This is a genomic window from Streptomyces sp. NPDC058665 (assembly GCF_042714995.1).
Lineage (GTDB): Bacteria > Actinomycetota > Actinomycetes > Streptomycetales > Streptomycetaceae > Streptomyces.
In genome coordinates this window covers 1-57311 of sequence record NZ_JBHXRX010000051.1, presented here as the reverse complement: position 1 = coordinate 57311, position 57311 = coordinate 1, and the positions used below count along the sequence as shown (strand labels likewise).

Here is a 57311-nt window from a genome sequence, read left to right as displayed (position 1 = left end):
GGTAGGCGCCGGGGGGCAGTTCACCGTCGCGGACCATGTCGCGGGCCGTGTTCCAGACGACGGTGCGGGTGAGCGGGTCGGGAATGGCGGAGAGCGAGTCGAGGGCGGTGGCCCAGGAGCGGTCGTCGAGGCGGACCTTGGCGTAGGCGAGGTCGCCGTCGTTGAGGACGACGAGGTCGGGGCGGCGCCCGGGGCGGAGCGTGGGGCCGTCCTGCTGCGGGATGTCGATCTCGAAGCGGTCGCGCGGGGCGAGCCTGCCGGGGTCGACCAGGTCGCGGTCGTAGGCGCTGACGGCGATACGGTGCGGCCGGCTGCCGTCCTGGGTGACGCCGAGCGTCCAGCCTGCCTCGGAGCCGTTGCCGGTGACGGTGGGGGTGAGGGTGTCGACGCCGGTCGTACGGAGCCACCGCTCGGCCCACCGGTGCACGTCGCGGTCGGTGGAGGCGGCGAGGGAGTCGATGAAGTCGGCGAGGGTGGCGTTGCCGAACTTGTGGCGGGCGAAGTGGGTGTTGATGCCTGCGAGGAAGTCCTTCTCGCCGAGCCAGGCGACGAGTTGGCGCAGCGCGGAGGCGCCCTTGGCGTAGGAGATGCCGTCGAAGTTGAGCATCGCGGACGCGGTGTCGGGCACGGCGTCGGGGTCGGGCGCGACGGGGTGGGTGGAGGGCCGCTGGTCGGCGTCGTAACCCCAGGACTTGCGGTCTATGCCGAAGGCGACCCAGGTGTCGGTGTAGCGGGTGGCCTCGGTGAGGGTCTGGTAGCCCATGTACTCGGCGAAGGACTCGTTGAGCCAGATGTCGTCCCACCAGGTGAGCGTGACGAGGTCGCCGAACCACATGTGGGCCATCTCGTGGGCGATGACCATGGCCCGGGTCTGCCGCTCGGTGTCGGTGACGGCGGAGCGGTAGACGAATTCGTCGCGGAAGGTGACGAGGCCGGGGTTCTCCATCGCGCCCATGTTGAACTCGGGGACGAAGGCCTGGTCGTAGGAGTCGAAGGGGTACGGCTCCTTGAACTTGGCGTGGTAGCGGTCGTAACAGGCGCGGGTGATGTCGAGGATTTCGTCGGCGTCGGTGTCGAGATGGGGCGCGAGGGAGCGCCGGCAGTGGATGCCGAAGGGCAGGCCCGCGTGTTCGGTGCGGACCGAGTGCCAGGGGCCGGCGGCGACGGCCACGAGGTAGGTGGAGATGGGCGGGGTGGGCGCGAGGCTCCAGAGGCCGTCGCCCTCGTCGGTGGCGATGCCGTTGCCGAGGACGGTCCAGCCTTCGGGGGCGGTGACGGTGAGGGCGAAGACGGCCTTGAGGTCGGGCTGGTCGAAGACGGCGAAGATCCGCTGGACGTCTTCGAGGAACATCTGGGTGTAGACGTAGGTCTCGCCGTCGGTGGGGTCGGTGAAGCGGTGCATGCCCTCGCCGGTACGGGAGTAGCGCATGGTGGCGTCGACACGCAGTTCGTGCCGGCCTTCGGCGAGACCGGGGAGCGCGAGCCGGTTCTCGGTGAGGGCGCCGGGGTCCAGGGGCTGTCCGTCGAGGGTGACGGAGCGCAGCAGTGCGGGCTTCAGCTCGACGAAGGTGTCTCCGGCCGCGAGGGCGGTGAACTCGATGGCGGCACGGGATTCGAAGGTCTCGTCGCCGGTGGTCAGGTCGAGGGCGACCGTGTACCGGTGGACGTCGATGAGCTGGGCACGGGTCTGCGCTTCGTCGCGCGTCAGTACGGACATGGGGACATGCTGCCCGATGGGCATGGGCACGCACAGCCGGTGGGGATTGCGCTGTGAGCGCACGGGCGGGGGCACGGGGTGGGGCACGGGAGCGCGGTGCCCGTACCGCGGGTCACCGGTCGGTCAGGTCCGGCCGTTCGTGCGCCCCTGGCCATCGGCCTTCTCCGCGTTGTCCGCGATCGTCTCGTGGTGGCGGATCACCTCGGCGATGATGAAGTTGAGGAGCTTCTCGGCGAACGCGGGATCGAGCTTGGCGCTCTCGGCGAGCTGCCGGAGCCGGGTGATCTGCCGCTGCTCACGGGCCGGGTCGGCGGGCGGCAGATCGTGTTCGGCCTTGAGATGGCCGACCTGCTGGGTGCATTTGAACCGTTCCGCAAGCATATGGACGACGGCCGCGTCGATGTTGTCGATACTTCCGCGGAGCCGGTCCAGCTCGGCCTGGACGGACTGGTCGATGCCGCCGTAGTTCCCGTTGTCGCTCGTGGTCATGGTGCGGAAGCTTAGGGGGTGTCTTCCCCCAGGTCCCGCGCGGTACGGGTCCACGACAGCCGGAGCACCACAGGCGGGACAGGTCGTGGAGCGACGCGCCGACGGCGTGTCCTGACCTGCCCCGCCCTCGGGACCGGGCGCTCTACGGGCCCGGATCCGCTCGGATCAGAGAGCCCGGAGGGGGATCAGAGAGTGGCCGCGGCCGACGCGATGGCGGAGGCGAAGGTGGAGACCTCGGTGTAGACACCGGGGTAGTTCGGCCGGGCGCAGCCGTTGCCCCAGCTCACGATGCCGACCTGGATGAAGGCACCGGCGTTGTCCTTGCGGAACATCGGGCCACCGGAGTCACCCTGGCAGGTGTCCGTGCCGCCGGCGGCGAATCCGGCGCAGATCTCTTCGCTCGTGATGATCTGGCCGCCGTACGACGAGTTGCAGCTGGCGTCGGAGACGAACGGGACGGTCGCCTTGAGGAGGTAGCGCTGCTGGGCGCCGCCCTCGGTGGCCGCTCCCCAGCCGGCGACGGTGAAGTTGCCGTTGTTGTACGCCGTGGTGGTGGCGATCTTCAGGGTCGGCAGGTTGATGGGCTGGGCGAGCTTGATCAGCGCCCAGTCCTTGCCCGCGCCGTTGTAGCCGGGGGCCTGGAGAACCTTGGTGGAGCGGACCTTGACGGCGCTGCTGCTCTGGAGGTCCACGACGCCCGCGGTGGCGGTGATGCTGGTGTTGTTGCCCGATCCGCTCACACAGTGGGCGGCGGTCAGCACGACGGTGGACGAGTACAGCGAGCCGCCACAGCCCATCGAGAGGCGGACCATGAAGGGGAACTCACCCTGGGCGGCGCGGGTACCGCCGACGACGGGCGGCGCGAGGGGGGCGGCGGCCTGCGTCCTGGGCGCGTCCGGCACGGGCGCGGCGGTGGCGGAGGTGGTCTGGAGACTGATGGCGGCGAGCATGACAGCGCCGGCAGCGATGCATCTCTTGAGGACACCCTGAATGCTCAACGGTCTGCCTTTCGTGGGGGCTTGAGGGAGTTGCTCCTGTCATGGCACACACGGGTCGACGCGCGTTGCGCGCTGTTGGCATGAGCCCGACAGGAACGCGATCCGGATTATCCGGAGGGCAGGAGCGGCCCCACAAGATACGAATCTCGGCCAACCGAACGGTCGGCCTCCGGTCGCCGTCCGGCCACCGAACACCGGAAGCCGCCCCGATCCCCGGTCGCCGCGCGCGCGTCCGCCGACATGGCGCCCACACGGCCGAAAGCACGGACGAAAGCCGCGCGACTCCGGAAACGGGAGAAACAAGAGAGAGGGGTGGGCTCCGGACCCATCGGTCCGGAACCCACCCCTCCTCGTTCGTGTCACATCACGCGCGCCACGCGCCTAGCAGACGGCGCGGCGCGCGCCGGACGAGCCGTCCGTCAAAGACCCGCCGCTGCCGACTGGATGTCGGCGGCGAAGGTGGACACCTCGGTGTAGACGCCCGGGAAGCCCGGCTGCGCGCAGCCCTGGCCCCAGCTCACGATGCCGACCTGGATCCAGCCGCCCGCGCCGTTGTCACGGAACATCGGGCCACCGGAGTCGCCCTGGCAGGTGTCGACCCCGCCCTCCTCGATGAAGCCGGCGCAGATCTCCTCGGACGGGACGAGGCTGCTGCCGTACGCGCCCTCGCAGTCCGCGTCGGAGACGAACGGCACGTTGGCCTTCAGCATGTAGCGCTGCTGGCCACCGCCCTCGGTGGCCGCACCCCAGCCGGCGACGGTGAACTCGCCGCTGTTGAAGGAGTCGTCAGTGGCTATGTCGAGCGTCGGCAGGTCGATCGGCTCGGCGAGCTTGATCAGCGCCCAGTCCTTGCCGGTGCCGTTGTAGCCCGGGGCCTGGAGGACCTCGGTGGAGTTGACCTCGACGGCGTCCGGGCTCTCCAGGTCCACGACACCCGCCGTGGCGGTGATGCCGGTGTCCGGGCCGGAGCCGTCCACGCAGTGGGCGGCGGTCAGGACGATGTCCTGCTCGTAGAGCGCGCCGCCGCAGCCCATGGAGAGGCGGACCATGAAGGGGAACTCACCCTGCTCGGCAGGGGTGCCGCCGACGACCGGCGGGGCCGGGGTGGGGGCGGCGGAGGCGGTGGTGGGCTGCAGGCTCACACCGGCGAGGACGACCGCGCCGACGACGGCACATCTTTTCAGGGCACGCAGGAAGCTCAACTGACTGCCTTTCGTGGGGGGAAACAGTGCGTTTGGTTGTCTTGCGTGGGGCTGTCGTGCGTGAAGCTGTGTACGGATGACACTCAGCACGTGGGGGTGCCGTACGCATGGCGAAGCCGACCGACGACCGGTGAAACAAAAGATCGCCCGCGTCCGCCCGCCACAGCGTGATCCGGATTATGGGGAGGAAATCAGCCGTGGCACAAGATGTAGATTTCGGCCAACGCAACAGTCGGGCCTCCGCGGAGCTCGCCCCCGTACAGTTGAGGGCGGTCGACCGTCCTACGAAGGGGTAGTGGCGTGACGGACAGAAGCGCGGCGAACGGCAGCCCGGTCGTGCACGGCTATCCGCATCTGGACACCGTGCGGGCCGCCATCACCGCGCTCTACCGGCATATGCCGGGCGACGGAATCCTGCGGTACGACACCAGCGTCGCGCCCGCCGATGTGGCCTTCGCCGATCACGACGACCTGCATCTGGGAGTGCAGCGGGTGGCTCGCGCGCTGGTCCAGCAGCTGCATCTGCCCGACGCCAGGATGATCGTCGGCTTCCACGAGATGGAGCACGCGGCGAGTGTCGAGCTGACGGCGGGACCGGAGTACTTCATCGAGCTCAACGACCGCTTCCGGACGCACCGCAGGGACATCGGCGCCGCCCTCGCGCACGAGATCACCCATGTCCTGCTGCACCGGCTCGGGCTGAGCTTCCCCGGCACCCGCGACAACGAGATCCTGACCGACACCGTGACGACGTACCTCGGCGCGGGCTGGCTGCTGCTCGACGCGTTCCGGGAGGACCGGGACTCCAGCCAGAAGCTCGGCTATCTGACGCCGGAGGAGTTCGGCTACGTGCTGGCCAAGCGGGCGATCGTGTTCAACGAGGACCCGGCCATCTGGTTCACCAGCCCCCAGGGCTACACCGCCTACACGAAGGGCAAGGCCCAGGCCCTGCGGGACGAGCAGCAGCCGCCGCTGACCACGGCGGGATGGTCGGGCCGGCACCGGTACGCCAAGGAGCGCCGTTACGCGCTCGACCACCCCGGCGAGTCCGGGGACGCCGGGCGCCCGTACGCCTTCGAGACGCTGCCGGACGGGCTGCGGGTGTCGTTCCCCTGCCCCACCTGCCATCAGCGCATCCGCGTGCCGGTCAGGGGGCGGGTGCGGGCGCGGTGCCAGCTCTGTCACACGGTGCTGGACTGCGACACCTAACTCCCTCTGGTTGGACGGGACTTCACTGCACTGGAATGCGGCCATCGATTTATCGATTTGGCGTGAATGGTCCCGTCGGGCGAAGGTCGAAGGATGAGAGACGAGCGGACAGCGGACACCGACGGCGCGCCGGGCGGCCCGCCCGGTGACGGGCCCGGCCCCGCGCCGGACGACGCGGCGGACGAGCTGTTCTCGGCCGTGTACGAGGGTCGGGACGACGACGTCGTACGTCTGCTGCGCTCCGGCGTCCCCGCCGAGGCGACCGACCGGGACGGCCAGAGCGCGCTCTACGCGGCGGCCGTCAGCGACGAACCGGGCGTGGTCCGGCTGCTGTTGGCGGCCGGCGCCGGCCCCGAGCGCGCGAGTGGCCCCGGCGACGGCGACCTGCCGCTGTGCGGGGCCGCGTGCGGCGGTCATACGGAGGTGGTGCTGGCCCTGCTGGCGGCGGGCGCGGCCCCCGACCGGCGCGAGGCGTACGGCTTCACGGCGCTGGCCTGGGCCGTCGGGCAGGGCCACGTAGCCACGGTGGAGGCACTGCTGGCGCACGGCGCGGACCCCGACCTCCCCGGCCCCGGAGGCGGCGCCCCGGACGGCGAACCGCCCCTGGTGACGGCCGCCCGGCGCGGCTCGCCGTCGACCGTACGGGCCCTGCTGCGGCACGGCGCGGGCGCGCGCGAGGAGGCGCTGGCAGAGGCGCGGCGGTGGACGGCGCCGGAGGCGGTGGAGCATGAACTGCACGCCGAGCTGCTGCCGATGGCAGGCGAGGGCGACGAGACGGTGGTGCGCCGGATCGAGGAGGACGGCGGGGTGACGGTCGTCGTCGAGACGCTGAAGGACGGCGTGCCGGTCGCGAGCCTGGAGCGGCAGACCGGGCACGGGGCGATCACCACGGTTCTGGAGGAATCCCTGGGTCTGCCCGCACCGTTCGAGGTGCTGGCGGGGCGGGCGCTGCGGTGCGGGGTGCCCGAACGGGACGACTGGCGCGAGCCGGTGGCCGCGCTGTGGCGGCGCGGCGACGAGGAGTCGTTCCAGGCGGCGCTCGCCTGGTGCGCGAGCGACGATCCGCTGCGTCGCGCCTTCGCCGCCGACGTGCTCGCTGGGCTCGGCATGGCGGAAGGGAACAAGCCGTTCGCGGACCGATCGCTGCCGCCGCTGCGGGAGTTGTGCGCGCGGGCTCGGACACCGGAGCTGATCGGCGCCTGTGTGACGGCGCTCGGGGCACAGGGCGACGCCACTGTCCTGCCCGAGATCCTGCGGCACACCGGGCATCCGGATCCGGGAGTACGGCGCCGGGTGACGGCCGCGCTGGCCGAACTCGTCGCGGGCGACCACGAGGAGGGGATCGCGGCGCTGACGGCCCTCAGCGCGGACATCGACAACTCGGTGCGGGAGCGGGCGACGACGGCGCTGTCGGTGTCGGACGCGGACACGCCCGGGATCCGCGAGGCGCTGGCGGCGCGGCTGACGGATCCGGTGGCCGTCACGGCGGCCGAGGCGGCGCGGGGGCTCGCGGTCCGGGCAGATCCGAGGGCGGTGGACGCGCTGGCGCGGATGCTCGCCGACGGGAAGGTGGCCGGTCACGCGCGCGAGACGGCGGCGGACGCGGTGAGCGGTCTGCCGGACGCGGCGGTCCGGCGGAGACTGGAGGGCCTGCTGCCGCGCGGCCGGTGAGCCGCCGGGGCCGGTGGGGGCCCGGCGGTTCAGAGCAGCCGCAGGGTGCCAGGCGCCCGCTCGTCGATGATCTCGGTGAGCCAGTCGAAGACGGTGCGGCCACGGCCGGCCTCGGCGTCCTCCAACTGCCCTTGGACGAAGGCCCTGTTGACCTCGGGAACCCGTGCCAGCCGGGCACGGAGCTGTCGGGCGGTCTCCTCGTGGCCGAGCGCCCGGCGGGAGAGTTCGTGCTCGCGCCACTCGATGACGAAGTCCCGGTCGTCCGGGGTCCCGAAGCCGCCGCTGAGGCAGTCGGCGAACGCGTCGAGATTACGCCCGAAGTAACCGTCGGGGCCGTTCACGGCTTCGCCGACCACCTGCCAGAAGCGCTCAAGACCGGTGACCTCCGCCCCGGGGATCACATACGTCACTGTCATGGGGCGGAGGCTACCTGTCTGCCGTGGTGCGGACGGTGCGGGATCAGCAGCCGTGGTCGACGAGGTCGAACGACTCGTAGTGGTCGGCGGTGTAGTAGTCCTGCTGCGCGTTACCGGTCACGATGCGGCGCGCACCGCGGTCGGGAGAGCCCGGCGTCTTGACGGTGTACTCGTGGTAGTAGCCGGTGGACTGCTGAGGCAGGATGCCCTCGCGGTTCTGGAAGACACCGCCGTCCTGCGGGTACGGGTAGGGCCCGCCCTGGTCGATCAGGTCGAGGGTGTCGTGCGCCTGGGACGGCAGGTCGGAGTAGCAGATGTCGCCGACCGCGAGCGGGGCGGCCGTGGCGGCACCGGCCGCCGTACCGCCGACGAGGAGGGTGGACAGGAGGGCGGCTGCGCCGCCGATGAGGGCGATTCGTGGGGGGATTCGCATGCCCTCATGATGACGCGCGTAGACGTGTGCACGTCAATCCCAAGTCGGTGGAGTTTTCGCCAAGTTCACCACCCGACACGGCCACGACACCCGACCGTTGTGACCGGTTCGTCACGAGCACCGACCGACCGGAAGCCCGGCCCGGCACCCATGACACAACATCAGCGCCCCACAACACCTGGCCGGCCCCCGCTCCGACGCCCCTCGGGCACGTTGCCCGAGTACGCCGCGTACGAGGGCGATCCCCCGCCCAGGCCCTGTCCGGGCGATCTTGGCGGATGGCCCGTGCCGCCCGCCGCGGCAGCGGCTGATGTCACTGCGGCGTTCCGGGCCCGCGAAGACCCGCCGGACAGGACCTGGGGTCCTGTCCGGGCGATCCTGTCGGGCTCGCGGTCCCTGGCACGCACGCTCTCCCCCGCAGCCCTTCGGGCACGGGGGCCCGTTGTCGTCGGTCGGCATGGCCCCCACATCCGGCCTGAGCCAAACGACACACCTGGCGCCGGCGGGCGCACGTCCCGCCCTGTGGGCGGACAGCACCGCGCACGCACCCTCGCCCCCCGCAGCCCTTCCGGCACGGAAGCCGCCCCCGCGTCGTCCTCGCTCACCCAAGTACGGCCCGTACGAGGGCGATCCCCCGCCCTCGTAAGGCCTACGCCGCCGTGCGACGGCCGCCGTCGGTGCCCGTCCCCGGGGGGCGGCCGCGGCGGCCGCCGCGGGTGCCCCGGGCTGATCCGCCTGTCGCGCCCAGTCGGGTCCCGCCGCCGCCCGAGCCCGCGCCGCCCGTCCGCCGGGCCGGGCGCGACGCGCGTGCCTTCTGGGGCTTCCGTACGGCGGGTTGCGGCACCTCGATGGTGACCGCGACCCCAGAGGGCTCACGCGCCCCGGTCAGCCGCGTCAGTTCCGCGTCGGTCGACTTGACGCTGGTGATCCTCGGGGCGATCCCCGCGTCCGACATCAGCCGCGTCATGTCCCGCTTCTGCTCGGGCAGGACAAGCGTCACGACGCTGCCCGACTCACCGGCGCGCGCGGTGCGTCCGCCGCGGTGCAGATAGTCCTTGTGATCGACGGGCGGGTCCACGTTGACGACCAGGTCCAGGTCGTCGACATGGATGCCGCGCGCCGCGACGTTCGTCGCGACGAGGACGGTCACCTCGCCGGTCTTGAACTGGTCGAGCGTGCGGTTGCGCTGCGGCTGGGACCGGCCGCCGTGCAGGCCGGAGGCCCGTACACCGCTCGCCAGCAGCCGCTTGACCAGCCGGTCCACCGACCGCTTGGTGTCCAGGAACAGCAGCACCCGGCCCTCGCGGGCCGCGATCCGCATGGTGACGGCCTTCTTGTCGGTCTCGTCCATGACGTACAGGAGGTGGTGCTCCATCGTCGTGACCGCGCCCTGCGAGGGGTCGACGGAGTGGACGACGGGGTCGGTCAGGTACTGCCGTACGAGCCGGTCGATGTTCTTGTCGAGCGTCGCGGAGAACAGCATCCGCTGCCCGTCCGGCCGCACCTGCTTCAGCAGCGCGGTGACCTGCGGCATGAAGCCCATGTCGGCCATCTGGTCGGCCTCGTCGAGGACGGTGACGGTGACCTGGTCCAGTCGGCAGTCGCCCCGTTCGATGAGGTCCTTGAGCCGTCCGGGCGTCGCCACGAGCACCTCGGCGCCGCGGCGCAGCTGTCCGGCCTGCTTGCTGATCGACAGGCCGCCGACGACGGTGGCCATACGCAGGTTGACCGCGGTGGCGTACGGCGTGAGGGCGTCGGTGACCTGCTGCGCCAGCTCGCGGGTCGGCACCAGCACCATCGCGTGCGGCGCGCGCGGCTCGGCGCGGCGGCCGGCGAGGCGGGCCAGCAGCGCGAGGCCGAAGGCGAGGGTCTTGCCGGATCCGGTACGGCCCCGGCCGAGGATGTCGCGGCCCGCGAGGGAGTTGGGGAGGGTGGCGCCCTGGATCGGGAAGGGAGCGGTCACACCCAGGGAGGTGAGCGTCTTGAGCAGTGCCGCGGGCATGTCGAGTTCGTCGAACGCCTCGACGGCGGGCAGCGCGGGGGTGATGGTTTCCGGGAGCGTGAACTCCTGCGGGCGCGCGACGCGCCGGACCGGCGTCTTCGCCGTGCCTTTCGCGGGGCTCTTGGCGCGGGAGTGGACCGGGCGCTTACCGGCCGGGCGGGGTGCGCGGGCCGGGCGTTCGGGGCGAGTCATTCGGTGAAGAACCTTCCTGGGGCGTTTCCGGCCCGGGTCTGGGGGTGTCTTGTCGATCAAGCCGGATCAGGGACGGCGAGCCCGGCGAGATCGGCAAGACATCCCCTGAGGGCTGTCCCGTAATCCCCGGTGGAGCAGCGCGCGCGGCGCCCGACGCGGCGAGATGCCGCAGCTGTCGTCGCACGCCCGCCGGGGATCACGGGACAACCCTCAGGGACAGCACAAGCCGGGACCCGCACCGTGCAGGTGCGGGCCCCGGCTGCGAGGTACGCGTCCGGCGATCAGGCCGGGACGATGTTCTCCGCCTGCGGGCCCTTCTGGCCCTGCGTGACGTCGAACGAGACCTTCTGGCCCTCCTGGAGCTCACGGAAGCCCGAGGTGGCGATGTTCGAGTAGTGGGCGAAGACGTCGGCGCCGCCGCCGTCCTGCTCGATGAAGCCGAAGCCCTTTTCCGAGTTGAACCACTTCACGGTTCCAGTAGCCATGTCATTCTCCTAAAACAGGTGCAGAGACGAATCCGCACTTCACGGATTCCTCGTCGCCGCATTGAGCCCCATCCGGAGAAGCCGGCGAAAACAATAAAATGCGCCTGAGGAACATTCCCGTCAGGCGCACATAAAGTTCATGGGTACCAAAACTGCAACGCGGTCAGCCTAGCACGCTCCCCGGGCTTACCCGGATCCGACACGCCCGGTGTCGAACGGACGGTGTCCGCGCGGGTCAGCCGCGCACGATGCCCCGCGCGCGGGCCGCCGCGAGCCACAGCGGGAATTCCGCGACGAGCCGGTCGTACAGCACCTCGTCCGGCACCTCGCGCGGGTCGAGCCCGGCGTGGAAGAAGCCCGCGTTGTCGACGGACCGCTTCTGCGGAACGGCCAACTCATCAAGTTTCTGAAGGAAGTTGAACTGCGAGCTGCGCTTGTTGCCGAAGCCGACGAACTGCCAGAACAACGGGAGTTCGGCCGCTTTGCAGAGATAGCGCTCCGCGGCGGGTTTGCTGCTCGGCCCGCCGTCGGTCTGAAAGACCACCAGGGCGGGCGCGGTGGACCCGCTGTCCAGATAGTGGTCGATCACCGCGTCCATGGCGAGGTGGTAGTTGGTCCTGCCCATGTGCCCGAGCCCGGCCACGATCCGGTCGATACGGCCGCGGTGGTCGGTGAGCGCGATGTCCGTCTCGCGGTCGATGTCCGTCGAGAAGAACACGACGGGCACGGCACCGTCGTCGTCCAGATTCGCCGAGAGGCCGAGCACCCGGTCGGCGAACGCCTGGACGCTGCCGTCCTGGTAGTACTCGCGCATCGATCCCGAGTAGTCCAGGACCAGATAGACGGCGGCGCGCTGACCGCTCATCCCGTGCTTCCGCAGTGATATCCCCGCCGCCCGGTAGTGCTCGACGAGCGCGGGCGCGGTCTCCTCGACCTTGCGGAGGCTGATCGCCGGGCCTGCCGCGAAGGGCGCTGTGGTCATGAGTGTTGCCGTTCACTCGACGGGCGCGGGGGGTGCGTAGAGGCTACACAGCACGGGGCGCACATGCCACGGCGCCCGCCGTCGTCCGGTCGGGGACTGGCGGGCGCCGTGTCTTGCGGAGGGTCCAGGGGACGTCCCCCGGGCCGTCATTCGTCCGTACGCCGTTGTACGGGACGTTTCTTGGCTCAGACCGTGAGTGAACGGTCCGTCGGGCGGATCGGGGCGTGCAGTTCGCTCGCTCCGGTCAGATAGCGGTCGACGCCACGGGCGGCCGAACGGCCTTCGGCGATGGCCCACACGATCAGGGACTGGCCGCGACCCGCGTCACCCGCAACGTACACGCCGTCGACGTTGGTCGCGTACTCGGCGTCCCGTGCGATGTTTCCGCGCGCGTCGAGTTCGAGCCCGAACTGGTCGACGAGACCGTTGGACCGGTCCGTACCTGTGAAACCCATGGCGAGGGTGACCAGTTGGGCGGGGATGACCCGCTCGGTGCCGGGCTTCGGCTCCGGGCGGCCGTCCTTGAACTCGACCTCGGTGAGGTGGAGCGACTGGACGTTGCCGTCCTCGTCGCCCTCGAAGTGGGTGGTGGAGACGGAGTAGATCCGCTCGCCGCCCTCCTCGTGCGCGGAGGTGACCTTGTAGAGCATCGGGAAGGTCGGCCAGGGCTGGTTCGGGGCGCGGTCCTCGCCCGGCCGGGGCATGATCTCCAGCTGGGTGACGGACGCGGCGCCCTGGCGGTGCGCCGTACCGACGCAGTCCGCGCCGGTGTCGCCGCCGCCGATGACCACGACGTGCTTGCCCTCGGCGGTGATCGGGGAGACCGTCAGGTCGCCCTCCCGCACCTTGTTGGCGAGCGGCAGGTACTCCATGGCGAAGTGGACGCCGTTCAGCTCGCGGCCGGGCACGGGCAGGTCGCGCGAGACGGTGGCGCCCGCCGCGATGACCACGGCGTCGTAGCGCCTGCGGAGCTTCGCCGCGTCTATGTCGCGGCCGATCTCCGTCTCGGTACGGAACTTGGTGCCCTCCGCGCGCATCTGCTCGATACGGCGGTTGATGTGGGACTTCTCCATCTTGAACTCGGGGATGCCGTAGCGCAGCAGGCCGCCGATGCGGTCGGCGCGCTCGTACACGGCGACCGTGTGGCCGGCCCGGGTGAGCTGCTGGGCCGCGGCCAGCCCGGCCGGGCCGGAGCCGATGACGGCGACGGTCTTGCCCGACAGGCGCTCCGGGGGGCGCGGGACGACGTCGCCGTTGTCCCATGCCTTGTCGATGATGGAGACCTCGACGTTCTTGATGGTGACGGCGGGCTGGTTGATGGCCAGCACGCACGCGGACTCGCACGGCGCGGGGCAGAGCCGGCCGGTGAACTCCGGGAAGTTGTTGGTCGCGTGCAGCCGTTCGCTCGCCGCGGTCCAGTCCTCGCGGTACGCGTAGTCGTTCCACTCGGGGATGAGATTGCCGAGCGGACAGCCGTTGTGGCAGAAGGGGATGCCGCAGTCCATGCAGCGTCCGGCCTGCTTGCTGATGATCGGCAGCAGTGAGCCCGGAACGTAGACCTCGTTCCAGTCGTTCTTGCGCTCGTCCACCGGGCGGGACTTGGCGACCTCGCGCCCGGTGGTCAGGAAGCCCTTGGGGTCAGCCATTGGTCGCCGCCTCCATCATCTTCTCGGTGGTCTCCTGCTCGGAGAGACCGGCGAGCTCAGCGGCGTCCTTGGCGGCGAGCACTGCCTTGTAGGTGGAAGGAATGATCTTGCTGAACCGGGTCACGGAGGTGTCCCAGTCGGTCAGCAGTTTCTCCGCGACGGTGGAGCCGGTCTCCTCGTGGTGGCGGCGCACCACGTCGTGCAGCCACTTCCTGTCGGTGTCGGAGAGGTCGGTCTCGACGGCGCCGAGGTTGCCGGCGTTGACGTTGTCGGCGTCGAGGTCGATGACGTACGCGATACCGCCGGACATACCGGCCGCGAAGTTGCGCCCCGTCTCGCCCAGGACGACGGCGTGGCCGCCGGTCATGTACTCGCAGCCGTGGTCGCCGACGCCCTCGGAGACCACCGTGGCACCGGAGTTGCGGACGCAGAAGCGCTCGCCGGTACGGCCCCGCAGGAACAGCTCGCCGCCGGTCGCACCGTACGCGATGGTGTTGCCCGCGATGGTCGAGTACTCGGCGAGGTGGTCGGCGCCCCGGTCGGGGCGGACGACGACCCGGCCGCCGGAGAGGCCCTTGCCGACGTAGTCGTTGGCGTCGCCCTCCAGGCGCAGCGTGATGCCGCTGGGCAGGAAGGCGCCGAAGGACTGGCCGGCCGAGCCGGTGAAGGTGATGTCGATGGTGTCGTCGGGCAGTCCCGCGCCGCCGAACCTCTTGGTCACCTCGTGGCCGAGCATCGTGCCGACGGTGCGGTTGATGTTGCGGATCGCGGTCTGCGCGCGGACCGGCTGGGCGGCCTCGGCGCTCTCGGCGCCGAGCGCGTCGGCGGCCAGCTTGATCAGCTGGTTGTCGAGCGCCTTGGCCAGGCCGTGGTCCTGCTCGATGATCCGGTGCCGTACGGCGCCGTCGGGCAGGGCCGGGACGTGGAACAGCGGCTTGAGGTCCAGGCCCTGTGCCTTCCAGTGGTCCACGGCCCGCTCGGTGTCGAGCAACTCGGCGTGTCCGACGGCCTCTTCGAGCGTACGGAAGCCCAGCTCGGCCAGGAGCTCGCGGACCTCCTCGGCGATGAACTCGAAGAAGTTGACGACGTACTCGGCCTGGCCGGAGAAGCGCTCGCGCAGCACCGGGTTCTGGGTGGCGATGCCCACCGGACACGTGTCGAGGTGGCAGACGCGCATCATGACGCAGCCGGAGACGACGAGCGGCGCGGTGGCGAAGCCGAACTCCTCGGCGCCGAGCAGCGCGGCGACGACGACGTCGCGGCCGGTCTTGAGCTGGCCGTCGGTCTGGACGACGATCCGGTCGCGCAGCCCGTTGAGCAGCAGGGTCTGCTGGGTCTCGGCGAGGCCCAGCTCCCAGGGACCGCCCGCGTGCTTGAGCGAGGTGAGCGGGGATGCGCCCGTACCGCCGTCGTGGCCGGAGATCAGGACCACGTCGGCGTGGGCCTTGGAGACACCGGCCGCGACCGTGCCGACGCCGACCTCGGAGACCAGCTTCACGTGGATGCGGGCGGCCGGGTTGGCGTTCTTGAGGTCGTGGATCAGCTGGGCGAGGTCTTCGATGGAGTAGATGTCGTGGTGCGGCGGCGGCGAGATGAGGCCGACGCCGGGCGTGGAGTGCCGGGTCTTGGCGACCCACGGGTAGACCTTGTGGCCGGGCAGCTGGCCGCCCTCGCCGGGCTTGGCGCCCTGGGCCATCTTGATCTGGATGTCGTCGGCGTTGACGAGGTACTCGCTGGTGACGCCGAAGCGGCCGGAGGCGACCTGCTTGATGGACGAGCGCCGCCGGGGGTCGTGGAGCCGGTCGGCGTCCTCGCCGCCCTCGCCGGTGTTGGACTTGCCGCCGAGCTGGTTCATCGCGATGGCGAGGGTCTCGTGCGCCTCCTTGGAGATGGAGCCGTACGACATGGCGCCGGTGGAGAAGCGCTTGACGATCTCGGAGGCGGGCTCGACCTCGTCCAGGGCGACGGGCTCGCGGCCGGAGTCGAAGCTGAAAAGTCCGCGCAGCGTCATGAGGCGTTCGGACTGCTCGTTCACCCGGTCCGTGTACTGCTTGAAGATGTCGTACCGGCGGTTGCGGGTGGCGTGCTGGAGGCGGAAGACCGTGTCCGGGTCGAAGAGGTGCGGCTCGCCCTCGCGGCGCCACTGGTACTCGCCGCCGATGTCCAGCGCGCGGTGCGACGCGGAGATGCCGGAGGGCGGGTAGGCCTTGGCGTGGCGGGCGGCGACCTCCTGGGCGATGATGTCGAGCCCGGCGCCGCCGATCTTGGTCGCCGTACCGCTGAAGTACTTCTCCACGAAGGCCTCGTCGAGACCGACGGCCTCGAAGACCTGCGCGCCCCGGTAGGAGGCGACGGTGGAGATGCCCATCTTGGACATGACCTTCAGGACGCCCTTGCCGAGGGCGTGGATGAGATTGCGGATGGCGTTCTCGGGCTCCAGGCCCTCGATGAAGGTGCCCGCGCGGACGAGGTCCTCGACGGACTCCATCGCGAGGTACGGGTTGACGGCCGCGGCGCCGTAGCCGATGAGCAGCGCGACGTGGTGCACCTCGCGTACGTCACCGGCCTCGACCAGCAGCCCCACCTGGGTGCGCTGCTTGGTGCGGATGAGGTGGTGGTGCACGGCGGCGGTGAGCAGCAGGGACGGGATGGGCGCGTGCTCGGCGTCGGAGTGCCGGTCGGAGAGCACGATGATCCGCGCGCCGCTCTCGATCGCGGCGTCGGTCTCGGCGCGGATCTCCTCGATCCGGGCGGCGAGGGCCTCGCCGCCGTCGTTGACCCGGTAGAGGCCGGAGAGCGTGGCGGCGGTCATGCCGGGCATGTCGCCGTCGGCGTTGACGTGTATGAGCTTGGCCAGCTCGTCGTTGTCGATAACCGGGAACGGCAGGGTGACGCTGCGACACGCGGCGGCGGTCGGCTCCAGGATGTTGCCCTGGGGACCGAGGGTGGAGCGCAGCGAGGTGACGAGCTCCTCGCGGATGGCGTCCAGCGGCGGGTTGGTGACCTGCGCGAACAGCTGGGTGAAGTAGTCGAACAGCAGCCGGGGGCGCGCGGACAGCGCGGCGATCGGGCTGTCGGTGCCCATGGAGCCGAGCGGTTCGCCGCCGGTGCGGGCCATCGGCGCGAGGATGATCCGCAGCTCTTCCTCGGTGTAGCCGAAGGTCTGCTGGCGGCGGGTGACGGAGGCGTGCGTGTGCACGATGTGCTCACGCTCGGGGAGGTCCTCCAGCTCGATCTCGCCGGCCTCCAGCCACTCCTCGTACGGGTTCTCGGCGGCGAGCGTCGCCTTGATCTCGTCGTCCTCGATGACGCGGTGCTCGGCGGTGTCCACGAGGAACATCCGGCCGGGCTGGAGGCGGCCCTTGCGGACGACCTTCGCGGGGTCGATGTCGAGGACGCCGACCTCGGAGGAGAGGACGACGAGTCCGTCGTCGGTGACCCAGTAGCGGCCGGGGCGCAGCCCGTTGCGGTCGAGGACCGCGCCGACCTGGACGCCGTCGGTGAAGGTGACGCAGGCGGGGCCGTCCCAGGGCTCCATCATCGTCGCGTGGTACTGGTAGAAGGCGCGCCGGGCGGGGTCCATGGAGTCGTGGTTCTCCCACGCCTCGGGGACCATCATCAGCACGGAGTGCGGCAGCGAACGGCCGCCGAGGTGGAGCAGTTCCAGGACCTCGTCGAAGGACGCCGAGTCGGAGGCGTCGGGGGTGCAGACCGGGAAGGTCCGCTCCAGGGTGCCGGGGTCGTCACCGAACACGTCGGAGGCCAGCTGGGACTCGCGGGCCCGCATCCAGTTGCGGTTGCCCTTGACCGTGTTGATCTCGCCGTTGTGGGCGACGAAGCGGTACGGGTGGGCGAGCGGCCAGCTCGGGAAGGTGTTGGTGGAGAAGCGCGAGTGCACCACGGCGACGGCGGTCGCGAAGCGGCGGTCGGAGAGGTCGGGGAAGAAAGGTTCCAGCTGGCCGGTGGTCAGCATGCCCTTGTAGACGATCGTCCGGGCGGAGAGCGAGGGGAAGTAGATCCCGGCCTCGCGCTCGGCGCGCTTGCGCAGGACGAAGGTCCTGCGGTCGAGGGCGATGCCCGTGCGCGGGGCTGTGCCTGCGTCGTCGCCCGCGTCCGTGCCGGTGGCCGTGCCCGCGTCCGTCGTCGCGGAGACGAAGAGCTGGCGGAAGACCGGCATGGTCGAGCGGGCGATGGCACCGAGCATCTGCGGGGCGACGGGCACCTCGCGCCAGCCGAGGACGTCGATGCCCTCCTCGGCGGCGATCGTCTCGATCCGTGAGACGGCTTCGTCCGGGTTGTCGGCGGGCAGGAAGGCGATTCCGACGGCGTACGAACCGGCCTCGGGGAGCTCGAATCCGGTGACCTCGCGCAGGAACGCGTCCGGGATCTGGAGCAGGATGCCGGCGCCGTCACCCGAGTCGGGCTCGGAGCCGGTGGCACCGCGGTGTTCGAGATTGCGCAGCACGGTCAGCGCCTGCTCGACCATCTCGTGGCCGGGCACACCGGTCAGGGTGGCCACGAACCCGACGCCACAGGCGTCGTGCTCGTTACGGGGGTCATACATGCCCTGCGCAGCGGGGCGGCCATCCATGGGCGACCAGGCGTCGAAACGCATCGGCTCTCCCGTCGTCGTCGTGGCATATGCGATAACCGAGGGACGACGCTGGCCCTGGGCAAAATTTCGTGCAGGTTACATGATGGGTCGGCTGCTCAGAAAGCGGATAGCGGAATCCAGCATGTGGACGCCGCTCGCAGCGGCGAAGGAGGTCGGGGGGTACGGGACGCCGTACACCGGACCACGGCGGAGCGAGCTTCATTGCCCGCGGCGCCTACGGGTCATGCCCGGAGTTCAAGCGTTCGAAACAACCGGGTAACGGCAAAAATATGTGACGCCACGCAAAGTGTCCCACCCAGGTGGGACAAGGCCGGAGGATGGTCGAGGGGATGTTCGTCACCACAGTGACGGCATGTCCCCGACCGCGCAATATGTCGTACGCCTGGTGGGCGGTGTGCCGGGCCGGGGGCGGACCGGGCTCTGTCGCGGCGCCGGCCGACCACCCCCGCCGGGGCCGGCTAGACAGTCGCCCCGAACAGCACCCCGAGCCCGTACGTGAGCGCCGCAGCCGTACCGCCGAGCAGCAGCTGCCGCAGACCGCTGTACCACCAGCTCCGCGCGGTGATCCGCGCCACGAGCGCTCCGCAGGCGAAGAGCCCGAGCAGCGCCACCAGCACGGCGGGCCACAGCTCGGTGGCGCCGATCAGATACGGCAGCACGGGCAGCAGCGCGCCCACCGCGAAGGAGCCGAACGACGACACGGCGGCGACCATCGGGGACGGCAGATCGTCCGGGTCGACGCCCAGTTCCTCGCGCGCGTGGATCTCCAGCGCCAGCTCGGGGTCCTTCGAGAGCTGCTCCGCGACCTGGCGTGCCAGCTCCGGCTCCACACCGCGCGACTCGTACAGCTCGGCGAGCTCCGCCATCTCGTCCTTGGGGTACGTGCGCAGCTCCCGCCGCTCCACGTCCAGCTCGGCCTGGACGAGCTCGCTCTGCGACGCCACGGAGGTGTACTCACCCGCGGCCATCGAGAAGGCGCCGGCCGCCAGGCCCGCGAGGCCGGTGATGACGATGGTCTGCCGGTCGACGGAGCCGCCCGCCACGCCGGTCATCAGAGCCAGGTTCGAGACGAGTCCGTCCATCGCGCCGAACACGGCGGGGCGCAGCCAGCCGCCGTTCACATCGCGGTGCGTGTGATTGTCACGGTGTGCTCCGTGGAGTGACGCCTCGTTGTCCATGACGGACACGCTGTCCCCTTCCCAGCCGGTCCCGACGACCGGCTGATCCGGCTGCTCGGGCGTGGCGGGACACCCCGCCCACGGCTTCGAAAGTACGCACGAAACAGGGGCCCCGCCAGCAAGGAAAGCCATGCTTACCAAGGCACCAGCCGGGTGACAGAGGCACTTGCGGGACTCCCGCGGGGCGCGGCGTGGGACGTATGGGAGGAAGAGTGGCCTCCCTGGGGCCCGATGCGCGAAAGGCCCCGCGATGGAGTTGACTGCCTGCGGTTCCGGCCCCGGTCCCGCTCCATCGTGGGTCGCCGTTCTGCGGGAACGGGCGCGGGGTTCGCTGCTCGGCCTCGCGGTCGGCGACGCGCTCGGGGCGCCGGCCGAGAACATGCGCCCCTCGGAGATCCGCCGCCGCTGGGGCCGTATCGAGGGGTTCGTCAGCGACAACCCGGCCGGTACGGACGACACCGAGTACGCGATCTTCTCCGGCCTCCTCCTGGCCGGACACGGCTCGGCCCTGACAGTCGCCGATGCCGAGAACGCGTGGCACCACTGGCTGGCCGACCTCGACGAGGGGGCGTTCAGGGGGGCCGGGTTCAGCGAGCGCGGCACGCTGGAGAATCTGCGCAGGGGCCTCGCCGCGCCGATCACGGCGCAGCACCGGCACGCCTGGAGCGACGGCCTCGCGATGCGGGCGGCCCCGTTCGGCGTCTTCGCCGCAGGCCGCCCGGCCGAGGCGGCCAGGCTGGTCGCGGTCGACGGCACGGTCAGCCACGAGGGCGAGGGCATCTACGGCGGCCAGGCGGTGGCGGCGGGGGTCGCCGCCGCGATGACGGGCGCGGGCCCGGCGTCGGTGGTCGCGGCGGCGCTCTCGGTGATCCCGATGGACTCCTGGACGGCCCGCTCACTGCGCCGCGCGGTGGTCGCGGCGGGTCGCGAGTACCCCGACACGCTGACCATGGAGCGTGCGGTCCGCTCGGCGGTCGTGATCGGCGGCTATCCGTGGACGGACCTGGCGCCGGAGGCGGTGGGCCTGGCGTTCGGCGCGTTCGCGGCGGCCCGTGGCGACTTCCGTACGTCGGTCCTGACGGCGGTCAACATGGGCCGCGACGCGGATACGACGGCGGCGGTGGCGGGAGCGCTGGCCGGAGCGGTGTCCGGCGCCGAGTCGATCCCCCAGGAATGGTCCTCGGCAATCGGCCCGGCCCGCGGCAGCTGCCTCCCATCGATGCGCGGCTACCACGTCCTGGACATCGCGGACCTGCTGACTCCGGACGAGGACGGGGAGGGGTTGTGACGGGCGGAGAGGGAAGCGATGGCGCGGCGGCGGACGTCGGCACCTGGCTCGGTCCCCAGCCGGGGGACGCGCTGGGCGCGGGACGGACGAGGGCACAGGACGAGGCCGGGACCGGTTGGAATCCGGGACGGGCAGAGGTCGCGTACGGAACGCCGCCCAGTCCGCAGGCACCGGACACGCTCGGCACGGGAAGTCTCACGACATACGAGGAGCTCCCGACCGGTCGAAACCCACCCCGGCCGAAGGGTGACGAAGCACCGCCCGCCAGGCGAGACCCCGCCCGCCCGGAGGGTGCGCACGAAACCGACGGCAGCAAGTCGTCACCCGGCAGCCGGAACCCCGCCCACGCAGAGGGTGCGTACGAAACCCAGACCATCGAACCGTCACCCGGCGCACCGCACGGTTCGCAGCCGCGGAACGCGCTGGGCGCGGAGCGGACGACGGCGCAGGACGAGGCCCCAACCCGCCGAAACCCAGGACGGGCGGAGGGCGCGGCTCGGGGAGCACACGACGACGAGCCTCGCCTTCAACAGCGGAACGTGCTGAGCGAGCCATCGAAGCGCCGGAACCCGGGCGGGTCCGAGGGCGCGTACTGGACACCGCGCCGTTCGCAGCTGTCGGACGCGCGGGAACAGCCGCCGGCGCCCCGGCCGGACCGGAGCGCCGGCGCTCACCGGTGTGAGCATCTGCGTGTCGCGGCGGGCGCCGGGCGGGAGCGGGTCGAAGGGCTGCTTCTCGGGCTGGCCGCCGGGGACGCCGCCGGGTGGCCCGCCGCGCGGCATCGGGCCGCGCGGATGCCTGAGTGGACCCGGCGGCTCACCCGTGAGCTCGACACCTTCGCCGAGCAGAACGCCACCACCACCCTCCCCGTCCCCATCGCCCTCAACCAGCCCCCCGAGCCCCTGCGCCTCGGCCCGTCCGACGACGCCGAGTGGGCGGCGTTCGCCGCCGAGACCGTGCTCACCGCGTTCGGTGACCACTTCGCCGGCCTTCCCGCCGACCGCCGCACCCGCGCCGCCATCGACCTCGCCTGGTCCACCCTCGCCTGCGAGATCGCCGCGGCGGCGGACCGCGCGCCGGAGGTGGAGTCCGCCGTACTGCCGCTCCGCGCCCGGATCTCCGTACGCGCCGGGCTCGGCAATCTCGCCACCGGTCTGCGCCCGCCCGCGACCGGCCACGACAACCCGCACTACTTCGACGACGCGGCCTGCGTACGGGCCGTCGTCCTGGCGGTCACGCATCCGGGGCGTCCGCACGCCGCCGCCGAACTCGCCGAGTTCGACGCCCGCTACACGCAGGACGGCGACGGGGTGCACGGCGCCCGCGCGATGGCCGCCGCCGTGGCCGCGGCGCTCGGCGGCGCCGACACCGCGACCGCTGTCGCCGCCGCGCTCGAACAGCTGCCGGACAGCACGGAGATCGGCCGCAACGCCCAGCACGCGGTCAAGCTGGCGCGGGACTTCGCCGACGAGCCCGCCGGAGCGTTCGCGCTCGTCCCTCTGCTGGAGCATCAGATCGTCGACCACGTCTACAGCTACGGCATCGCCGCCGCCGAGACCGTGCCGGTCGCCCTCGCCCTGACCCTCGCCTCCGGCGGGGACGTCCGCGCCGCCGTACCCGCAGCCGCGTGCCTCTCGCGGGTCGCGGACTCGGCGCCCGCGCTCGCCGGGGCGCTGACCGGGGCGCTCGGCGGGGGTGCGGCCGTGCCCCCGGCGTGGCACGACGCCTGCCGCGTCCTGGCGGGCTGCGCCCTGCCGCGTCTCGCGGGCACGGACCTGGTCGAACTCGCCGGGCTGCTGACCCGCACGCTCGACACGGCGGACACGGTGGACTCCGCGGACCACAACTCCCTTTAGCACCAAGGGCGGCGAGCTTCACCCCCACGGGACGTACCGGGGTGGACAATTCCGGCATGACGACGCTCACAGCATCCGCGACGCCCGCACTCCGAGACCGGATCGCCGGCAGTCTCGTCGGCGCGGCCGTCGGAGACGCGCTCGGCGGCCCCGTCGAGGGCTGGACCCCCGAGCAGATCGTGGACCGGCACGGCGGCCGGGTGTCCGGCATCGTCGGCCCGTGGCACGAGGACTGGCGTACGGCGCGGCCCATCGCCCCGTACCACAAGGGCGACGGCCACGTCACCGACGACACCCTGATGACGCACGCGCTGGTGCGGGTGTACGCCACCGTCCGCGACCACCTCGACGCGTACGCCGTCGCCGACCATCTCGTCCCCGACCTGATCTCCACCCCGCGCTGGATCCCGGAGCTGGAGGCGGAGGCGCTGCCCCTCCAGCGGATCTTCCTCGCCGAGAAGTGGCTGGTCGCCCGTATCCACTACGGCCATGTGGACCCCCGCGAGGCGGGCGCCGGGAACATCGTCAACTGCGGTGCGGCGATGTACATGGCGCCGGTGGGCCTCGTCAACGCGGCGAACCCCGGCGCCGCGTACGCGGAGGCCGTCGACATCGCCGGCGCGCACCAGTCCAGTTACGGCCGTGAGGCGGCCGGGGTCCTCGCGGCGGCCGTCGCGGCGGCGTGTGTGCCGGGCGCGACGCCGACGAGCGTCGTCGACACGTGCCTCGGGCTCGCCAAGGACGGGACGCGCGCCGCGATCGAGGCGGTGTGCGAAGTGGCCGCCGCCCATGACGACTTCGAGCCGGCTCTGCGTCCGCTGCGGGAGGCCGTCGCGCCGTTCGACACCGTGGGCCCCGACTACCGCGCCCCGTCCCTCGGCGCGCGCCGTCCCTCGCGGCTGCACTCCATCGAGGAACTGCCCGTCGCCCTCGGCATGTTGCTCATCGGCGACGGCGACTACCGCCGTACGGTCCTCGGCTCCGTCAACTACGGCCGCGACTGCGACTCGATCGCCACGATGAGCGGGGCGGTGGCCGGGGCGCTGTCCGGCGGGGCGACGATCCCGCCCGACTGGGCGAAGCGTGTGTCGGAGGCGAGCCGCCTCGATCTGTACGGCCCGGGGCGGACGTTGACCGAGGTGGCGTACGAGATGTTCGCCCAGGACACGGCGCGCCGCCGGGCCCACGAGGCGGCGTTCGCCGAGCTGACGGTGGCGCGATGACGGAGCCGTTGCGGGTGACCTGGGTCCAGCCGGAGGACCTGCTGGGCCACGAGCTGCGCCAGGCTGCGGAGGACGGGCGCGACGCGACGGCGGTGGCCGCGCGCTGGCACGCCGGGGGCGGCCCCGCGTCCCCACCCCACGGGGGCGCGTCCACCCCGCCGGCTCCCGCGCACCTGCGCACGCTGGCCGTGACGCTGCTGGATGAACTGGCGGAGCTGCCAAGCCCGTTGGCGGCCGATGAACCGACGGAGCTGGCGGAGATCGTGCGAGCGTGCGGCGACGCGTGGCCGACCGCGAGCGCGAGCGCGACCACCGCACGGGGGCGCGGGGGCCTGGCACCGGACCCGGGAGCGGGCAGTGCCGACGATCACGCGCCGTCCACCACCACACCGCGAAACGTGCCACCCGACCCGACGGATGCCACCATCGCAGGGCGCGAAGGCCCACCCCCGGTTCCGAGAAAGGGCATGTCAGGCGGACACGCGCCGTCCACCACCGCGCCACGAAGCGCGCCACCCGGCCCCACGGACGCCATCATCGCAGAGCCCGGGGGCCCGCCCCCGGTTTCGGGAAGGGGCGGGGCCGGGGAACGGACCCCCCTGAGCACCCACCAGCTGCACGCCGCCTGGCTCGGCCGCGCCGCCGGCTGTCTCCTCGGGAAACCCGTCGAGAAGCTCCCCCTCGCCGCCATCCGCGCACTCGCCCGCGCCACCGGCAACTGGCCCCTGAACAGCTGGTTCACCGCCGAGGGCGTCCCGGCGGACCTGGCCGCCGCGCACCCCTGGAACCGGCGCTCCGCCGCCAACTCCCTCGCCGAGAACATCAACGGCATGCCCGAGGACGACGACCTCAACTACCCCCTGCTCAACGTGCTGTTGCTCCAGCGGTACGGCCGCGGCTTCCGCACCGCCGACGTCGCGCGTCTGTGGCTCGACCAGCTGCCCGCAGGACGTACGTTCACCGCTGAGCGCGTCGCGTACCGCAATCTGCTCTCGGGGATCGAGCCCCCGGACACGGCCCGGCACCACAACCCGTTCCGGGAGTGGATCGGCGCGGCGATCCGCGCGGACGTGCACGGCTGGACGCACCCGGGCGACCCCGCGTCGGCCGCCGCCCAGGCGCACCGGGACGCCGCGCTGACGCACACCGCCAACGGGGTGTACAGCGCGATGTTCGTCGCGGGCACCATCGCCGCGGCCGGCGGCGGCGCCGACGTGCACGCCTCTCTGCGCGCCGGACTCGCCGTCGTACCCCCGCGCTCACGACTCGCGGAGGCCGTCCGCGACGGGATCAGGACGGCCCGCGTACACGACGACTTCGACACCGTCGTCGACCGACTGCACGCCACCCATGGCCGCTACCACTGGGTGCACGCCATCCCGAACGCCGCGCTCATCGCCGCCGCCCTCACCCACGCCGACGGCGACTTCACCGGCTCCATCTGCCGTGCGGTGTCCGGTGGTTGGGACACCGATTCCAACGGCGCGACGGCCGGGTCCTTCGCCGGTCTGCTCGCCGGGCACCCGGACCGGCTGCCCGAGCGGTGGACGGCTCCGCTCAAGAACCGCCTCGCCACCTCCGTCGTCGGATTCGACGGCACCGGCTTCGACGAACTCGCCCGACTCACCCAGGAGGCACTCCGCCCATGACCGGCATCGTGGTGCTCGGCAGCACCAACATGGACCTCGTCGCGTACGTCGCGCGGGCCCCGAAGCACGGGGAGACCGTCACGGGCCGTGAATTCCGTACGGTCCCCGGCGGCAAGGGCGCCAACCAGGCCGTCGCCGCCGCCCGCGCCGGTGGGGACGTGGCGATGATCGGCGCGGTCGGCGACGACGAGTTCGGCGTACGGCTCCGGCACACGCTCACCTCGTCCGGCGTCGACACCGACCTGCTCCACACCGCCGACGGCCCCTCCGGCACGGCGCACATCGTCGTGGACGACGAGGGCGGCAACGCGATCGTCGTCATCCCCGGCGCGAACGGCACCCTCACCGCGCTCGGCCCCGGCGAGGAGACCCTCATCAGCACCGCCGCCTCCCTGCTCCTCCAGCTCGAACTCCCGCTGAGCGTCGTACTCGACGGCGCGCGGGCGGCCAGGCGGCACCGGGTACGGACGATCCTCACCCCCGCCCCCGTCCAGCCGCTGCCGCCCGAACTGCTCGCCGCCACCGACCTGTTGGTCCCCAACGAGCACGAGGCCGCGGAACTCGCGGGCGTCGCCGACCCGCGCGAGGCGGCGAAGGTGCTGCTCCGGCAGGTCCCGGAGGTCGTGATCACGCTGGGCGCGGCGGGCTGTCTGTACGCGGCGCGCGACGCCGGGCCCGTCATCGTCCCGGCGCCGAAGGTGACCGCCGTGGACACGACGGCCGCCGGCGACACGTTCGTCGGCGCGCTGGCCGTGGCGATCGGCGAGGGCCGTCCGATGGCGGAGGCGACGCGCTGGGCGTCGGCCGCCGCCGCGCTCTGTGTGCGGCGCCATGGGGCGTCCACGTCCATGCCGTACCGCTGCGAGATCGACGAGGCCACGTCATGACCACCACGAACAGCACGGGCACGGGCACGGGCACAGGCACCGGCACAGGGACCGGCACCGGGCCGAAGGCTCCCGCCGCTCCCCCGCTGGACGGCCTGCGCGTCCTGGACCTCGCGACCCTCTTCGCCGGGCCGCTCGCCGCCACGATGCTCGGCGACTTCGGCGCCGATGTCATCAAGGTCGAGCACCCCACCCGCCCCGACCCGTCGCGCGGGCACGGCCCCGCGAAGGACGGCGTCGGCCTCTGGTGGAAGATCCTGGGCCGCAACAAGCGCACCATCACGCTCGACCTGTGCGGCCCGCCGGGCCGGGACGTCCTGCTGCGGCTGGCCGCCGAAGCGGATGTGATCATCGAGAATTTCCGCCCCGGCACCCTGGAGAAATGGGGCCTCGGCTGGGCCGAGCTCTCCGCCGTCAACCCCCGGTTGGTCCTCGCCCGGGTCACCGGCTTCGGGCAGTTCGGCCCGTACTCCCGGCGTCCCGGCTTCGGCACGCTCGCCGAGGCGATGAGCGGATTCGCCGCGATGACGGGTGAGCCCGACGGGCCGCCGACGCTGCCCCCGTTCGGTCTGGCCGACTCGATCGCGGCGCTGGCCACCGCGTACGCCGTGATGACCGCGCTCAACGGCCGGGCGACGACGGGGCGTGGCCAGGTGGTCGATCTGGCGATCATCGAGCCGATCCTGACGGTGCTGGGGCCGCAGCCGCTCTGGTACGACCAGCTCGGCTACGTACAGCCCCGTACCGGCAACCGCTCCCGTAACAACGCCCCCCGCAACACCTACCGCACCGCCGACGGCTCCTGGCTCGCGGTCTCCACCTCCGCCCAGTCGGTCGCCGAGCGCGTCATGCGGCTGGTGGGCCGGGAGGAACTGGTCGACGAGCCGTGGTTCACCACCGGCAGCGGACGGGCCGAACACGCAGACGTGCTGGACAAGGCGGTGGGCGAGTGGATCGCCCGGCGTTCACGCGACGACGCGATGGCCGCGTTCGAGAAGGCGGACGCGGCCATCGCCCCCGTGTACGACGTCCGCGACGTCATGAACGACCCGCACTACCGGGCGCTGGACAGCGTCACCGAGGTCGAGGATCCGGACCTCGGTCCGATCCGCATGCAGAACGTCCTCTTCCGGCTCTCCGAGACCCCCGGGGCCATCCGGTGGGCCGGCCGGCCGCACGGCGCCGACACGGACGCGGTCCTCACCGAGCTGGGCCTCTCCGCTCCGGAGATCGCGGCCCTCCGTGAGGAGGGCGCGCTGTGAGCCGCCCCGCACCGCACGCCCCGCTCACCTGGCTGTACGTGCCCGGGGACCGGCCCGACGTCGTACAGAAGGCGCTCGCCGCCGGAGCCGACGCGGTGATCGTCGATCTGGAGGACGCGGTCGCCGCCGACCGCCGGGAGTACGCGCGCGCCGCGACGACCGACCTGCTGGCCTCTCCCGGCGCGACCCCGGTCCATGTCCGTGTCGCCTGCGACGCCGACATCCCCGTGCTGGCCGGCCTCCCCGGTCTGGCGGGGCTGCGGCTGCCGAAGGTCACGCACGCGTCGGACATCCGCCGGGCCGCGGCCATGGCCCCGGGCGTCCCGCTGTACGCGCTGCTGGAGTCGGCCCTCGCCATCGAGAACGCCCACGCCATCGCCGCGGCCCATCCCTTCCTGCGGGGAATCGCACTCGGCGAGGCCGACCTCCGCGCCGATCTGGGTGTACGGAACGACGCCGGGCTCGACTGGCCGCGCAGCCGCGTCGTGGTGGCGGCTCGGGCCGCCCGTCTGCCGGCGCCGGCCCAGTCCGTCTTCCCCGACGTGCGGGACCTGGAGGGGCTGGCGGCCTCGTGCGCGCACGGGCGCTCGCTGGGCTTCTTCGGGCGGTCCGCGATCCACCCGCGCCAGCTGCCGGTGATCGAGCGCGCGTATCTCCCGACGGCGCGGGAGATCGAGTCGGCCACGGAGATCGTCGAGGCGGCGTCGAAGGACGCGGGCGCGCTGGCACTGCCGGACGGCCGCTTCGTGGACGCGGCGATCGTCACGGCGGCCCACCACACACTCACCCTGGCGGCCCGCGAACGGGGCGTGCTGCAGAACTGACGGCCCGAATGGGCCTCCGTGCCGGACGTCTCAGCCTGGCACGCTCCCGGCGTTGCTGAAACCGGGCCAACGAGCCTTCCGCCCCCGGCGGGCCGACGCGCGCCCGTCAGGCGGGCACACGTAAGGAGCCACCGGCCCTTCGGGCCGTACCGGACGAACCCGCCTGACACGCGACGCCCGGCACGCAGGCTCCCGGCGTTGCCGGAGCCTGGAAACAAGGCATCGGCGGGCTCCCCCGGCGCGGCGCGCCCGTCAGGCGGGCACGCGAAAGGGCCGCCGGGCCTCCTGAGGAGGTCCGGCGGCCCTTTGGACCGTGTCCGGCAAACCCTGCCCGGCCGTCGCAGCCGTCAGGCGTTCTTGGCCGCCGCGGTGTCGGAACTGCTCTCCGCGTCCGGGGCGGCATCCGCCTCGGCCCCGGCCGTCTCGGGCTCGTCGCCCTTCTTGAGGTCGACCTCGGCGTCGCCGTCCTCGGTCTTGGCCTTCGCGTCCTTGCCGAGCGTCTCGCGGTCCGGCTCGACGATCTCCTCGCGCCCCGGGCGGATCCGCGCCGAGATCACGATGTAGACCACCGCGAGGACGAAGACGATGATCGCGGTCCACACGTTGAGGCGGAGCCCCAGCACGTGGTGCGCCTCGTCGACGCGCATGTACTCGATCCAGGATCGGCCTACACAGTACGCGGCGACGTAGAGCGCGAAGGCGCGTCCGTGGCCGAGCTTGAAGCGGCGGTCGGCCCAGACCACGAGCAGCGCGACGCCGACGCACCACAGTGACTCGTAGAGGAACGTCGGGTGGTACGTACCGCCCTCGCGGTTCACCCCGTCGGAGATCTCCACGGCCCACGGCACATCGGTGGCCTTGCCGTACAGCTCCTGGTTGAACCAGTTGCCCCAGCGGCCGATGGCCTGGGCGAGCACGATCGCGGGTGCGATGGCGTCCGCGTACGCGGGCAGCGGGATGCCCCGGCGGCGACAGCCGATCCACGCGCCGACGGCGCCGAAGGCGATCGCGCCCCAGATTCCGAGGCCGCCCTCCCAGATCTTGAAGGCGTCGACCCAGTTCTTACCGTCGCTGAAGTACAGCTGGTAGTCGGTGATCACGTGGTAGAGCCGGCCGCCGACAAGTCCGAAGGGCACGGCCCAGACGGAGATGTCGGCCACGGTGCCGGCCTTGCCGCCGCGGGCGATCCAGCGCTTGTTGCCGTACCAGACGGCGACGAAGACACCGAGAATGATGCAGAACGCATAGCCGCGCAGCGGAAGCGGTCCGAGATGGACCACGCCGCTCGACGGACTGGGGATATAGGCAAATTCCATGGCGGTTCCGACGCTACCGTGCCGGGCGGGGAGTACGGCAACCCGCCCGGCAACGTATGGATAACGAGCCCGCGCGGAAAAGCCCCCGCGCGGCCCGCCGGCTCAGGAGGGAGAAGCCCCGGTGTCCGGGGGCGTCGCCGGTGCGGTGCCCGGCCGCTTGCCCTTGTTGGCCTCCCTGACCCACCTCTTGAAGTTGTCCGGAGTGATGTTCTCGGCGCCCTTTTTGGGGAAGACCGATTCACCGTTGAGCAGGACGGTCGGCGTGCCGCTGAAGCCGCCCTTCTGGAACGCCACGTTCGAGTTCATCACCCATTTGTCGTGCTTGCCGTCCTCCACGCACTGACGGAAGCCGGGGGCCGACTCCAGGCCGTCGACCTTGCCCGCGAGCTCCAGCAGCCGCGCGTTGTCCGCGAAGGCGTCGTCGGGCTCCGGCGGCTGGTTCTGGAAGAGCGTGTCGTGGTAAGGGGCGAACTTGCCCGCGTCCTGGGCGCAGGCCGCCGCGTTGGCCGCGCGCAGCGAGCCCGTACCACCCATGTTGCCGTCGATGATCGTGGCGAGGTGGTAGTCGACCTTGAGCTGGCCGTCGGTCTCCAGCTCCTTGATCGTGTCCCTGAACGCGTTCTCGAACTGGGCGCAGGCCGGACAGCGGAAGTCCTCCCACACGGTGAGGGTCGACGGGGCGTCGGCCTTGCCCACCGGGATCGACAGCTCGTCCTTGCCCTGCGCGCCCGACGGCGCGAGAACGGGGCCCGCGGCGCCTCTCTCGCTCTTGTCCTCGTTCGCGTTGCTCGCGACGAGTCCGATCGCCGCCGCCACACCCAGCACGCCCACCACCGCCGCCGAGACGACGAGCGTGCGCCTGCGCCGCTCCCGCTTCTTGTCCCGCTCACGCTGCTCCTGGAGCCGCTCTCGGGCGCTCCTCTTTGCCTCACGGTTCTTCTCGCTCACGCCTCAGCAACGAACCGGGGAGGCGCGTACGCACCTCCCCGGTCCCATGTCCACCCGTATGAGCTACCGCGCCCGTCAGCGCTTGCGAACGCCTTCCGCCAGGTCGGCGGCGAGCCCGCGGACCGCGAGGACTCCCGCCCCCGGGTCGGGCGCGTCCAGCATCAGCTTGACGAAGGCCGAGCCGACGATGACCCCGTCGGCGAACGAGGCGACCTCGGCGGCCTGCGCCGCGTCGGAGACCCCGAGCCCCACGCACACCGGCAGATCGGTGGTGGCGCGGGTCCGCCGCACCAGGTCCTGGGCCTGCGCGCCCACCGACTGCCGGGTGCCGGTGACACCCATCAGGGAGGCGGCGTAGACGAACCCGGAGCCGGCGGAGGTGATCTTCGCGAGCCGGTCGTCCCTGCTGCTGGGCGCGACCACGAAGACGGTGGCGAGGCCCTGCTTCTCGGCGTGCTGCCGCCACACGTCGGACTCCTGCACGGGCAGGTCGGGCAGGATGCACCCGGCGCCGCCCGCCTCGGCAAGCTCGGTGGTGAAGCGCTCGACGCCGTACCGGTCGATCGGGTTCCAGTACGTCATGACCAGCACGGGCTTCCCGGTGGCCTCGTACGCCTCGCGGACCGTACGCATCACGTCCGCGATCTTCACGCCGCCCTTGAGCGCGATGTCGTCGGCGGTCTGGATGACGGGGCCGTCGAGCACCGGGTCGCTGTGCGGCAGCCCGATCTCGACGACGTCGGCGCCGCCGTCGAGGACGGCCTTCACGGCGTCGATGCCGCCGTCCACCGTCGGGAATCCGGCCGGCAGATAGGCGATGAGCGCGGCGCGCCCCTCGCTCCGCGCCGCCGCGAGGGTGTCGCTCAACAGCTGGATGTTCCCGCTCACTTGGCGCTCTCCTCGTCGTACAGCCCGAAGTAGCGGGCGGCTGTGTCCATGTCCTTGTCGCCGCGCCCGGAGAGGTTGACGACGATCAGGCCGTCCTTCCCCAGCTCACGGCCGACCTCCAGCGCCCCGGCGAGCGCGTGCGCGCTCTCGATGGCCGGAATGACGCCCTCGGTGCGGGAGAGCAGCAGCAGGGCCTTCATCGCGTCGTCGTCGGTCACGGCGCGGTACTCGCCGCGCCCGCTGTCCTTGAGGTACGCGTGCTCGGGGCCGATGCCCGGGTAGTCGAGTCCGGCCGAGATCGAGTACGGCTCGGTGATCTGGCCCTCCTCGTCCTGAAGGACGTAGGACCGCGAACCGTGCAGGATGCCCGGCTCGCCCGCGCTCAGGGTGGCCGCGTGCTCCCCGCTCGCGATGCCGTGACCGGCGGGCTCGCAGCCCACCAGCCGTACGGCGTCGTCGGCGAGGAACGCGTGGAAGAGACCGATCGCGTTGGACCCGCCTCCTACACAGGCGACGGCGGCGTCGGGCAGCCGGCCCGCCCGCTGAAGGATCTGGCGGCGCGCCTCGACGCCGATGACGCGGTGGAAGTCCCGCACCATCGCGGGGAAGGGGTGTGGCCCGGCGACGGTGCCGAAGAGGTAGTGCGTACGGTCCACGTTGGCGACCCAGTCGCGGAACGCCTCGTTGATGGCGTCCTTCAGGGTGCGGCTGCCGGACCTGACCGGTACGACCTCGGCGCCGAGCATCCGCATACGGGCGACGTTCAGCGCCTGGCGCTCGGTGTCGATCTCGCCCATGTAGATGGTGCATTCGAGCCCGAACAGCGCGCAGGCGGTCGCGGTGGCGACGCCGTGCTGTCCGGCGCCGGTCTCGGCGATGACACGGGTCTTGCCCATGCGCCTGGTGAGCAGCGCCTGGCCGAGCACATTGTTGATCTTGTGGGACCCGGTGTGGTTCAGGTCCTCCCGCTTGAGGAAGACCCGGGCGCCGCCGGCCTCCTCGGCGAACCGCGGGACCTCGGTGAGGGCGCTGGGGCGGCCGGTGTAGTTGACCATGAGGTCGTTGAGCTCGTCGGCGAAGGCGGGGTCGCCCTTGGCCTTCTCGTACTCGACGGCGACCTCGTCCACGGCGGCGACGAGCGCCTCGGGGATGAACTTGCCGCCGTACGCGCCGAAGTAGCCGTCTGTGTTCGGGCTCAGGCCCTCGGGGTCGGGAATGAAGAAACCGGAAGAACCGGGAGAAGTGGTGGGAGCGGACGTCACGGATGATCTCCTCATGGAGCGGCGGAGCGACGGGGGGTGCACCGTGGGCGCCATGGGCGAGGCCGCCCCGAGACCGGCGTGGGCCGGGAGGGGCGTGGGTCGTGGACCGGTCTTCCGGGCGTGTGTCGCCGCGGCGGGTGTCCGCCTGGGCTCAGTGGTCGCGGTCGGAAGGGCCTCGCCGGAGCGCGGCCCGGGGCCATCGCATCCCGTTGACCTGACCGGGTTCGTCACCGATCACGTACCGCACCCGCCGCCCGTGCACCCGCCGCGCGGGGGCCCGGCAGCCGCGCGGCCGGCACCCGCGCGCCAGCGGCGCGTGGGGCACGGGCACGACGGCCGGGCGTCCGGAGGCGGGGATGGGCATCGGGGGGTCAGCTCCGCCCGTGCCGCAGTGCCGGGTGGGCGCCCGCGGCGACGAGATCGGCCACCGCCGTCTTCGGGTCGCGCCCGGTGACCAGGGACTCGCCGACGAGCACCGAGTCGGCGCCCGTGTTGGCGTACGCGATGAGGTCGTGCGGTCCGCGCACACCGGACTCGGCGATCTTGACGATGCCGTCCGGGATCTCCGGGGCGAGCCGCTCGAACGTGCCGCGGTCCACCTTCAGCGTCTTCAGGTCGCGCGCGTTGACGCCGATGACCCGCGCCCCCGCGTCGACCGCGCGCTCGACCTCGTCCTCGTCGTGCACCTCGACGATCGGGGTCAGCCCGATGGACTCGGCGCGCTCGATGAGCGAGACGAGCGCGGGCTGCTCCAGGGCGGCGACGATCAGCAGGGCGAGGTCGGCGCCGTACGCGCGCGCCTCCCACAGCTGGTACGCCGTGACGATGAAGTCCTTGCGCAGAACGGGGATGTCGACCCTGGCCCGTACGGCTTCGAGGTCGGCGAGCGAGCCGCCGAAGCGGCGCTGCTCGGTCAGTACGGAGATGGCGGCGGCGCCGCCCGCCTCGTAGTCGGCGGCCAGTCCGGCGGGGTCGGCGATCGCGGCCAGCGCGCCCTTGGAGGGGCTGGAGCGCTTGACCTCGCAGATGACCGTGACGCCCTCGCCGCGCAGTGCGGCGACGCCGTCCTTGGCAGGCCGCGCCTTGCCCGCGCGCTCCTTGAGCTCGTCGAGGCTGACGCGCGCCTGCCGCTCCGCGAGGTCGGCGCGTACGCCTTCGATGATCTCGTCGAGCACACTCACGCGAGCGGCCCCCTTCCGGGAACGGTGTCGGATTCAGCCATGGATGAGGATCAGCCATGTCGATGGTATCCGGAGGAGGGCCGAGGGCCCGCATCCGCCGGTCCACCCTCCCACCACCTGGCACTTCACGGGGCGAGCGACGAGCCGAAAGGAAGGTTTCGTAGCACCGTGAAGACCACGATGACCGCGCCGACGGCCCATCCTGTGAAGGGTGGCACCGAGACCCGGGGCCGTGTTCCGCGAGCGACGAGAATCAGCCAGCCCAGCCACACCGCCGCGAAGATCGCGTAGCCGACGACGGCGAGCGCGTTGGAACCGAAGGCGGCGGCGATGTCGCCGTGCGCGACGGCGTGCGCGCTGCGGAGACCGCCGCAGCCGGGGCAGTAGAGGCCGGTCATGCTGAGCAGCGGGCAGACGGGGTAGTGGCCGCTCTCGTTGGGGTCGACCAGGCCGACGTAGGTGAAGGCGGCGACGACGCCCGCGAGCGTGCCGAGCGGGGCGAGTAGCCGCCGGGCGCGGGTCGCCGGAGCGGGTGCCGGGGGCGGCGCGGCGGGTGCAGGCATGGCGTCCACCGGGTGATTGTCCCCCGTGCGGGCGGGAAAGCGCAGCCGGACCCCGCGCGGACCCCGTACGCGTGCCGCCGATGAGCGTCCGCCGTACGACGAAGGCGCAGCCCGGCGGTGGCGGGGCTGCGCCTGGTGTCGCTGTGCGGAGTACGTTCCCGTACGGCCTCGAGGGTTGGTTACGCGGTCTGCTTCGCGGGCTCGGGGCCCGCCTGCGCGACCTGCGGCTCACCGGTCGGGTGGCCTTCGCCGCGCTCCGCGGCCTCGCGCTCCGCACGGTCCAGGGACGCCCGCGCGGCCTCCACCCGGGCCTGCTTCGCCGCTTCGGACTCCTTCACCGCGCCGAGGCCGGCGGCCCGCATGGCGAGGCCGACGATGCCGCCGAGGAGGACGACCGCGAGGCCGCCCACGAACCCGAGGGGGTCGGCCGCCACCATGAAGACGCCTGCGATGCCGAAGCCGATGACAGAGATGGTGACACCGGTCCAGGCGGCCGGGGTGTGTCCGTGGCTGCTGCCCGCCATGAATTCGCTCCTCGTTTGCTGATGTGCTGCGCTGGTGTGGCGCTGGGGTCGCGCGCCGGCCGGGCCGAACGCTCACCGTTCATTGTCCCGCACCCCCCGGCGTTCCCCCTCAGGGGGTCCTGGCCGCGGTCGCCTCTTCAGCCCGTGGGGTCCTCGCCCCGGTCCAGGGCCTTCCAGATGTCCTCGGGCCGGTCGGGGTCGGTCGCGGGCCCGGTGGCCTTGGCGGGCCCGGCCGCCGGCCTTCGGACGCGGGCGGCGCGCGGGGTGCCGTCGCGCTCGTAGCGGCCGGACATGGTGGGCCAGTGTGATCCGTATCGCAGGGCCAGCAGACCGGCGAGGAGGATCAGTACGCCGCCGGCCGCCGTCACGTAGGGCCAGGCGGTGTGGGTGAGGCCGCCGACGGTCGCGGCCGTGTCGCCGGTCGTACGGGCGGCCTCGTCGTCGAGAGCCGACCTGTCGTTGGCACCGACGAGCGCGGCGACTGCCGCGCCCGCGCCGCTGAGGGCGAGCAGCGCGGAGACCAGCAGCCGCCCGCCCGTACGGACGGCGAAGACGGCCACGAGGGCGGCGAGGCCCGCGATGGCGAGCGCGGCGGGGACACCGGTGACGTCACGGCCGCCGACGTGGAGCGAGACGCTGCCGCCCGCCACGGTGGCGATGCCGTCGGCCCAGGTCTGGCCGGAGGCGATCAGCACCACGGCGGAGCCGGCGGCGCCGAGGAGGAGGGCTGTGCCGAGACTTCGGCCGGCGCGCCTTCTCGTGGCGTCCGCCGTCGTCTCGGCGCGGGGCTGGGGAATCGGTACGGCACTCACCCGCCCCACTATCCCCTACCGCTCCCGCGCCGCCTCGGACGGGCCCGTGCCGGGCCCTCCCAGCCGGTTCGCGGTGTGCACCGCGCGCAGCACCGCGGCGGCCTTGTTGCGGCACTCGGTGTCCTCGGCGACGGGGTCCGAGTCGGCGACGACGCCGGCGCCGGCCTGGACGTACGCGGTGCCGTCCCTGAGCAAGGCCGTACGGATGGCGATGGCGGTGTCGGAGTCACCGGCGAAGTCGAGGTAGCCGACGCAGCCTCCGTACAGACCGCGCCGTGTGGGCTCCAGTTCGTCGATGATCTGCAGGGCGCGCGGCTTCGGGGCGCCGGAGAGCGTGCCGGCGGGGAAGCAGGCGGTCAGCACGTCGAAGGCGGTACGGCCTTCGGCCACCTGGCCGGTGACGGTCGAGACGATGTGCATGACGTGCGAGTAGCGCTCGACGGACATGAAGTCGACGACCTCGACGCTGCCGGGTTCGCAGACCCGCCCCAGGTCGTTGCGGCCGAGGTCGACCAGCATCAGGTGCTCGGCGCGCTCCTTGGGGTCGGCGAGCAGTTCGTCGGCGAGGGCCTGGTCGTCCTGCGGAGTCGCGCCGCGCGGGCGGGTGCCGGCGATGGGGTGGACCATCGCGTGCCCGTCCTCGACCTTGACCAGCGCCTCCGGGCTTGAGCCGACGACGTCGAAGCCGTCGAAGCGGAAGAGATACATGTACGGGCTCGGGTTGGTGGCCCGCAGCACCCGGTAGACGTCGAGGGCGCTCGCCTCGCAGGGGGTCTCGAACCGCTGCGAGGGCACGACCTGGAAGGCCTCGCCCGCCCTGATGCGCTCCTTGATGTCGTCCACGGCCTCCTGGTAGGCCTCGCCGCCCCAGAGCGCGGTGTACGGGGGAAGTTCGGACGGCGGCAGCGCGGTGGGGAGGCTGTCCACGGGGCGTGCCAGGTCCCGTTCCATGGCGTCGAGCCGCTCGACGGCGTCCGCGTAGGCCTCGTCCACGCCGGTGTCGAGGTCGTTGTGGTTGATCGCGTTGGCGATGAGCAGGACGGTGCCGGAGCGGTGGTCCAGGACGGCGAGGTCGGAGGTGAGCAGCATCGTCAGCTCGGGCAGCCGCAGATCGTCGCGCGCGTGGTCGCCGATCTTCTTCTCCAGCCGCCGTACGACGTCGAAGCCGAGGTAGCCGACCATGCCGCCGGTGAAGGGAGGCCGGTCGCCGTCGTGGTCGTGCGGGGTGTGCAGGGCCTCCACGGTGGCGCCCAGGGCGGCCAGGGGGTCTCCGTCGACGGGGACGCCGACGGGTGGGGTGCCGAGCCAGTGGGTCCGGCCGTCGCGTTCGGTGAGGGTGGCTGCGGACCGGACGCCGACGAACGAGTAGCGCGACCAAGAGCGGCCGTTCTCGGCGGATTCGAGGAGGAATGTCCCGGGGCGTTCGGCGGCGAGCTTGCGGTAGAGACCGACCGGGGTGTCGCCGTCCGCGAGGAGCCTGCGGCCGACCGGGATGACGCGGCGGTCGACCGCCAGCTTGCGGAAGGTGTCGAGATCCATGGCAGCGGAGCCTAGTCGGCGGCGGGGCCCCTCGTGGGCGTCGATGGCCTGAGGACGCCGGCGTCGAAGCAGGTCCGGTCGCCGGTGTGACAGGCGGCGCCCACCTGGTCGACCTTGACGAGGACCGTGTCGGCGTCGCAGTCGAGCGCCACGGACCTGACGTGCTGGACGTGGCCGGACGTGTCGCCCTTGACCCAGTACTCGCGGCGGCTGCGGGACCAGTAGGTGGCGCGCCCGGTGGTGAGGGTGCGGTGCAGGGCCTCGTCGTCCATCCAGCCGAGCATCAGCACCTCGCCGGTGTCGTACTGCTGGGCAACGGCCGGAATCAGCCCGTCGGCGCCGCGCTTGAGTCGGGCGGCGATGGCGGGGTCGAGGCCACTGGCGGGGCCTTGGCCCTCGGTCGTGCTGGTCATACGGCCCATTGTGCCGCGCGTGTCGCGGCGCGGGCTCCGGGCGTCCACTGGGCGGACGGTGCGCGGCGGTCGTACGCTGGCACGTATGTCGACCCATGCAAAGCGTGAACGACTTCTGCTCGCCGACCTGTTGGAGTCGGCGGGACCCGACGCCCCGACCCTGTGCGACGGCTGGACCGCCCGGGATCTCGCGGCCCATGTGGTGGTGCGTGAGCGCCGCCCGGACGCGGCGGGCGGAACGGTCATCGGACCGCTCAGGAACCGGCTGGAGCGGGTGCAGGGCGAGTATGTGGCGAAGCCTTACGAGGAGCTGATCCAGCTCATCCGTACGGGGCCGCCGCGGATGTCGCCCTTCGGGATCAAGCAGCTCGACGAGGTGGCGAACACGGTCGAGTTCTACGTCCACGCCGAGGACCTGCGGCGGGCGCAGCCCGACTGGGCGCCCCGCGAGCTCGACAAGGTCTTCTCGAACACCCTGTGGGCGCGGCTGGAGAAGGGCGCCCGGATGATGGGCCGCAAGTCGCCGGTGGGCCTGGTGCTGCGCCGCCCGGACGGCCAGACGGCGGTGGCGCACCGGGGCTCTCCGGTCGTGACGGTCACCGGCGAGCCGGGCGAGCTGCTGCTCTTCGTCTTCGGCCGGCAGGACGCGGCCCGGGTGGATGTGGAGGGCGACAAGGAAGCGGTCGACAAGGTCCAGCGGGCGAAGCTCGGGATGTAGGTCCGCGCGCCCTCCGTCATGCCGTACGGGCGGTGTGTGCCCGCGGGCTGTGCACGAGGCGCAGGCCGACCTCCACCAGGAGCCAGCCGAGCCGGCCACGCAGCCGGCCTGGAGTGCGGGTCACCGCACGGGCCGGCCCGAACCGGTCCGCCTCCGTACGGAGTTCGGCGGCGCGCAGGGCGTGCAGCTGGAGATGTACGTCGCTGTGCATGGCGTGGGTACCTCTCGAAGGGCGGGAAAAGGACGCGGGGTTACTGACGGAACGGGAATCCGTACAGGTGGAACGCGACGTGCTCGCGCCCCTCGGTGTCACCGGCCTCCTCCGCGGCCCGGCCGGCCTCCTCGTACCGCCAGACGAGTGCGTGCATCTCCCGGCCGAGTTCGGCCAGTTCCTCCGCGGTGAGCCGCGCCAGGTACTCGCTGCTGAACGAGGCGCCACGCCACTCCGGTGCCCAGGCCGTCTGGCTGTCGAGGAAGCTCCGGTAGAGCTCCGAACGCTGCTCGAACGACAGCCGGCCGACAGCGGCGTGCGTCGCGACGGCCTCGGGCGCGTCCCTGAAGTCCTCGTCACGGAAGCTCAGCCCGTCGGACGCGGGCCGCCACCAGCGCTCGCGGCCGTCCTTGCCCTGCGCCGGCGCCTCCTCGATCAGGCCGTAGTCGGCGAGTTTGCGCAGGTGGTAACTGATGAGCGAGACGGCCTCGTTCACCTGCTCGGCGAGCTGCGAAGCGGTGGCGGTGCGGGCGACGTAGAGCGTGCGGTAGAGCTTCATCCGCAGGGGGTGGCCGAACGCCTTGAGGGTGGCCAGGTCGTCGATTCTGCGGGATTCCTTGGCTGCCATACCGGTCACCCTAGATACACAAGGAAAGTTGCGCAATATTCTTTGCGCAATAAATCCTGCGGATTCGGTGTCGCGCGCACCCTTCGTTGCCCCCTATTGACGCGAAGCCGCCCCGGAACAGATCGTTCCGGGGCGGCTTCCGTGCGTTTCGCGGGTGTTCAGCGCACCGCGTGGCCCGTGTCGCGCAGTTCCTTCTTGACCTGGGAGATCCGCAGGTCGCCGAAGTGGAAGACGGACGCGGCCAGTACGGCGTCCGCGCCCGCGTCGACGGCGGGGGGGAAGTGCGCCAGCCTGCCCGCGCCGCCCGAGGCGATGACCGGGACCGTCACCCGCGCGCGTACCGCCGCGATCATCTCCGTGTCGTACCCGTCCTTCGTGCCGTCCGCGTCCATCGAGTTGAGCAGGATCTCCCCCGCGCCCAGTTCGGCCGCGCGGTGCGCCCACTCCACGGCGTCGATGCCGGTGCCCCGGCGCCCGCCGTGCGTGGTGACCTCGAACGTGCCCTCCGGCGTACGCCGCGCGTCGACCGACAGGACGAGCACCTGGCGACCGAAGCGCTCGGCGATCTCCCGCAAGAGCTCGGGGCGCGCGATGGCGGCCGTGTTGACGCCGACCTTGTCGGCGCCCGCCCGCAGCAGCTTGTCGACGTCCTCCGGGGTACGGACCCCGCCGCCCACCGTGAGCGGGATGAAGACCTGCTCGGCGGTGCGGCGCACCACGTCGTACGTCGTCTCGCGGTCGCCCGACGAGGCGGTGATGTCGAGGAAGGTCAGCTCGTCGGCGCCCTCGGCGTCGTACAGCCGCGCCATCTCCACGGGATCACCCGCGTCGCGCAGATTCTGGAAGTTGACGCCCTTGACGACCCGGCCGTTGTCCACGTCCAGACAGGGGATGACTCGTACGGCGAGGCTCATGCCGGGCCTCCCGCCGGCGCGCGGAAGGCTTCCAGCTCGACCTCGACCACCAGGCTCGGGTCGATGAGACCGGCGACGACGACCATCGACGAGGCGGGCCGTACGGCGCCGAACAGCTCTTTGTGCGCGCGCCCGACGTCGTCCGCGTCCCCGGCGTGCGTCAGATACATCCGGGTGCGCACGACGTGCTCGGCGGCGAGGCCGAGGTCCCGCAGGGCTTCGACGGCGACGCCGAAGGCGGTGACGGCCTGTTCGTACGGTCCGCCCTCGGCGATCCGCCCGTCCACCACGGAGGTGCAACCGGAGACGAGGACGAGTCCGCCGGGCAGTTCGACGGCGCGGGAGTAGCCGTAGGCGTCCTCCCAGGGGCCGCCGGATGCGATACGGCGCACGCCGTCCCCCGGGCTCATCGCGCCACCTCCGCGAGCGCCTCTTCCAGCGTGAACGCCTTCGCGTACAGGGCCTTGCCGATGATCGCGCCCTCGACCCCGGCGGGCACCAGGGAGGCGATGGCGCGCAGATCGGCGAGCGAGGAGACGCCGCCGGAGGCGACGACCGGCCGGTCGGTGGCCGCGCACACGCTCTTCAGCAGCTCCAGGTTGGGCCCCTGGAGGGTGCCGTCCTTGGCGATGTCGGTGACGACGTAGCGCGCGCAGCCCGCCTCGTCGAAGCGGGCCAGCGTCTCCCACAGGTCGCCGCCGTCGCTGGTCCAGCCGCGTCCGCGCAGCGTCGTGCCGCGTACGTCGAGGCCGATCGCGATCCTGTCGCCGTGCTCGGCGATGGCCTTGGCCGCCCACTCGGGGGTCTCCAGCGCCGCCGTACCGAGGTTGACGCGCGTGCAGCCGGTGGCGAGCGCGGCGGTGAGTGAGGCGTCGTCGCGGATACCGCCGGACAGTTCGACCTCGATGTCCATGGCGCCGGTGATCTCCGCGACCAGGTCCCTGTTTTCGCCCGTGCCGAACGCCGCGTCGAGGTCCACGAGATGCAGCCACTCGGCGCCCGCGCTCTGCCAGGCGAGTGCGGCTTCCAGCGGTGAGCCGTACGAGGTCTCGGAGCCCGACTCGCCGTGCACGAGCCGCACGGCCTGGCCGTCGCGCACGTCGACGGCGGGGAGGAGTTCGAGCCTCGGTACGGAGGAGGAGGTGGGTGTGCCGGGCATCAGAAGGTTCCGATCCAGTTGGACAGCAGCTGGGCTCCGGCGTCGCCGGACTTCTCGGGGTGGAACTGCGTGGCCCACAGTGCCCCGTTCTCCACGGCGGCCACGAACGGCTCGCCGTGCCGGGACCAGGTGACCTTCGGCGCGCGGATCTTGGGGTTGGTGACTTCGAGGGACCAGTCGTGGACGGCGTACGAGTGCACGAAGTAGTAGCGCTCGTCGGCGTCGAGCCCGGCGAAGAGTTGGCTGTCCGTGGGCGCCTCGACGGTGTTCCAGCCCATGTGGGGGACGGTCGGGGCGAGGAGCGGGCCGACGGTCCCCGGCCACTCGTCGAGCCCTTCGGTCTCCACGCCGTGCTCGATGCCGCGCTCGAAGAGGATCTGCATGCCGACGCAGATGCCGAGCACGGGGCGCCCGCCGGCCAGCCTGCGGCCGACGATCCAGTCGCCGCGCGCCGCGCGGAGCCCGGCCATACAGGCGGCGAAGGCGCCGACGCCGGGCACGATCAGCCCGTCCGCGTTCATGGCCTTGTCGAAGTCACGGGTGATCTCGACGCCGGCCCCGGCGCGCGCCACGGCGCGCTCGGCCGAACGGACGTTGCCGAAGCCGTAGTCGAGGATGACGACGTTCTTGGTCATTCCCAGAGCCCCTGGATACGGAGGATGCCGGCGACGAGAGCGAGCGCGGAGCAGATGCCCAGCAGGACGATGACGCCGGTGGGCTGTTTCTGTTTGGCGAAGGAGTAGACGCCGCCGGCCAGGAACAGGCCGAGGACGATGAGGATGGTGTTGAGACCGGTCATGAAATCAGGGCCTCTCTTTTGGATCAGGCCGGATAAGTGAGCGGGGTCTGGTGCGTGCGATCGCAAGGCGGAGGAGGAAGTCGACGCGGAGCGTCGGCGACTGACGACAACGCGGCGAGTGTGCGTGCCGGGGCTCGCGAGCCCGGCAAGATCCGAAAGAGAGGCCCTAAAGCGCGCCCTTCGTGGACGGGAGGATGCCGACGGCGCGCGGGTCGCGTTCGCTCGCGTACCGCAGCGCGCGGGCCAGCGCCTTGAACTGGCACTCGACGATGTGGTGCGCGTTGCGCCCGTACGGGACGTGGACGTGCAGCGCGATCTGCGCCTGGGCCACGAACGACTCCAGGATGTGCCGGGTCATCGTCGTGTCGTAGCTGCCGATCATCGGCGCCATGGCCTCCGGCTCGGTGTGCACCAGATAGGGGCGGCCGGAGAGGTCCACGGTGACCTGGGCGAGCGATTCGTCCAGTGGGACGGTGCAGTTGCCGAAGCGGTAGATGCCGACCTTGTCGCCGAGCGCCTGCTTGAAGGCGGCGCCGAGCGCGAGCGCGGTGTCCTCGATGGTGTGGTGCGAGTCGATGTGCAGATCGCCCTCGGTCTTGACCGTCAGGTCGAAGAGTCCGTGCCTGCCGAGCTGGTCGAGCATGTGGTCGTAGAAGCCGACGCCCGTCGACACCTCGACCTTGCCCGTGCCGTCGAGGTCGAGGTCGACAACGACCGAGGTCTCCTTGGTCGTTCGTTCCACGCGGCCGATACGGCTCATGCGCTCTGCTCCTTCGTCAATTTACGTACCGCGTCGAGGAACGCGTCGTTCTCGGACGGGGTGCCCGCCGTGACCCGCAGCCGGCCGGGGACGCCGTTGTCGCGTACCAGCACGCCCTGGTCGAGGATCGTCCGCCAAGCCAGGTGCGCGTCGTCGAAGACGCCGAACTGGACGAAGTTGGCGTCCGATTCGGTGACCTCGAAGCCCATCGCCCGCAATTCGGTGACCAGCCGGTCCCGCTCGGTCTTGAGCCGTTCGACATATCCGAGCAGCGTATCGGTGTGCTCCAGCGCGGCGAGCGCGGTGGCCTGGGTGACGGCCGACAGGTGGTACGGCAGGCGCACCAGTTGCACGGCGTCGACCACGGCGGGGTCGGCGGCGAGATAGCCGAGGCGCAGTCCGGCGGCGCCGAAGGCCTTGGACATCGTGCGGGACACGACGAGGTTCGGCCGGCCTGCGAGCAGCGGCAGGAGCGAGGGGTGGTGGCTGAATTCGACGTACGCCTCGTCGGCCACGACCAGCGAAGGACCGGCCGCCTGCGCCGCGTCGTACAGCCGGGCCACGGTCGCGGCGTCGACGGCGGTGCCGGTGGGGTTGTTGGGGGTGGTGATGAAGACGACGTGGGGGCGGTGCTCGGCGATCGCCCGTTCGGCGGCTTCGGCGTCGATGGTGAAGTCCTCGTTGCGGGGGCCTGAGATCCAGCCGGTGCTGGTGCCGCGCGCGATGAGGTGGTGCATCGAGTACGAGGGTTCGAAGCCGATCGCGGTGCGGCCGGGGCCGCCGAAGGTCTGGAGCAGCTGCTGGATGACCTCGTTGGAGCCGTTGGCCGCCCATACGTTGGCGGCGGTCAGCGGGAGGTCGCCGGAGGTGCGGCGGAGGTAGGCGGCGAGCTCGGTGCGGAGTTCGACCGCGTCCCGGTCGGGGTAGCGGTTGAGGCCGCGGGCGGCATCCCGGACGCGCTCGGTGATCCGCTCGACGAGCGGTTCGGGCAGCGGGTACGGGTTCTCGTTGGTGTTGAGGTGGACGGGGACGTCCAACTGGGGCGCCCCGTAGGGGGACTTGCCGCGCAGTTCGTCACGTACGGGAAGGTCGTCGATGTTCGTCACGCGTCGGGCACCTCCCGCGTGGGCCGCCGCGAGGGCAGTTTCCAGCCGAAACGCGCCTTGACGGCGGCGCCGTGCGCGGGCAGGTCCTCGGCCTCGGCGAGCGTCACCACGTGGTGGGCCACATCGGCGAGGGCGTCCCGCGTGTAGTCGACGATGTGGATGCCGCGCAGGAAGGACTGGACGGACAGGCCGGAGGAGTGACAGGCACAACCGCCGGTCGGCAGTACGTGGTTGGAGCCGGCGCAGTAGTCGCCGAGCGAGACCGGGGCGTACGGCCCCACGAAGATCGCGCCCGCGTTGCGGACCCGGGCGGCGACATCGGCGGCGTCGGCGGTCTGCACCTCCAGGTGCTCGGCGCCGTACGCGTCGACGACCCGCAGACCCTCCTCGACGCCGTCGACCAGCACGATCGCGGACTGCTTGCCCGCCAGGGCGGGCGCGATGCGCTCCTCGACGTGCTTGGTGGCGGCGGTCTGCGGCACCAGCTCCTTCTCGACGGCGTCGCCGAGTTCGACGGAGTCGGTGACGAGGACGGCGGCGGCGAGCGGGTCGTGCTCGGCCTGGCTGATCAGGTCGGCGGCGACGTGCGCCGGGTCGGCGGTCGCGTCGGCGAGGACGGCGATCTCGGTCGGGCCCGCCTCGGTGTCGATGCCGATACGGCCCGCGAAGTAGCGCTTGGCGGCGGTGACCCAGATGTTGCCGGGTCCGGTGACCATGTCGGCGGGCGGGCAGCCGTCGGGGCCGGTCGTGCCGTACGCGAACATCGCGACGGCCTGGGCGCCGCCGACCGCGTACACCTCGTCGACGCCCAGCAGGGCGCAGGCGGCCAGGATCGTCGGGTGCGGCAGGCCGCCGAACTCCTGCTGCGGAGGCGAGGCGAGGGCGATCGAGCCGACCCCCGCCTCCTGCGCCGGGACCACATTCATGATCACGGACGACGGGTAGACGGCGCGTCCGCCGGGCGCGTACAGCCCGACGCGGGAGACCGGCACCCACTTCTCGGTCACCTTGCCGCCGGGCACGACCTGTGTGGTGTGCGCCGCGCGCCGCTGGGCGCGGTGGACGATACGGGCGCGCCTGATGGACTCGTCGAGCGCGGCCCGTACGGCGGGATCCAGGGCCGCCAGGGCCCGGGTGAGGGCTTCGGAGGGGACCCGCACGCGCTCCAGCGTGACGCCGTCGAACTTCTCCGCGTACTCGATCAGCGCCGCGGTGCCGCGATGGCGCACGTCCTCGCAGATGGGGCGCACCTTCGAGAGGGCGGCTTCCACGTCGAAGTCGGCACGGGGCAGCAGGTCGCGCAGTGCGGCGCCCTCGGGGAGGGCGGCGCCGCGCAGATCGATTCGTGAGATCACGCGGTCAATTCTCGCAGACCTGATCCGGCCGACGGCCGCCCGTATCACTGGCTGATATGAGCCCCGAATGTCACTCACGGCTACTAATGTCAACGATTGGCGTTCGATCGGTCACTCAGAGGGAAGAACGTCCGTACGACCTCACCACAGCAGCCCCGCCCGGCGACGGCTGCGCGGGAGTCACACGACCACAGCGCGAGGTACGGCGCGCAGCACGGCAAACGGGGAAGAGAGGCGCGGCAGTGTCCGAGCCGCAGGACGACGAAGCTCCGGACTGGCTCTCGGCCACAGAACTCGGCATGTGGCAGGCGTTCCGGAACGGCAGTACCTACGACCTGAGCGTGCCGAGTCCACTGCTCAACGATCCGGCCGCGGCCGGCCCCTGGGGCGAGCACCGCAGCGTGCGCGCCCGCGTGGTCGCGCTGCTGCTGCTGAGCGGTCCCTCGGCGCGCCCGGGGCGGGTCGCAGCGCTCAAGCTGCGCGGGGCGTACATCAGCGGGTCGCTGAACCTGGCGGGCGGCAATGTCGAGCCGTACGTGGAGCTGACGTTCTGCCGTTTCGAGCGTGAACTGGTGCTGCCTGAGTGCCACTTCACCACGCTGCGGCTGGTGGGGTGTGTGATCCCGCGCGTGGAGGCCGCCCGGCTGCGCACCGAGGGCGATCTGCATCTGCCGCGCTGCCAGGTCGCGCGCGGTATCCGGCTCACCGACGCGCAGATCGGCACGGACCTGCTGATCAGCCAGATATCCGTCCGGCCGGACAGCAGCAGCCGGTCGATAGCCGCCGACGGGATGTCGGTCGGCCAGGACCTCCAGGCCGAACAGATAGAGACGCACGGGGAGTTCAGCCTGCGCGGCTCGAAGGTCGGGGGCTCGCTGATGCTGCGCGGCAGCCGGCTGCGCGCGGCGGGCGAGCGCCGCGCGCTCAACGCGCCGCAGCTGACCGTCGAGCGCTCGCTCTATCTGACGGGCGCGGTCGTGAGCATCGCGACGGGCAACGCCAACTCCACCCCGCCGTACGGCACGATCTACACCGGCAACACCGCGGGCCGCGGGACGTTGCCGCCGGGCACCGAGATCCGGCGCTTCGAGTGCTACGGCGGAGTCCGGCTTGACGACGGCCGGTTCGGCGACACGATCGACCTCCACCAGGCCCGGTTCCTGATGTCGCCCGGCGAGGAGCTGTCATTGCGCCGGATCACCGCGACGGAGCTGCGCTTCCAGTGCGAGCGCCCGCTGGAGGGCCGGGTCGTGCTGAACGGCGCGAAGATCATCACGCTGATGGATCTCTCCACGAGCTGGCCGGGCCCCGGCGGTCTCGCGATGGGCGGTTTCGTCTACGAGAACGTGGTGCCGTCCGGCCATTTCCCGCTCAACCGGCGGCTGGAGTGGCTGGACTCGGCGACGCCGGAGTACTCACCGGAGCCGTACGAACGCCTCGCGCAGGTGATGCGCAACAGCGGCGAGGACGCCGACGCCCGTGAGGTGCTGCTGGCCAAGCAGCGCCGACGGCGCGAGACGCTGCCGGTGGCGGGGAAGATCTGGGGCTTCATCCAGGACTGGACGGTGGCCTACGGCTACCGTCCCGGCCGGGCCGCGCTGTGGATGGCCATGCTGTGGGCCGCGGGCACGTTCGTCTTCGCGCGGCACGCCCCGGAGGCGATCAAGTCCGAGGAGCATCCGGCGTGGAACCCGGCCCTGTATGTACTGGATCTGCTGGTGCCGGTGATCGATCTGGGCCAGGACGGGCACTGGCGGCCGGAGGGCGGCTGGCAGTGGCTCTCGGCGGCGATGATCCTGCTCGGCTGGATCCTCGCCACAACAGTCGCAGCAGGTGCCTCGCGTCTCCTGCGCCGCGGCTGACCCAGCGCCGAACGGCTTTCTTTGCTCTCCCTTGACCTGGCCCGAGACAACCTTTCACCCACCACCAAAGCTTCACATATGCCCTCTGGCGCCTCTGCGACCTGCGGTTTTCAATGGTCCGCACCATGTCATTGATTCGCGCCCTGATCAGTACCGCGCGCATGCTCCGGCACACCCCTCGGCTCGCCGAGGGGCTTCCGCCGGACGATGCGGTACTGCTCGACGCCCCCGACGAGCGGCTCGCCCCCGCGCTCGTCTCCGCCGCGCTCGGCGAGTACGAGCACGCGGCGAAGCTGCTGGCGACCACGCGCGAATCCGCCGAGTGGGAGGACCGCGACCGCTATGTGATGCGGCTCGCCGCCTTCGCCCACAACCGCCACGAATGGCTCGCCCACTGGCTCGCCGCCTCGCCCGCCGACCCGGACGCGCTCGTCGTCAAGGCGGAACTCGGCGTGCGCAAGGCCTGGGAGTCCCCCGCCCGCGCCGAGCTCCTGCGGGAGATGGGCCCGCTGATCGGCGCGGCGGCCGACGGCGACCCGCGCGACCCGGTGCCGTGGCGGATCGCCCTGGACCACGCGCGCGGCACGCACGCGGGCCACCGGGCCTTCGAGTCGCTGTGGGGCGAGGCGGTGCGCCGCTCGTCGCACCACTACGGCTGCCATGTCGCGGCCCTCCAGTACCTCTCCGCCCAGTGGCACGGCTCGCACCAGGAATGCTTCGACTTCGCCGAACAGGCCGCCGCGGACGCGCTGCCCGGGTCGCTCGTCAAGGCACTTCCGATGCGGGCCGCCTTCAGCCGGCTGCTTGACGACGACCTCACCTCCGTGACGACCGACCGGACAGACGCGGCCTGCGACGAGGCCATCCGGCTCTCGTCCGTGTACGCGGTGGGCGACTCCTGGCCGGCGGAGGTACGGAACCTGCTGGCGTACGTGCTGGTCAGACGGCACCGATGGGACGAGGCGCTGGAACAGTTCCGGCTGATCGGCCCGTACGCGACGTCCTTTCCGTGGACGTCACTGACCGACGATCCGCTGGGTCACTTCCTGGAGACACGCGACGGCGTACGCCTCCAGGTGGCCTCCGGGATGCCGTTGTGGAACCGCACAGACCGAGGGCGTCCGCGCGGCCATTACGCTTGAGCGTTGTGACCACCGCACATCTCCCTCTCTTCCCGCTGAACGCGGTGTTGTTCCCGGGCCTCGTCATGCCCCTGAACATCTTCGAGGAGCGGTATCGCGCCATGATGCGCGACCTGCTCAAGACAGACGAGTCCGAACCGCGACGCTTCGTCGTGGTCGCGATCCGCGACGGGCACGAGGTCGCGCCGACCGCGTCGGGCATGCCCGACCCCACGTCCCTGCCGGAGCGCGGGCCGTCGGCGGGCTTCGGGGCCGAACCGCTGAAGGCCTTCCACCAGGTGGGCTGCGTCGCCGACGCGACCACGATCCGCGAACGCCAGGACGGCAGCTTCGAGGTGCTGGGCACCGGCACCAGCCGGGTCCGGCTGCTCTCCGTCGACACCGGCGGGCCGTATCTGACCGCCGAGGTCGAGGCGGTCGAAGAGGACTCGGGCGAGGGGGCGGGAGCACTAGCCGAAGGCGTCCTGAGGGCGTTCCGCAGCTATCAGAAACGGCTGGCGGGAGCGCGTGAGCGGTCACTGTCGACCGGCGACGACCTGCCCGATGAGCCGTCCGTCGTCTCGTATCTGGTGGCCGCGGCGGCCGTCCTGGACATCCCGGCCAAGCAGCGGCTGCTCCAGGCCCCGGACACCGTGACGCGGCTGCGCGAGGAACTGAAGCTGCTGCGCGCCGAGACCGCGGTGATCCGGCATCTGCCGTCGCTGCCGGCCGTGGATCTCACGCGGGGCCCGACGAACCCGAACTGACCTCCGCGGGCTCTTCTCAGGTCTGCGGGCTCTTCAACTGACGCGAGGAACAAGTCCCTTGGCGAAGAAGCAAGCGAAGAAGGCCGCCGGCGGCACCCCGGCGACGGTCGCGCTGACGGCGGCGAAGGCCGAGTTCACCCTGCACGCCTACGAACACGACCCGGCGGCCCCCTCGTACGGCGAGGAGGCCGCGGCGGCTCTGGGGGTCCCGGCGGACCGGGTGTTCAAGACGCTGGTCGCCGACGTCGACGGCGAACTGACCGTGGCGGTCGTCCCGGTCTCCGGCTCGCTGGACCTCAAGGCGCTGGCCGCCGCGGTGGGCGGCAAGCGAGCGACGATGGCGGACCCGGCGGCGGCGGAGCGCACCACGGGCTACGTACGCGGCGGCATCTCGCCACTGGGCCAGCGCAAGCGGCTCCGTACGGTCCTCGACGCGTCGGCGGGGGCCCACGCGACGGTCTGCGTCTCGGCGGGCCGCCGGGGCCTGGAGGTGGAACTGTCCCCGTCGGACCTGACATCCCTGACGGCCGCGACGCTGGCCCCGATCGCCAAGGCGTGACGGCTCGACGGGGCGAGGTCAGCGTCCGGTCTCCGGCCCGTCCTCCCGGTCGGCCGGGAGATACGGCGCCCCGAACGGCACCCACTCCGGCTCCGGGTCGCGCGGGCCGAACAGCGCCGTCAGCGCCAGGTGCACGATCATCGCCGCCACCGGCCACGCCAGCAGCGCGCCCCGCGCGTTCAGCTCCAGCGGCGCGTCGAACGTCGCGCCCTCTCCCGCCGCCCGTGCCTGTGTGACCACGTCGTCCGGGCCAAGTCCCCAGCCGACCAGCCAGGCCAGCCCCGAGGCGAGCAGCCCGCCCAGTGCCAGGCCCACGACGAGCGGGACTCCGCCGCGCCTGCGGAAGAGGAAGACCAGGGCCGCGCTGACCAGGCCGAATCCGAGGGCCAGCAGCACGAACGTGCCGTCCGCGCCGATCGCCTCCTCGCCCTCCGTGTCCTTCAGGAACACGGCCGACTCACCGGCGATCAGCGGCACCCGGGGCGACAGCCAGAGCCAGAGCAGCCCGAGCAGCACGCCGGAGACAGCCACGACGAGCGTCACGACGGCTGCCTGCTTCAGCTCGGTCCTCATGTCGGTCTCGTCCGCCGCCTTGGCGGTGTGGTGGGCGGCCGTGGCTCCCGCGCCCTGGGCGTGCTGCCAGGGGCCGTCGTTCGGGGGCTGGTGGGGCGGCGTCAGAGGAGCTGTCACCCCGCCATCGTGCCAGGCATGGCCCGGCAGTGCCTCATCGGACTGCCGCACGCCTGTACGCCCACGTCGCCACGGCCAGGGAGACGACGCCGACCGCCGCGCAGACCGCGAGGTCGAGCGCGACGGTGGGCCAGTCGGGATGCCTGTCGAAGGTACGGGCCAGGGCCTCCACACCGTACGTGGACGGCAGCAGATCCCGGGCGTACGCGATCGGCCCCGGCAGCCGGTCGGCGGGCAGCACACCCAGCAGCAGCGCGGCGGACATGCCGAGCTGCCCGAGCAGCGTGGCCAGCTCCTGGCGGGGCGCCAGCAGCCCGAGCGCGGCCCCGAGCCCGGCCAGCGCGGCGCCGGAGAGCGGGATGACGGCGACCAGCACCCAGAGGTGGGTGAGCGGCAGATCGAAGAGCAGACTGCCGGTCACCGCGGTCACGGCGGTGCCCGGCACGGTGAACGAGGCGTACGCCCCGGCCGCGCCCAGCACCACGGCGGCGGGCGGCACGGGCAGCGTCGCGTAGTGGTCGAGTCCGCCGGTGGCCCGGAGCTGACCGAAGTACTGGGCGAGCAGATTGAGCGCGACGAAGGCCACGACGAGCACGCTCGAACCCGCGACCACGGCGCGCGCCTCGGCGCCGCCGTCGACGACGCCGCGCATCAGGATCATGATCCCGACGGACTGGAAGGTCGCGACGAAGAGCAGCGGGATCCGGGCGACCCGCGCGCGCGACAGCTGCGCGCGGTACACGGCGGCGAGCGAGGGCAGCAGCCGCGCACGCGGCGCCAGCGCGGCCGGCCCCCGGCCGGCTCCGTCGCTCGCGGCACGGGGGTCCGGGACGGTCCGGCGCTTCCCGCCGACGGCCTCCGCGGGCACGATGCTCACCTGACGCAGCTCCTGTTCGGTCCGTACGGACGGATGCGACCCCGGCACCTGACACCCACGGCCACCCGCGCCCAGCGTGCCATACGCCCGGATCGCACCGAACGCCCCGTAGGAACGGCCGAGTTCCGGCCGGTCGCGGGGAGGACGGCTCCGCCTCGGGCGCCCGGGGCGTGGCGGCCTTCGGCGCACTGCGCGTGGACGACGGCCACGCAATGGGCGGCCAGGGCGTTACGGCCTTCGGCGCACCGACCGCCTGCGGCGGTCGCGTGGACGGCGACCGCGTGGACGGCGACGGCGGGAACCGCGGATGCGGGCCTGGCGGCCACGTCCTGGGTGGTCCTGCCTCGGAGGCCCCGGAGCGAAGCGGAGAGGATCGGCTGCCGGTGGGGACGGAGCGGAGCGGAGGGGCGTCCGGGCGTGGCCCGGAGGAGAGGCGCGCAGCGCCGGCCCGTCGCGCTGAGCGAAGCGAAGCGGGTCGCTTCCGAGGCGCGCAGCGCCGCACGGCCCGATCCGACGGCGGTCGCCCCGCGCGGCGGCCTGCCGTCCGCGCAGCGGGCTGTCCCAGGCCCCCCCGCCCCAGCGAACGCGGCCCGCGTGCGAACCGCGGCGCGCCCCCCGGTGGCAAGGCGGGCAGGTCTCGGAGCCGTAAATCTGGAGTCTTTCCTTGTCACGCCTTCACCAGGCCCTGGGTCTGGCCGCCGAGGGCCAGGTAGACGTCCTCCAAGCTGGGCGTCGCCAGGGTGAAGTCGTCCAGCGCCGCGAACGCCTCGCCGCCCGTCACCGCCGCCACCGCCGCGCGCGCCTCGTCCGGGGCGAGCCGCAGCACCCAGCGGCGGCCCGACTCCTGCGCGGAACCGCGCAGCGCGGCGACCTCCGGGACGTCGAGCGGGGCGCGTTCGCGCCAGACGAGTTCGAGCCGTACCTCGCCCGCGACCTGTTCCTTGAGCCCGGACGGGGTGTCGCAGGCGATGACCTTGCCCCGGTCCAGCACGGCGACCCGGTCAAGGACCGTCTCGGCCTCGATGACGTTGTGGGTGACCAGCAGCACCGTCGCGCCACGCTCGGCCCGGCGGCGGTCGACCGCCGCCCAGACCGCGCGCCTGGCGACCGGGTCCATGCCGGTGGTGGGTTCGTCCAGAACGAGCACCGGCCGCTCCCCCACCAGCGTCGCGGCGAAGCAGGCCATCCGCCGCTGACCGCCGGAGAGCTTCTTCAGCGGACGCCCCGCGAGTTCCGTCAGGCCGAGTTCCGCGAGCACCGCGTCGCGCTCGGCACGCGCCTCGCTCAGTCCGAGCCCCCGCAGCCGGCCCGTGGTCTCGGCCGCGAGCCCGACCGTCAACTCGTCGAGCGCGGTGGACTCCTGGCCGAGATAGCCGATGAGGCGCGAGGCACGTTCGGGATGGCCGACAAGATCGTGGCCGAGGACATCGACGCTGCCTGAGTCGGGCCGCATCAGCCCGGTGAGCTGACGTACGAGGGTGGATTTGCCCGCACCGTTGGGACCGAGCAGTCCGAAGATCTCGCCCTGCCGCACGTCCAGGGAGATCCCGTCGTTGGCGCGCACCTCGGGCGTGGCCGGGGCGCCACGTCTGCCGCGCGCGGCGGGGTACGTCTTGACCAGCTCCCGTACCGCGCACACCGTACTCACAAGACACGAGCCTACGGGGTCCAACTGCCCGTAATCCGCCCGGGGGCGCCCGGTGACCCGTCCCGCGCCCGCGTGCGGGCGCTACTCCGCCGCTCCGTCGCCCTTCGGTGACGGGTGATCCGCGCCCTTCGCCGAAGGATGCTCCGCCGCCGCCCGCACATCGATCTCGCGCCAGAACCCGGCTCTGATCGCGTACCGGTCGTGCTCGTCGATCTGGTCGTCCTTGTGCGCCAGCAGCCCGAAGCGGGCCGCGTACCTCAGCACCTCGCCGTCGATACGGTGCGGGATCCGCGGATACATCGTGGACAGCTTCTGCACGTGGCCCACGTCGGGCAGCCTCTCCACCCAGCGCCTGGCGAACACCTGCCCCACCTCGAACGGATCGCCGCCGACCGTCGTGATGTCCTCCTCGCGGTCCGCCCAGCGCTGCTCCGCGCTGGTGAGCTGCGCCAGCGTCGGCAGGGACGCGGTCTCGGGCGGCTCCCCGAGCTGGCCCCCGCCGCCGGTGCGCTCGACCCAGCCCCGGTCGGACGACCAGCGCAGCGTCGCGTTCCCCGGCGGGGGCGCGGGCGCCGCGTGCGGTCCGGGCGCGCGCAGGGCGGCCAGGTCCTTCGGGGTGGGGACACCCTTGCCGCCGGCGGGCGCCGACTGCGCGGTCCCGGGGTCGTGCTCGTGCCCCGGCCCGGCGCCCGGCCCGTGCTCCGTCGTCGCCGGCGCCGTTCCGTTGCGAGCGGACGCGGCCTGCGCCTCGGCCGCCCGCTCGGCGGAAGCGGCGAGCGCCGACTCGGGCAGCGGCGCGGAGAGGATCGCGGCGATCTCCGGACGCGGCGCGGGCTGCGGCGCGCAGACGCCGCCGAAGTCCTTGGCGCGTACGGCCTTGGTGATCCAGGCCCGGTCGAGCACCCGCCGTTCGTCGGCCTCGGCCACCAGGTCCTCGGACTGGTTGTAGTCGCCGTCCGCCGCCTGCACCGCCCAGAGGTGCACGGCGACGCCGTGTTCCTTCGCGGACATCAGGCCGGGCAGCAGATCACCGTCGCCGGTCACCAGCACCACGTCCGAGCAGGCGCGATTTCTGGCCAACTCCGTGAGCTCGGCGTGCATCGCCGCGTCGACACCCTTCTGCGCCCATCTCCCGTCGCTGCGGGTCAGCGCACCGAGCCGGACGGTGACACGTGACATGACGCGCAGCCGTCGGTGTTCGGGCTGCGGTACGCGGTCGGGGGCGCCGTCGAACCAGTAGATACGGAGCAGCGGCTGCTCCGTATCGGCCTCGGCGCGCTCGCGCAGCCCCTGGATGAGGGCGGCGTGGTCGACGGTGATGCGTGAGCGGGCCGGTTCTCCGGCCAGGAGGCTCGCGGCGGCGCCCAGCAGGTAACCGGCGTCCACCAGGACGACGCAGCGGTCCACGTGTTCCACCCTCTTTCGGGAACGTCGGGATCGGAAGTTGCTACGGGTTTCCTTCGAGTCTGCCCGACCGCAACTGGGTTAACGGCCGGAACTGGATCATCGGCGTGGCGTGTCCCTCCCGGCTACCCCCGGAGACGGCCGAACCATGTCCGTTACGCACAGCTATGATCCAAAATGCGGTGAGTCACGGCGTATGTGAATCTGACAGCGGCCCTGGCCCCAACATCCTTCAGGAGGCAGCACCATGGCCAAGAACAAGAACCGTGACCGCGGCAGACAACAGCAGCAGGACCGCTCGTCCACCGAGCGTGGCGCCGAGCAGTCCTCGTCCTCCTCGGAGGCCAAGGCCGAGCAGATACAGTCGCAGGTCACGCCGTCCGATGTGGCCCACAAGGGCCGCCAGAAGCGCTTCGGCCACAACTGACGCCGGACTCGCGCGTGACCGACCGACGCGGTCAGCCGCATCTGGCCCCGGCCGCACCTGACTGAAGAGGGGCACGCCCGGTCTCCCGGGCGTGCACCTCCACGCGTACGCGTACCGCTACGGATCCCCCGCGCCCGCTACCCCGCCAGACAGGACGGCCCGAGCAGCACCTTCAAGTCGCCGAAGAGCGCCGGGTCCGGCTGCACCCGGTGCCGGTCGAGCCGCAGCACCGTCGTCTTCCGTGCGCCCTGGAGCTTGATCCGCACCTCGGAGTTGCCCCGGTGGTGGCTGAGGATCTCACCCAGCCTGCTGACCATGGGCGGCGTGAGCTTCACCGTGGGGATGGTGATCGTGACCGGCGCGTTCGTCCCGCTGGACGACAGGTCGGGGACCTGGAGTTCCATCGCGACGAGACGCGGGATGTCCTCGCGCTTGTCGAGCCGTCCCTTGACGAAGACGACGGTGTCCTCGACCAGTTGGGTGGAGACCAGCTGATAGGTGGCGGGGAAGAACATGCACTCGATCGAGCCCGCCAGATCCTCCACGGTGGCGATCGCCCACGCGTTGCCCTGCTTGGTCATCTTGCGCTGGAGGCCGGAGATGATGCCGCCGATGGTGACCACCGCACCGTCGGCGTGCTCGCCGCCGGTGAGCTGTGAGATCGCCGCGTCCGACTTGTCGGACAGGACGTGCTCGATACCGAAGAGGGGGTGGTCGGAGACGTACAGGCCGAGCATTTCCCGTTCCTGCGCGAGCAGATACGACTTGTCCCACTCCACGTCGGAGAATTCCACGTCGAGCCCGAAGCCCGGACCCTGCTCGGAGGACGCGTCGTCGCCGTCGCCCATGCCGCCGAAGAGGTCGAACTGCCCCTCCGCCTCCTTGCGCTTGACCTGTACGACGTTGTCGATCATCGGCTCGTGGTGCGCGACGAGCCCCTTGCGGGTGTGGCCCATCTCGTCGAAGGCGCCCGCCTTGATGAGCGATTCGACGGTGCGCTTGTTGCAGACGACCGCCTCGACCTTGTCCAGGAAGTCAGGGAACGTCGCGTACTTCCCCTTCGCCTTGCGCGACCGGATGATCGATTCGACGACGTTCGTGCCGACGTTCCGGACGGCCGTCAGTCCGAAGAGGATCACGTCGTCGCCCTGCGCGGCGAAGTTCGCCACCGACTCGTTCACATTCGGCGGCAGCACCTTGATGCCCATCCGACGGCACTCGTTGAGATAGACCGCCGACTTGTCCTTGTCGTCCTTCACCGAGGTCAGCAGGGCCGCCATGTATTCGGCCGGGTAATTCGCCTTCAGATACGCGGTCCAGTAGGTGACGAGCCCGTACGCGGACGAGTGCGCCTTGTTGAACGCGTATCCCGCGAACGGGACCAGGACGTCCCACAGCGCCTGGATCGCCTCGTCCGAGAAGTTGTTCTTCTTGGCACCGGCCTGGAACAGGACGAAATTCTTGGCCAGTTCGTCGGCCTTCTTCTTGCCCATCACGCGGCGCAGGATGTCCGCCTCGCCGAGCGAGTAGCCCGCGATGATCTGCGCGGCCTTCTGCACCTGCTCCTGATACACGATCAGGCCGTAGGTGAGGCCGAGGACCTCCTTGAGAGGCTCCTCCAACTCCGGGTGGATCGGGGTGATCTCCTGCTGCCCGTTCTTGCGCAGCGCGTAGTTCGTGTGCGAGTTCATGCCCATCGGGCCCGGCCGGTAGAGGGCCGACACCGCGGAAATGTCCTCGAAGTTGTCGGGCTTCATCAGCCGCAGCAGCGAGCGCATCGGACCGCCGTCGAACTGGAAGACGCCGAGCGTGTCACCTCGGCAGAGCAGTTCGTACGTCTTGGGGTCGTCCAACGGCAGGGAGAGCAGGTCGAGTTCGATCTCCTTGTTGGCCTTCACCATCTTGACGGCGTCGTCCATGATGGTCAGATTCCGCAGACCCAGGAAGTCCATCTTCAGCAGACCGAGCGACTCGCACTGCGGATAGTCCCACTGCGTGATCGTGACGCCGTCGGTGTGCCTGACCCAGACCGGCACATGGTCGGTGATCGTCTCGCTGGACATGATCACGCCGGCCGCGTGCACACCCATCTGCCGGACCAGACCCTCAACACCCTTCGCGGTGTCGATGACCTTCTTGACGTCGGGCTCGTTCTCGTACATCCCCCGGATCTCGCCCGCCTCGCTGTAGCGCGGGTGCTTGGGATCGGTGATGCCGTTGAGGTCGATGCCCTTGCCGAGGACGTCCGCCGGCATGGCCTTGGTGAGCCGGTCGCCCATCGCGTACGGATAACCCAGCACGCGCGCCGAGTCCTTGATGGCGTTCTTCGCCTTGATCTTTCCGTACGTCCCGATCATGGCGACCTTGTCGGCGCCGTATTTCTCGGTGACGTACCGGATGACCTCGCCGCGCCGACGCTCGTCGAAGTCGATGTCGACATCGGGCATGGAGATGCGCTCGGGGTTGAGGAACCGCTCGAAGATCAGGCCGTGTTCGATCGGGTCGAGGTCGGTGATGCCCATCGCGTACGAGACGATCGAGCCGGCCGCGGAGCCCCGCCCCGGTCCCACGGCGATGCCGTTGTTCTTGGCCCACATGATGAAGTCGGCGACGACCAGGAAGTACCCCGGGAACCC

General features: G+C 71.7%; 52 protein-coding genes and 1 pseudogene (1 of these 53 running past the window's edge). 15 read left to right on the top strand and 38 right to left on the bottom strand.

Annotated features, from left to right (window positions below):
• From pepN to ACFWV8_RS28125, 4 genes are all read right to left on the bottom strand, one after another.
• A protein-coding gene (gene pepN, locus ACFWV8_RS28140; RefSeq protein ID WP_384209565.1) for an aminopeptidase N crosses the window boundary here: on the bottom strand, window positions 1-1717 show its 5' portion. Its footprint begins 782 nt before the window's first position; the window shows 1717 of its 2499 coding nt (coding positions 1-1717); its start codon is at window positions 1715-1717; its stop codon lies off the left edge, out of view.
• A 123-nt stretch (window positions 1718-1840) separates the two neighbouring features.
• Window positions 1841-2206 (bottom strand): chorismate mutase, encoded by a 366-nt coding sequence (locus ACFWV8_RS28135; RefSeq protein WP_384209561.1) that lies wholly within the window; start codon window positions 2204-2206, stop codon window positions 1841-1843.
• Window positions 2207-2391: 185 nt separating this feature from the next.
• A complete protein-coding gene (locus ACFWV8_RS28130; protein ID WP_384209581.1) occupies window positions 2392-3156 on the bottom strand; it encodes a serine protease in 765 nt (254 codons plus the stop codon).
• Window positions 3157-3623: 467 nt separating this feature from the next.
• Window positions 3624-4406 carry a S1 family peptidase gene (locus ACFWV8_RS28125; RefSeq protein WP_384209558.1) on the bottom strand — a complete coding sequence of 261 codons (783 nt, stop codon included), beginning with the start codon at window positions 4404-4406 and terminating at the stop codon, window positions 3624-3626.
• 300 nt (window positions 4407-4706) lie between these two features.
• On the opposite strand from ACFWV8_RS28125, the gene ACFWV8_RS28120 reads away from it, so the two are divergent.
• Together ACFWV8_RS28120 and ACFWV8_RS28115 are read left to right on the top strand one after the other, a co-directional pair.
• Window positions 4707-5615: a hypothetical protein gene (locus ACFWV8_RS28120; RefSeq protein ID WP_384209555.1), complete on the top strand. Its 909-nt coding sequence runs from the start codon at window positions 4707-4709 to the stop codon at window positions 5613-5615.
• A 93-nt stretch (window positions 5616-5708) separates the two neighbouring features.
• Window positions 5709-7286, top strand: a complete 1578-nt coding sequence (locus ACFWV8_RS28115; RefSeq protein ID WP_384209552.1) for an ankyrin repeat domain-containing protein — start codon at window positions 5709-5711, stop codon at window positions 7284-7286.
• A gap of 29 nt (window positions 7287-7315) precedes the next feature.
• On the opposite strand, the gene ACFWV8_RS28110 is transcribed toward ACFWV8_RS28115, so the two are convergent.
• The 8 genes from ACFWV8_RS28110 to ACFWV8_RS28075 form a co-directional block, all read right to left on the bottom strand.
• A complete protein-coding gene (locus tag ACFWV8_RS28110; RefSeq protein WP_384209548.1) occupies window positions 7316-7702 on the bottom strand; it encodes a barstar family protein in 387 nt (128 codons plus the stop codon).
• A gap of 43 nt (window positions 7703-7745) precedes the next feature.
• On the bottom strand, window positions 7746-8135 hold the full coding sequence (locus tag ACFWV8_RS28105; RefSeq protein WP_384209542.1) for a ribonuclease domain-containing protein: 390 nt from the start codon (window positions 8133-8135) through the stop codon (window positions 7746-7748).
• A 649-nt stretch (window positions 8136-8784) separates the two neighbouring features.
• A complete protein-coding gene (locus ACFWV8_RS28100; RefSeq protein WP_384209536.1) occupies window positions 8785-10329 on the bottom strand; it encodes a DEAD/DEAH box helicase in 1545 nt (514 codons plus the stop codon).
• A 281-nt stretch (window positions 10330-10610) separates the two neighbouring features.
• Window positions 10611-10814, bottom strand: coding sequence for a cold-shock protein (locus ACFWV8_RS28095; protein WP_003969786.1), 204 nt, complete (start codon window positions 10812-10814; stop codon window positions 10611-10613).
• Between the two features lie 235 nt (window positions 10815-11049).
• Entirely contained in the window at window positions 11050-11796 is a 747-nt protein-coding gene (locus ACFWV8_RS28090) for a vWA domain-containing protein (protein ID WP_384209531.1), read from the bottom strand.
• A 185-nt stretch (window positions 11797-11981) separates the two neighbouring features.
• Window positions 11982-13442 (bottom strand): glutamate synthase subunit beta, encoded by a 1461-nt coding sequence (locus tag ACFWV8_RS28085; protein ID WP_384209524.1) that lies wholly within the window; start codon window positions 13440-13442, stop codon window positions 11982-11984.
• The gene (gene gltB / locus ACFWV8_RS28080) at window positions 13435-18057 is read right to left on the bottom strand and encodes a glutamate synthase large subunit (protein WP_384209518.1); all 4623 of its coding nucleotides are present in this window, start codon (window positions 18055-18057) and stop codon (window positions 13435-13437) included. The genes ACFWV8_RS28085 and gltB overlap by 8 nt, the downstream gene beginning before the upstream one ends.
• Window positions 18058-18515: 458 nt before the next feature.
• Entirely contained in the window at window positions 18516-19235 is a 720-nt protein-coding gene (locus ACFWV8_RS28075; protein ID WP_384209577.1) for a VIT1/CCC1 transporter family protein, read from the bottom strand.
• A gap of 250 nt (window positions 19236-19485) precedes the next feature.
• Here ACFWV8_RS28075 and ACFWV8_RS28070 point away from each other — a divergent pair, with 250 nt between their 5' ends.
• From ACFWV8_RS28070 to ACFWV8_RS28040, 7 genes are all read left to right on the top strand, one after another.
• On the top strand, window positions 19486-20523 hold the full coding sequence (locus tag ACFWV8_RS28070; RefSeq protein ID WP_384209513.1) for an ADP-ribosylglycohydrolase family protein: 1038 nt from the start codon (window positions 19486-19488) through the stop codon (window positions 20521-20523).
• 686 nt (window positions 20524-21209) lie between these two features.
• Window positions 21210-22379, top strand: coding sequence for an ADP-ribosylglycohydrolase family protein (locus tag ACFWV8_RS28065; protein ID WP_384209574.1), 1170 nt, complete (start codon window positions 21210-21212; stop codon window positions 22377-22379).
• 56 nt (window positions 22380-22435) lie between these two features.
• The gene (locus ACFWV8_RS28060) at window positions 22436-23602 is read left to right on the top strand and encodes an ADP-ribosylglycohydrolase family protein (protein ID WP_384209508.1); all 1167 of its coding nucleotides are present in this window, start codon (window positions 22436-22438) and stop codon (window positions 23600-23602) included.
• Window positions 23599-25251, top strand: a complete 1653-nt coding sequence (locus ACFWV8_RS28055; protein ID WP_384209501.1) for an ADP-ribosylglycohydrolase family protein — start codon at window positions 23599-23601, stop codon at window positions 25249-25251. Before ACFWV8_RS28060 ends, ACFWV8_RS28055 begins: the two co-directional genes overlap by 4 nt.
• On the top strand, window positions 25248-26138 hold the full coding sequence (gene rbsK, locus ACFWV8_RS28050) for a ribokinase (RefSeq protein WP_384209495.1): 891 nt from the start codon (window positions 25248-25250) through the stop codon (window positions 26136-26138). Before ACFWV8_RS28055 ends, rbsK begins: the two co-directional genes overlap by 4 nt.
• Entirely contained in the window at window positions 26135-27400 is a 1266-nt protein-coding gene (locus ACFWV8_RS28045) for a CaiB/BaiF CoA transferase family protein (RefSeq protein ID WP_384209492.1), read from the top strand. Before rbsK ends, ACFWV8_RS28045 begins: the two co-directional genes overlap by 4 nt.
• Window positions 27397-28224 carry an HpcH/HpaI aldolase/citrate lyase family protein gene (locus ACFWV8_RS28040; protein ID WP_384209488.1) on the top strand — a complete coding sequence of 276 codons (828 nt, stop codon included), beginning with the start codon at window positions 27397-27399 and terminating at the stop codon, window positions 28222-28224. Before ACFWV8_RS28045 ends, ACFWV8_RS28040 begins: the two co-directional genes overlap by 4 nt.
• Window positions 28225-28571: 347 nt before the next feature.
• On the opposite strand, the gene lgt is transcribed toward ACFWV8_RS28040, so the two are convergent.
• The 11 genes and pseudogenes from lgt to hisI all read right to left on the bottom strand — a co-directional run bounded on the left by lgt (window position 28572) and on the right by hisI (window position 37670).
• On the bottom strand, window positions 28572-29540 hold the full coding sequence (lgt, locus tag ACFWV8_RS28035) for a prolipoprotein diacylglyceryl transferase (RefSeq protein ID WP_384209485.1): 969 nt from the start codon (window positions 29538-29540) through the stop codon (window positions 28572-28574).
• Window positions 29541-29642: 102 nt separating this feature from the next.
• On the bottom strand, window positions 29643-30488 hold the full coding sequence (locus tag ACFWV8_RS28030; protein WP_384209482.1) for a thioredoxin domain-containing protein: 846 nt from the start codon (window positions 30486-30488) through the stop codon (window positions 29643-29645).
• A gap of 75 nt (window positions 30489-30563) precedes the next feature.
• Window positions 30564-31376 (bottom strand): tryptophan synthase subunit alpha, encoded by an 813-nt coding sequence (gene trpA / locus ACFWV8_RS28025; protein ID WP_384209479.1) that lies wholly within the window; start codon window positions 31374-31376, stop codon window positions 30564-30566.
• The gene (gene trpB, locus ACFWV8_RS28020) at window positions 31373-32638 is read right to left on the bottom strand and encodes a tryptophan synthase subunit beta (protein WP_384209476.1); all 1266 of its coding nucleotides are present in this window, start codon (window positions 32636-32638) and stop codon (window positions 31373-31375) included. The genes trpA and trpB overlap by 4 nt, the downstream gene beginning before the upstream one ends.
• 151 nt (window positions 32639-32789) lie before the next feature.
• Window positions 32790-33002: a tryptophan biosynthesis modulator TrpM gene (gene trpM / locus ACFWV8_RS28015; protein WP_329388958.1), complete on the bottom strand. Its 213-nt coding sequence runs from the start codon at window positions 33000-33002 to the stop codon at window positions 32790-32792.
• 7 nt (window positions 33003-33009) lie between these two features.
• A complete protein-coding gene (gene trpC, locus ACFWV8_RS28010; RefSeq protein WP_329388956.1) occupies window positions 33010-33819 on the bottom strand; it encodes an indole-3-glycerol phosphate synthase TrpC in 810 nt (269 codons plus the stop codon).
• A gap of 125 nt (window positions 33820-33944) precedes the next feature.
• Window positions 33945-34382 carry a DUF2752 domain-containing protein gene (locus ACFWV8_RS28005; protein ID WP_329392490.1) on the bottom strand — a complete coding sequence of 146 codons (438 nt, stop codon included), beginning with the start codon at window positions 34380-34382 and terminating at the stop codon, window positions 33945-33947.
• A 284-nt stretch (window positions 34383-34666) separates the two neighbouring features.
• Window positions 34667-34906, bottom strand: a pseudogene (locus ACFWV8_RS28000) (HGxxPAAW family protein); the annotation flags it as partial.
• A 137-nt stretch (window positions 34907-35043) separates the two neighbouring features.
• Window positions 35044-35727 carry a TIGR02234 family membrane protein gene (locus ACFWV8_RS27995; protein ID WP_384209472.1) on the bottom strand — a complete coding sequence of 228 codons (684 nt, stop codon included), beginning with the start codon at window positions 35725-35727 and terminating at the stop codon, window positions 35044-35046.
• Between the two features lie 6 nt (window positions 35728-35733).
• Window positions 35734-37257 (bottom strand): anthranilate synthase component I, encoded by a 1524-nt coding sequence (locus ACFWV8_RS27990; protein WP_329388952.1) that lies wholly within the window; start codon window positions 37255-37257, stop codon window positions 35734-35736.
• Between the two features lie 11 nt (window positions 37258-37268).
• Window positions 37269-37670, bottom strand: coding sequence for a phosphoribosyl-AMP cyclohydrolase (hisI, locus tag ACFWV8_RS27985; protein WP_384209469.1), 402 nt, complete (start codon window positions 37668-37670; stop codon window positions 37269-37271).
• 85 nt (window positions 37671-37755) lie between these two features.
• Between hisI and ACFWV8_RS27980 the strand changes: the two genes are divergently transcribed.
• Entirely contained in the window at window positions 37756-38388 is a 633-nt protein-coding gene (locus ACFWV8_RS27980) for a TIGR03085 family metal-binding protein (RefSeq protein ID WP_329388948.1), read from the top strand.
• A gap of 16 nt (window positions 38389-38404) precedes the next feature.
• Here the strand turns inward: ACFWV8_RS27980 and ACFWV8_RS27975 are convergent, their stop codons facing one another.
• From ACFWV8_RS27975 to hisD, 10 genes are all read right to left on the bottom strand, one after another.
• Window positions 38405-38599, bottom strand: coding sequence for a hypothetical protein (locus ACFWV8_RS27975; RefSeq protein WP_384209463.1), 195 nt, complete (start codon window positions 38597-38599; stop codon window positions 38405-38407).
• 40 nt (window positions 38600-38639) lie between these two features.
• Window positions 38640-39227 carry an ArsR/SmtB family transcription factor gene (locus tag ACFWV8_RS27970; protein ID WP_384209460.1) on the bottom strand — a complete coding sequence of 196 codons (588 nt, stop codon included), beginning with the start codon at window positions 39225-39227 and terminating at the stop codon, window positions 38640-38642.
• A gap of 158 nt (window positions 39228-39385) precedes the next feature.
• Window positions 39386-40141: an imidazole glycerol phosphate synthase subunit HisF gene (gene hisF / locus ACFWV8_RS27965; RefSeq protein ID WP_329388946.1), complete on the bottom strand. Its 756-nt coding sequence runs from the start codon at window positions 40139-40141 to the stop codon at window positions 39386-39388.
• Window positions 40138-40551: a RidA family protein gene (locus tag ACFWV8_RS27960; protein ID WP_384209456.1), complete on the bottom strand. Its 414-nt coding sequence runs from the start codon at window positions 40549-40551 to the stop codon at window positions 40138-40140. The genes hisF and ACFWV8_RS27960 overlap by 4 nt, the downstream gene beginning before the upstream one ends.
• On the bottom strand, window positions 40548-41300 hold the full coding sequence (gene priA / locus ACFWV8_RS27955; protein WP_384209453.1) for a bifunctional 1-(5-phosphoribosyl)-5-((5-phosphoribosylamino)methylideneamino)imidazole-4-carboxamide isomerase/phosphoribosylanthranilate isomerase PriA: 753 nt from the start codon (window positions 41298-41300) through the stop codon (window positions 40548-40550). Before priA ends, ACFWV8_RS27960 begins: the two co-directional genes overlap by 4 nt.
• Entirely contained in the window at window positions 41300-41935 is a 636-nt protein-coding gene (hisH, locus tag ACFWV8_RS27950) for an imidazole glycerol phosphate synthase subunit HisH (protein ID WP_384209451.1), read from the bottom strand. The genes priA and hisH overlap by 1 nt, the downstream gene beginning before the upstream one ends.
• Complete coding sequence (locus tag ACFWV8_RS27945) at window positions 41932-42099, bottom strand: hypothetical protein (protein WP_329388939.1); 168 nt, start codon at window positions 42097-42099, stop codon at window positions 41932-41934. Before ACFWV8_RS27945 ends, hisH begins: the two co-directional genes overlap by 4 nt.
• A 166-nt stretch (window positions 42100-42265) precedes the next feature.
• Window positions 42266-42859 carry an imidazoleglycerol-phosphate dehydratase HisB gene (gene hisB / locus ACFWV8_RS27940; RefSeq protein ID WP_384209447.1) on the bottom strand — a complete coding sequence of 198 codons (594 nt, stop codon included), beginning with the start codon at window positions 42857-42859 and terminating at the stop codon, window positions 42266-42268.
• A complete protein-coding gene (locus ACFWV8_RS27935; protein ID WP_384209444.1) occupies window positions 42856-43965 on the bottom strand; it encodes a histidinol-phosphate transaminase in 1110 nt (369 codons plus the stop codon). The genes hisB and ACFWV8_RS27935 overlap by 4 nt, the downstream gene beginning before the upstream one ends.
• The gene (gene hisD, locus ACFWV8_RS27930) at window positions 43962-45320 is read right to left on the bottom strand and encodes a histidinol dehydrogenase (RefSeq protein WP_384209441.1); all 1359 of its coding nucleotides are present in this window, start codon (window positions 45318-45320) and stop codon (window positions 43962-43964) included. Before hisD ends, ACFWV8_RS27935 begins: the two co-directional genes overlap by 4 nt.
• A gap of 242 nt (window positions 45321-45562) precedes the next feature.
• Here hisD and ACFWV8_RS27925 point away from each other — a divergent pair, with 242 nt between their 5' ends.
• The 4 genes from ACFWV8_RS27925 (at window position 45563) to ybaK (ending at window position 49629) form a co-directional block, all read left to right on the top strand.
• A complete protein-coding gene (locus ACFWV8_RS27925; protein WP_384209438.1) occupies window positions 45563-47182 on the top strand; it encodes an oxidoreductase in 1620 nt (539 codons plus the stop codon).
• A 113-nt stretch (window positions 47183-47295) separates the two neighbouring features.
• Window positions 47296-48324, top strand: coding sequence for a hypothetical protein (locus ACFWV8_RS27920; protein ID WP_384209435.1), 1029 nt, complete (start codon window positions 47296-47298; stop codon window positions 48322-48324).
• 5 nt (window positions 48325-48329) lie between these two features.
• The gene (locus ACFWV8_RS27915; protein ID WP_384209432.1) at window positions 48330-49070 is read left to right on the top strand and encodes an LON peptidase substrate-binding domain-containing protein; all 741 of its coding nucleotides are present in this window, start codon (window positions 48330-48332) and stop codon (window positions 49068-49070) included.
• A 58-nt stretch (window positions 49071-49128) separates the two neighbouring features.
• The gene (gene ybaK / locus ACFWV8_RS27910) at window positions 49129-49629 is read left to right on the top strand and encodes a Cys-tRNA(Pro) deacylase (RefSeq protein WP_384209427.1); all 501 of its coding nucleotides are present in this window, start codon (window positions 49129-49131) and stop codon (window positions 49627-49629) included.
• Between the two features lie 18 nt (window positions 49630-49647).
• On the opposite strand, the gene ACFWV8_RS27905 is transcribed toward ybaK, so the two are convergent.
• The 4 genes from ACFWV8_RS27905 to ACFWV8_RS27890 form a co-directional block, all read right to left on the bottom strand.
• Window positions 49648-50319 carry a DUF2567 domain-containing protein gene (locus tag ACFWV8_RS27905; protein ID WP_384209423.1) on the bottom strand — a complete coding sequence of 224 codons (672 nt, stop codon included), beginning with the start codon at window positions 50317-50319 and terminating at the stop codon, window positions 49648-49650.
• A gap of 34 nt (window positions 50320-50353) precedes the next feature.
• Complete coding sequence (locus ACFWV8_RS27900) at window positions 50354-51196, bottom strand: ABC transporter permease (RefSeq protein WP_329388919.1); 843 nt, start codon at window positions 51194-51196, stop codon at window positions 50354-50356.
• A 667-nt stretch (window positions 51197-51863) separates the two neighbouring features.
• Entirely contained in the window at window positions 51864-52835 is a 972-nt protein-coding gene (locus ACFWV8_RS27895) for an ABC transporter ATP-binding protein (RefSeq protein ID WP_384209570.1), read from the bottom strand.
• 90 nt (window positions 52836-52925) lie between these two features.
• Window positions 52926-54260, bottom strand: coding sequence for an NYN domain-containing protein (locus ACFWV8_RS27890; RefSeq protein ID WP_384209419.1), 1335 nt, complete (start codon window positions 54258-54260; stop codon window positions 52926-52928).
• Between the two features lie 235 nt (window positions 54261-54495).
• Here ACFWV8_RS27890 and ACFWV8_RS27885 point away from each other — a divergent pair, with 235 nt between their 5' ends.
• A complete protein-coding gene (locus ACFWV8_RS27885; protein ID WP_329388915.1) occupies window positions 54496-54675 on the top strand; it encodes a hypothetical protein in 180 nt (59 codons plus the stop codon).
• 137 nt (window positions 54676-54812) lie between these two features.
• On the opposite strand, the gene dnaE is transcribed toward ACFWV8_RS27885, so the two are convergent.
• A partial coding sequence (dnaE, locus tag ACFWV8_RS27880; RefSeq protein WP_384209415.1) for a DNA polymerase III subunit alpha occupies window positions 54813-57311 on the bottom strand: 2499 nt, incomplete at its 5' end.

Bases quoted from the DNA above. Each gene is read 5' to 3' on its own strand.
- ACFWV8_RS28135 (WP_384209561.1), bottom strand. From the start codon at position 2,206: ATGACCACGAGCGACAACGGGAACTACGGCGGCATCGACCAGTCCGTC.
- ACFWV8_RS28130 (WP_384209581.1), bottom strand. From the start codon at position 3,156: ATGCTCGCCGCCATCAGTCTCCAGACCACCTCCGCCACCGCCGCGCCC.
- ACFWV8_RS28115 (WP_384209552.1), top strand. From the start codon at position 5,709: ATGAGAGACGAGCGGACAGCGGACACCGACGGCGCGCCGGGCGGCCCG.
- ACFWV8_RS28110 (WP_384209548.1), bottom strand. From the start codon at position 7,702: ATGACAGTGACGTATGTGATCCCCGGGGCGGAGGTCACCGGTCTTGAG.
- ACFWV8_RS28105 (WP_384209542.1), bottom strand. From the start codon at position 8,135: ATGCGAATCCCCCCACGAATCGCCCTCATCGGCGGCGCAGCCGCCCTC.
- ACFWV8_RS28100 (WP_384209536.1), bottom strand. From the start codon at position 10,329: ATGACTCGCCCCGAACGCCCGGCCCGCGCACCCCGCCCGGCCGGTAAG.
- ACFWV8_RS28095 (WP_003969786.1), bottom strand. From the start codon at position 10,814: ATGGCTACTGGAACCGTGAAGTGGTTCAACTCGGAAAAGGGCTTCGGC.
- ACFWV8_RS28090 (WP_384209531.1), bottom strand. From the start codon at position 11,796: ATGACCACAGCGCCCTTCGCGGCAGGCCCGGCGATCAGCCTCCGCAAG.
- ACFWV8_RS28085 (WP_384209524.1), bottom strand. From the start codon at position 13,442: ATGGCTGACCCCAAGGGCTTCCTGACCACCGGGCGCGAGGTCGCCAAG.
- gltB (WP_384209518.1), bottom strand. From the start codon at position 18,057: ATGCGTTTCGACGCCTGGTCGCCCATGGATGGCCGCCCCGCTGCGCAG.
- ACFWV8_RS28075 (WP_384209577.1), bottom strand. From the start codon at position 19,235: ATGGACAACGAGGCGTCACTCCACGGAGCACACCGTGACAATCACACG.
- ACFWV8_RS28070 (WP_384209513.1), top strand. From the start codon at position 19,486: ATGGAGTTGACTGCCTGCGGTTCCGGCCCCGGTCCCGCTCCATCGTGG.
- ACFWV8_RS28060 (WP_384209508.1), top strand. From the start codon at position 22,436: ATGACGACGCTCACAGCATCCGCGACGCCCGCACTCCGAGACCGGATC.
- ACFWV8_RS28055 (WP_384209501.1), top strand. From the start codon at position 23,599: ATGACGGAGCCGTTGCGGGTGACCTGGGTCCAGCCGGAGGACCTGCTG.
- rbsK (WP_384209495.1), top strand. From the start codon at position 25,248: ATGACCGGCATCGTGGTGCTCGGCAGCACCAACATGGACCTCGTCGCG.
- ACFWV8_RS28045 (WP_384209492.1), top strand. From the start codon at position 26,135: ATGACCACCACGAACAGCACGGGCACGGGCACGGGCACAGGCACCGGC.
- lgt (WP_384209485.1), bottom strand. From the start codon at position 29,540: ATGGAATTTGCCTATATCCCCAGTCCGTCGAGCGGCGTGGTCCATCTC.
- trpM (WP_329388958.1), bottom strand. From the start codon at position 33,002: ATGCCCATCCCCGCCTCCGGACGCCCGGCCGTCGTGCCCGTGCCCCAC.
- ACFWV8_RS28005 (WP_329392490.1), bottom strand. From the start codon at position 34,382: ATGCCTGCACCCGCCGCGCCGCCCCCGGCACCCGCTCCGGCGACCCGC.
- ACFWV8_RS27990 (WP_329388952.1), bottom strand. From the start codon at position 37,257: ATGGATCTCGACACCTTCCGCAAGCTGGCGGTCGACCGCCGCGTCATC.
- hisI (WP_384209469.1), bottom strand. From the start codon at position 37,670: ATGACCAGCACGACCGAGGGCCAAGGCCCCGCCAGTGGCCTCGACCCC.
- ACFWV8_RS27980 (WP_329388948.1), top strand. From the start codon at position 37,756: ATGTCGACCCATGCAAAGCGTGAACGACTTCTGCTCGCCGACCTGTTG.
- ACFWV8_RS27975 (WP_384209463.1), bottom strand. From the start codon at position 38,599: ATGCACAGCGACGTACATCTCCAGCTGCACGCCCTGCGCGCCGCCGAA.
- ACFWV8_RS27970 (WP_384209460.1), bottom strand. From the start codon at position 39,227: ATGGCAGCCAAGGAATCCCGCAGAATCGACGACCTGGCCACCCTCAAG.
- hisF (WP_329388946.1), bottom strand. From the start codon at position 40,141: ATGAGCCTCGCCGTACGAGTCATCCCCTGTCTGGACGTGGACAACGGC.
- ACFWV8_RS27960 (WP_384209456.1), bottom strand. From the start codon at position 40,551: ATGAGCCCGGGGGACGGCGTGCGCCGTATCGCATCCGGCGGCCCCTGG.
- priA (WP_384209453.1), bottom strand. From the start codon at position 41,300: ATGCCCGGCACACCCACCTCCTCCTCCGTACCGAGGCTCGAACTCCTC.
- hisH (WP_384209451.1), bottom strand. From the start codon at position 41,935: ATGACCAAGAACGTCGTCATCCTCGACTACGGCTTCGGCAACGTCCGT.
- ACFWV8_RS27945 (WP_329388939.1), bottom strand. From the start codon at position 42,099: ATGACCGGTCTCAACACCATCCTCATCGTCCTCGGCCTGTTCCTGGCC.
- hisB (WP_384209447.1), bottom strand. From the start codon at position 42,859: ATGAGCCGTATCGGCCGCGTGGAACGAACGACCAAGGAGACCTCGGTC.
- ACFWV8_RS27920 (WP_384209435.1), top strand. From the start codon at position 47,296: ATGGTCCGCACCATGTCATTGATTCGCGCCCTGATCAGTACCGCGCGC.
- ACFWV8_RS27885 (WP_329388915.1), top strand. From the start codon at position 54,496: ATGGCCAAGAACAAGAACCGTGACCGCGGCAGACAACAGCAGCAGGAC.